This window comes from Rhodococcus sp. 008 (genome assembly GCF_001682295.1).
Classification (GTDB): Bacteria; Actinomycetota; Actinomycetes; order Mycobacteriales; family Mycobacteriaceae; genus Rhodococcus_F; species Rhodococcus_F qingshengii.
In genome coordinates this window covers 2,694,395-2,752,065 of record NZ_CP012749.1, presented here as the reverse complement: position 1 = coordinate 2,752,065, position 57,671 = coordinate 2,694,395, and the positions used below count along the sequence as shown (strand labels likewise).

At 62.3% G+C, this 57,671-nt stretch carries 53 protein-coding genes (1 of these 53 cut by a window edge); 20 read left to right on the top strand and 33 right to left on the bottom strand.

All coding sequences use genetic code 11. The features are described 5' to 3' along the window. The 3 genes in view from AOT96_RS12875 to AOT96_RS12865 are tightly spaced (each overlapping or abutting the next) and all read right to left on the bottom strand, a layout consistent with a single transcriptional unit that may run on beyond the window. On the bottom strand, positions 1-1,408 hold the 5' portion of the coding sequence (locus tag AOT96_RS12875) for a GMC oxidoreductase (protein WP_065351828.1). The gene continues 308 nt to the left of window position 1, outside the view; the window shows 1,408 of its 1,716 coding nt (coding positions 1-1,408); it begins with the start codon at positions 1,406-1,408; its stop codon lies off the left edge, out of view. Next, positions 1,405-2,889, bottom strand: a complete 1,485-nt coding sequence (locus tag AOT96_RS12870) for a flavin-containing monooxygenase (RefSeq protein WP_065351827.1) — start codon at positions 2,887-2,889, stop codon at positions 1,405-1,407. The genes AOT96_RS12875 and AOT96_RS12870 overlap by 4 nt, the downstream gene beginning before the upstream one ends. Next, positions 2,886-3,410: a TetR/AcrR family transcriptional regulator gene (locus AOT96_RS12865; protein WP_202427151.1), complete on the bottom strand. Its 525-nt coding sequence runs from the start codon at positions 3,408-3,410 to the stop codon at positions 2,886-2,888. The genes AOT96_RS12870 and AOT96_RS12865 overlap by 4 nt, the downstream gene beginning before the upstream one ends. A 183-nt stretch (positions 3,411-3,593) precedes the next feature. On the opposite strand from AOT96_RS12865, the gene AOT96_RS12860 reads away from it, so the two are divergent. The 5 genes from AOT96_RS12860 (at position 3,594) to AOT96_RS12840 (ending at position 7,360) form a co-directional block, all read left to right on the top strand. Further along, positions 3,594-4,304 (top strand): response regulator transcription factor, encoded by a 711-nt coding sequence (locus AOT96_RS12860; RefSeq protein WP_065351826.1) that lies wholly within the window; start codon positions 3,594-3,596, stop codon positions 4,302-4,304. A gap of 143 nt (positions 4,305-4,447) precedes the next feature. Continuing rightward, positions 4,448-4,714 (top strand): response regulator transcription factor, encoded by a 267-nt coding sequence (locus AOT96_RS12855; protein WP_370333094.1) that lies wholly within the window; start codon positions 4,448-4,450, stop codon positions 4,712-4,714. 131 nt (positions 4,715-4,845) lie between these two features. Beyond that, positions 4,846-5,913: a sensor histidine kinase gene (locus tag AOT96_RS12850; RefSeq protein WP_042446628.1), complete on the top strand. Its 1,068-nt coding sequence runs from the start codon at positions 4,846-4,848 to the stop codon at positions 5,911-5,913. Beyond that, positions 5,910-7,007, top strand: a complete 1,098-nt coding sequence (locus tag AOT96_RS12845) for a hypothetical protein (RefSeq protein WP_065351825.1) — start codon at positions 5,910-5,912, stop codon at positions 7,005-7,007. Before AOT96_RS12850 ends, AOT96_RS12845 begins: the two co-directional genes overlap by 4 nt. A 47-nt stretch (positions 7,008-7,054) precedes the next feature. Beyond that, entirely contained in the window at positions 7,055-7,360 is a 306-nt protein-coding gene (locus tag AOT96_RS12840) for a hypothetical protein (protein WP_007732306.1), read from the top strand. A 6-nt stretch (positions 7,361-7,366) separates the two neighbouring features. Here AOT96_RS12840 and AOT96_RS12835 read toward each other — a convergent pair whose 3' ends face one another. From AOT96_RS12835 to AOT96_RS12825, 3 genes are read right to left on the bottom strand one after another with little or no spacing between them, the layout of a single operon-like run. Continuing rightward, a complete protein-coding gene (locus AOT96_RS12835; RefSeq protein WP_370852725.1) occupies positions 7,367-8,263 on the bottom strand; it encodes a hydroxymethylglutaryl-CoA lyase in 897 nt (298 codons plus the stop codon). A 16-nt stretch (positions 8,264-8,279) separates the two neighbouring features. After that, on the bottom strand, positions 8,280-9,494 hold the full coding sequence (locus tag AOT96_RS12830; protein WP_007732303.1) for a CaiB/BaiF CoA transferase family protein: 1,215 nt from the start codon (positions 9,492-9,494) through the stop codon (positions 8,280-8,282). A 36-nt stretch (positions 9,495-9,530) separates the two neighbouring features. Then, a complete protein-coding gene (locus AOT96_RS12825) occupies positions 9,531-11,297 on the bottom strand; it encodes a multicopper oxidase family protein (RefSeq protein WP_065351824.1) in 1,767 nt (588 codons plus the stop codon). Between the two features lie 273 nt (positions 11,298-11,570). On the opposite strand from AOT96_RS12825, the gene AOT96_RS12820 reads away from it, so the two are divergent. Next, positions 11,571-12,872 (top strand): HNH endonuclease signature motif containing protein, encoded by a 1,302-nt coding sequence (locus AOT96_RS12820; RefSeq protein WP_065351823.1) that lies wholly within the window; start codon positions 11,571-11,573, stop codon positions 12,870-12,872. Positions 12,873-12,959: 87 nt separating this feature from the next. On the opposite strand, the gene AOT96_RS12815 is transcribed toward AOT96_RS12820, so the two are convergent. Together AOT96_RS12815 and AOT96_RS12810 are read right to left on the bottom strand one after the other, a co-directional pair. Further along, entirely contained in the window at positions 12,960-13,892 is a 933-nt protein-coding gene (locus tag AOT96_RS12815) for an oxygenase MpaB family protein (protein ID WP_080961232.1), read from the bottom strand. Between the two features lies 1 nt (position 13,893). Then, positions 13,894-15,675, bottom strand: a complete 1,782-nt coding sequence (locus tag AOT96_RS12810; RefSeq protein ID WP_065351822.1) for an acyl-CoA dehydrogenase — start codon at positions 15,673-15,675, stop codon at positions 13,894-13,896. 149 nt (positions 15,676-15,824) lie between these two features. On the opposite strand from AOT96_RS12810, the gene AOT96_RS12805 reads away from it, so the two are divergent. Continuing rightward, entirely contained in the window at positions 15,825-16,475 is a 651-nt protein-coding gene (locus AOT96_RS12805; protein WP_007731498.1) for a TetR/AcrR family transcriptional regulator, read from the top strand. Positions 16,476-16,518: 43 nt separating this feature from the next. Continuing rightward, positions 16,519-16,860 carry an Imm51 family immunity protein gene (locus AOT96_RS12800; RefSeq protein WP_065351821.1) on the top strand — a complete coding sequence of 114 codons (342 nt, stop codon included), beginning with the start codon at positions 16,519-16,521 and terminating at the stop codon, positions 16,858-16,860. Between the two features lie 62 nt (positions 16,861-16,922). On the opposite strand, the gene AOT96_RS12795 is transcribed toward AOT96_RS12800, so the two are convergent. The 4 genes from AOT96_RS12795 to AOT96_RS12780 are packed head-to-tail and all read right to left on the bottom strand — an operon-like array spanning position 16,923 to position 20,597. Next, positions 16,923-17,957, bottom strand: a complete 1,035-nt coding sequence (locus tag AOT96_RS12795; RefSeq protein WP_042447794.1) for an aspartate-semialdehyde dehydrogenase — start codon at positions 17,955-17,957, stop codon at positions 16,923-16,925. A 6-nt stretch (positions 17,958-17,963) separates the two neighbouring features. Next, on the bottom strand, positions 17,964-19,229 hold the full coding sequence (locus AOT96_RS12790) for an aspartate kinase (protein WP_003943494.1): 1,266 nt from the start codon (positions 19,227-19,229) through the stop codon (positions 17,964-17,966). A 49-nt stretch (positions 19,230-19,278) separates the two neighbouring features. Beyond that, a complete protein-coding gene (locus tag AOT96_RS12785) occupies positions 19,279-20,232 on the bottom strand; it encodes a hypothetical protein (RefSeq protein WP_065351820.1) in 954 nt (317 codons plus the stop codon). Further along, positions 20,232-20,597, bottom strand: coding sequence for a hypothetical protein (locus AOT96_RS12780; protein WP_003943492.1), 366 nt, complete (start codon positions 20,595-20,597; stop codon positions 20,232-20,234). The genes AOT96_RS12785 and AOT96_RS12780 overlap by 1 nt, the downstream gene beginning before the upstream one ends. Before the next feature lie 270 nt (positions 20,598-20,867). Between AOT96_RS12780 and leuA the strand changes: the two genes are divergently transcribed. Both leuA and AOT96_RS12770 read left to right on the top strand, forming a co-directional pair. Further along, positions 20,868-22,676 carry a 2-isopropylmalate synthase gene (gene leuA, locus AOT96_RS12775; RefSeq protein WP_003943488.1) on the top strand — a complete coding sequence of 603 codons (1,809 nt, stop codon included), beginning with the start codon at positions 20,868-20,870 and terminating at the stop codon, positions 22,674-22,676. A 240-nt stretch (positions 22,677-22,916) separates the two neighbouring features. After that, entirely contained in the window at positions 22,917-23,294 is a 378-nt protein-coding gene (locus AOT96_RS12770; RefSeq protein ID WP_003943489.1) for an SHOCT domain-containing protein, read from the top strand. Between the two features lie 180 nt (positions 23,295-23,474). Here the strand turns inward: AOT96_RS12770 and AOT96_RS12765 are convergent, their stop codons facing one another. Further along, positions 23,475-24,368 (bottom strand): LysR family transcriptional regulator, encoded by an 894-nt coding sequence (locus AOT96_RS12765; protein WP_003943476.1) that lies wholly within the window; start codon positions 24,366-24,368, stop codon positions 23,475-23,477. Between the two features lie 90 nt (positions 24,369-24,458). Between AOT96_RS12765 and AOT96_RS12760 the strand changes: the two genes are divergently transcribed. Genes AOT96_RS12760 through AOT96_RS12745 form a run of 4 tightly spaced genes read left to right on the top strand, consistent with a single transcriptional unit; the run spans position 24,459 to position 29,145 of the window. Then, entirely contained in the window at positions 24,459-25,400 is a 942-nt protein-coding gene (locus AOT96_RS12760) for an EamA family transporter (RefSeq protein WP_058038234.1), read from the top strand. A 25-nt stretch (positions 25,401-25,425) separates the two neighbouring features. Beyond that, a complete protein-coding gene (locus tag AOT96_RS12755; RefSeq protein WP_003943457.1) occupies positions 25,426-26,679 on the top strand; it encodes a Mur ligase family protein in 1,254 nt (417 codons plus the stop codon). Next, positions 26,672-27,385, top strand: coding sequence for a type 1 glutamine amidotransferase (locus AOT96_RS12750; RefSeq protein WP_007731510.1), 714 nt, complete (start codon positions 26,672-26,674; stop codon positions 27,383-27,385). Before AOT96_RS12755 ends, AOT96_RS12750 begins: the two co-directional genes overlap by 8 nt. Before the next feature lie 59 nt (positions 27,386-27,444). Further along, complete coding sequence (locus AOT96_RS12745) at positions 27,445-29,145, top strand: vWA domain-containing protein (protein WP_065351819.1); 1,701 nt, start codon at positions 27,445-27,447, stop codon at positions 29,143-29,145. A 4-nt stretch (positions 29,146-29,149) separates the two neighbouring features. Here AOT96_RS12745 and AOT96_RS12740 read toward each other — a convergent pair whose 3' ends face one another. From AOT96_RS12740 to AOT96_RS12690, 11 genes are all read right to left on the bottom strand, one after another. Continuing rightward, positions 29,150-30,313, bottom strand: coding sequence for a low temperature requirement protein A (locus AOT96_RS12740; protein ID WP_030535704.1), 1,164 nt, complete (start codon positions 30,311-30,313; stop codon positions 29,150-29,152). A gap of 66 nt (positions 30,314-30,379) precedes the next feature. Then, positions 30,380-31,507: an acyl-CoA dehydrogenase family protein gene (locus AOT96_RS12735; RefSeq protein ID WP_058227094.1), complete on the bottom strand. Its 1,128-nt coding sequence runs from the start codon at positions 31,505-31,507 to the stop codon at positions 30,380-30,382. Between the two features lies 1 nt (position 31,508). Continuing rightward, on the bottom strand, positions 31,509-32,714 hold the full coding sequence (locus AOT96_RS12730; RefSeq protein ID WP_047271591.1) for an acyl-CoA dehydrogenase family protein: 1,206 nt from the start codon (positions 32,712-32,714) through the stop codon (positions 31,509-31,511). Between the two features lie 17 nt (positions 32,715-32,731). Then, entirely contained in the window at positions 32,732-34,942 is a 2,211-nt protein-coding gene (locus AOT96_RS12725; protein WP_065351818.1) for an acyl-CoA dehydrogenase, read from the bottom strand. A gap of 27 nt (positions 34,943-34,969) precedes the next feature. After that, the gene (locus tag AOT96_RS12720) at positions 34,970-36,100 is read right to left on the bottom strand and encodes a steroid 3-ketoacyl-CoA thiolase (protein WP_054188603.1); all 1,131 of its coding nucleotides are present in this window, start codon (positions 36,098-36,100) and stop codon (positions 34,970-34,972) included. Then, on the bottom strand, positions 36,097-36,951 hold the full coding sequence (locus tag AOT96_RS12715) for an SDR family NAD(P)-dependent oxidoreductase (protein WP_065351817.1): 855 nt from the start codon (positions 36,949-36,951) through the stop codon (positions 36,097-36,099). The genes AOT96_RS12720 and AOT96_RS12715 overlap by 4 nt, the downstream gene beginning before the upstream one ends. Position 36,952: 1 nt before the next feature. Continuing rightward, complete coding sequence (locus AOT96_RS12710) at positions 36,953-38,161, bottom strand: DegT/DnrJ/EryC1/StrS family aminotransferase (protein ID WP_042447780.1); 1,209 nt, start codon at positions 38,159-38,161, stop codon at positions 36,953-36,955. A 32-nt stretch (positions 38,162-38,193) separates the two neighbouring features. Continuing rightward, the gene (locus AOT96_RS12705; protein ID WP_007731528.1) at positions 38,194-39,375 is read right to left on the bottom strand and encodes a lipid-transfer protein; all 1,182 of its coding nucleotides are present in this window, start codon (positions 39,373-39,375) and stop codon (positions 38,194-38,196) included. Next, positions 39,372-39,785 (bottom strand): hypothetical protein, encoded by a 414-nt coding sequence (locus AOT96_RS12700; protein WP_007731530.1) that lies wholly within the window; start codon positions 39,783-39,785, stop codon positions 39,372-39,374. Before AOT96_RS12700 ends, AOT96_RS12705 begins: the two co-directional genes overlap by 4 nt. After that, positions 39,782-40,210: a Zn-ribbon domain-containing OB-fold protein gene (locus tag AOT96_RS12695; RefSeq protein WP_007731532.1), complete on the bottom strand. Its 429-nt coding sequence runs from the start codon at positions 40,208-40,210 to the stop codon at positions 39,782-39,784. The genes AOT96_RS12700 and AOT96_RS12695 overlap by 4 nt, the downstream gene beginning before the upstream one ends. Then, positions 40,207-40,785, bottom strand: a complete 579-nt coding sequence (locus AOT96_RS12690) for an FAS1-like dehydratase domain-containing protein (protein WP_065351816.1) — start codon at positions 40,783-40,785, stop codon at positions 40,207-40,209. Before AOT96_RS12690 ends, AOT96_RS12695 begins: the two co-directional genes overlap by 4 nt. 65 nt (positions 40,786-40,850) lie before the next feature. On the opposite strand from AOT96_RS12690, the gene AOT96_RS12685 reads away from it, so the two are divergent. Next, positions 40,851-41,564 carry a TetR/AcrR family transcriptional regulator gene (locus tag AOT96_RS12685; protein ID WP_175280092.1) on the top strand — a complete coding sequence of 238 codons (714 nt, stop codon included), beginning with the start codon at positions 40,851-40,853 and terminating at the stop codon, positions 41,562-41,564. Here AOT96_RS12685 and AOT96_RS12680 read toward each other — a convergent pair. From AOT96_RS12680 to AOT96_RS12665, 4 genes are all read right to left on the bottom strand, one after another. After that, positions 41,551-43,023 carry an MFS transporter gene (locus AOT96_RS12680; protein WP_007731537.1) on the bottom strand — a complete coding sequence of 491 codons (1,473 nt, stop codon included), beginning with the start codon at positions 43,021-43,023 and terminating at the stop codon, positions 41,551-41,553. The genes AOT96_RS12685 and AOT96_RS12680 overlap by 14 nt on opposite strands. An 86-nt stretch (positions 43,024-43,109) precedes the next feature. Continuing rightward, positions 43,110-43,679 (bottom strand): TetR/AcrR family transcriptional regulator, encoded by a 570-nt coding sequence (locus AOT96_RS12675; protein ID WP_007731538.1) that lies wholly within the window; start codon positions 43,677-43,679, stop codon positions 43,110-43,112. Beyond that, entirely contained in the window at positions 43,679-44,299 is a 621-nt protein-coding gene (gene recR, locus AOT96_RS12670; protein ID WP_003943917.1) for a recombination mediator RecR, read from the bottom strand. The genes AOT96_RS12675 and recR overlap by 1 nt, the downstream gene beginning before the upstream one ends. A gap of 12 nt (positions 44,300-44,311) precedes the next feature. Beyond that, on the bottom strand, positions 44,312-44,650 hold the full coding sequence (locus AOT96_RS12665; RefSeq protein ID WP_003943929.1) for a YbaB/EbfC family nucleoid-associated protein: 339 nt from the start codon (positions 44,648-44,650) through the stop codon (positions 44,312-44,314). Between the two features lie 109 nt (positions 44,651-44,759). Between AOT96_RS12665 and AOT96_RS12660 the strand changes: the two genes are divergently transcribed. The 3 genes from AOT96_RS12660 to AOT96_RS12650 all read left to right on the top strand — a co-directional run bounded on the left by AOT96_RS12660 (position 44,760) and on the right by AOT96_RS12650 (position 47,452). Then, positions 44,760-45,560, top strand: a complete 801-nt coding sequence (locus AOT96_RS12660; protein ID WP_003943843.1) for an Rv3717 family N-acetylmuramoyl-L-alanine amidase — start codon at positions 44,760-44,762, stop codon at positions 45,558-45,560. An 84-nt stretch (positions 45,561-45,644) separates the two neighbouring features. Beyond that, a complete protein-coding gene (locus AOT96_RS12655) occupies positions 45,645-45,941 on the top strand; it encodes a hypothetical protein (protein WP_007731542.1) in 297 nt (98 codons plus the stop codon). After that, positions 45,941-47,452 (top strand): alpha/beta hydrolase, encoded by a 1,512-nt coding sequence (locus AOT96_RS12650; protein WP_065351815.1) that lies wholly within the window; start codon positions 45,941-45,943, stop codon positions 47,450-47,452. Before AOT96_RS12655 ends, AOT96_RS12650 begins: the two co-directional genes overlap by 1 nt. Positions 47,453-47,506: 54 nt before the next feature. Here the strand turns inward: AOT96_RS12650 and AOT96_RS12645 are convergent, their stop codons facing one another. After that, a complete protein-coding gene (locus AOT96_RS12645) occupies positions 47,507-47,941 on the bottom strand; it encodes an SRPBCC family protein (RefSeq protein WP_003943959.1) in 435 nt (144 codons plus the stop codon). A gap of 338 nt (positions 47,942-48,279) precedes the next feature. Here AOT96_RS12645 and AOT96_RS12640 point away from each other — a divergent pair, with 338 nt between their 5' ends. Together AOT96_RS12640 and AOT96_RS12635 are read left to right on the top strand one after the other, a co-directional pair. Next, positions 48,280-49,683, top strand: a complete 1,404-nt coding sequence (locus AOT96_RS12640; protein ID WP_042447764.1) for an FAD-binding oxidoreductase — start codon at positions 48,280-48,282, stop codon at positions 49,681-49,683. After that, positions 49,680-50,981 (top strand): class I SAM-dependent methyltransferase, encoded by a 1,302-nt coding sequence (locus tag AOT96_RS12635; protein ID WP_003943932.1) that lies wholly within the window; start codon positions 49,680-49,682, stop codon positions 50,979-50,981. The genes AOT96_RS12640 and AOT96_RS12635 overlap by 4 nt, the downstream gene beginning before the upstream one ends. 36 nt (positions 50,982-51,017) lie before the next feature. Here the strand turns inward: AOT96_RS12635 and AOT96_RS12630 are convergent, their stop codons facing one another. From AOT96_RS12630 to AOT96_RS12615, 4 genes are all read right to left on the bottom strand, one after another. Then, positions 51,018-52,055: a type IV toxin-antitoxin system AbiEi family antitoxin domain-containing protein gene (locus tag AOT96_RS12630; protein ID WP_065351814.1), complete on the bottom strand. Its 1,038-nt coding sequence runs from the start codon at positions 52,053-52,055 to the stop codon at positions 51,018-51,020. 140 nt (positions 52,056-52,195) lie between these two features. Beyond that, the gene (locus AOT96_RS12625; RefSeq protein ID WP_003943799.1) at positions 52,196-54,337 is read right to left on the bottom strand and encodes a 3-hydroxyacyl-CoA dehydrogenase NAD-binding domain-containing protein; all 2,142 of its coding nucleotides are present in this window, start codon (positions 54,335-54,337) and stop codon (positions 52,196-52,198) included. Between the two features lie 45 nt (positions 54,338-54,382). After that, a complete protein-coding gene (locus AOT96_RS12620) occupies positions 54,383-55,597 on the bottom strand; it encodes an acetyl-CoA C-acetyltransferase (RefSeq protein WP_007731553.1) in 1,215 nt (404 codons plus the stop codon). 222 nt (positions 55,598-55,819) lie between these two features. Then, entirely contained in the window at positions 55,820-57,631 is a 1,812-nt protein-coding gene (locus tag AOT96_RS12615) for a multicopper oxidase family protein (protein WP_065351813.1), read from the bottom strand. Positions 57,632-57,671 lie beyond the last annotated feature (40 nt).

Below are 57,671 nucleotides of genomic sequence, written 5' to 3'. Positions count from 1 at the left end.
ACGCGCTGTCACCGATCGCGCAGCCACCCAGAAAGTGTGCCGTCATCGGGATGTTCACGATCTCGGCGATGGAACCACCCGGGTCGCCGTCGATCTTCTCGGCGACCTTGCGAATGGCTGTATGACCCTGCGGAATCCACTGAGGAGGTGGATCGCCCGGTCCCGGTCTACTGGTGAGGGAGCGCCCGAATCGTTTGGTGTTCTTGGAAAGTTCGAGGGAGTTGTCGTCGGTCTGCATCACCAGCGCGATGACGGTTCGCTCGGACCAGTTCCGTACCGACAACGACCGCAAGAACGCTCCTGGGTGTCGGGCCGCGACTGCCAGAGTCTTCAGCACCCGGGGAGTTCGCCCACCGCCGTCACTCAGGACGGTCTGCAGAAGTCCTATTGCATTGCTGCCCTTGCCGTATCGCACCGGCTCGATGTGCGTGTGATCATCCGGGTGAAAGGACGACGTGATGGCTACACCCTGCGTGAAGTTCCGTCGACGCGACTTCGACGTTGCGGCCAGTACGGCTTCGGAATTGGTACGTACGACGGTGCCGAGAGTATCCGACAGGCCCGGCAGGGCACCGGATTCCTTCATACCGAGCAGCAGTCTCGCCGTTCCGTACGTTCCGGCGGCAACCACCACCTGATCGGCGGTGAACCGAACTTCTCGCCGGCGGACGCCGTCCGTTCGCCTCGCGAGCAGGCGGTAACCACCGCTTGCCCCCGGCCGAAGGTCGGTGACGGTCGTGAGCGGATGAACCCTGGCGCCCGCTTGCTCGGCGAGATGGAGGTAGTTCTTGACCAGCGTGTTCTTCGCACCGACTCGGCAGCCGGTCATACATCCCCCGCATTCCGTGCAACCTGTGCGTTCGGGTCCTTTTCCGCCGAAGAACGGGTCCGGCACGGAAACTCCTGCCTCCCCGAAGAAAACACCGACGGGGGTGGACGTGAAGGTCTCCCCCACGCCCATCTCTTCGGCTACGTCCTTCATCACCGCATCGGCAGGAGTGAAGGACGGATTGGTGCGAACACCCAACATCCGTTTGGCCTGGTCGTAGTACGGCGCCAGTTCGTCGTGCCAGTCAGTGATGTGCGCCCACTGACGGTCTTCGAAGAACCGATTGGGTGGCTGATACAACGTGTTGGCGTAGTTCAACGACCCACCTCCGACGCCGGCCCCCGCCATCACGAGCACATCCGGAAGAAGATGGATGCGCTGAACCCCATAACATCCGATCCACGGCGCCCACAGGTACTTTCGAAGTCTCCAACTGGTTTCAGGCAACTCGTCGTCGGCAAACCGTCGACCGGCTTCGAGCACCCCGACGCGGTAGCCCTTCTCCGTCAGGCGAAGAGCGGCGACACTGCCACCGAATCCCGAACCGATAACCACCACGTCGTAGTGCGTCGCGGTCATGCCTCGACGCTTTCGATCTTGCGAGCGGAGTAGTTCTCCCGATCGAAATGCTCCAGCAGCGAACGGAATTTGAAAGTGAACGTCGGCCACTGCACCGAGTTGCGCCCCTCCGGATCGATGTACCAACTCGAGCATCCGCCCTTGTTCCACACCGTGTGCTGCAACTCGTGCTGAATTCCCTTGTTGTAGTGCACCTGCACCGTCTCGTTCACGTCGAGGGCATCGATCCGCTCTCGCTTCATGGTGTTCAAGGCGTCGTTGACGTACTCGGCCTGGGACTCGAGCATGTACACGATCGAACTGTGTCCGAGGTTGGTGTTCGGACCGTACATGAGGAACAGATTAGGGAACCCGCTGACCGCAGTACCCTTGTACGCGTTGGGGCTACCGTTCCAATGTGCGGCCAGCGTCTCGCCACGTTTTCCGGTGATCAGATGCGCAACAGGCGGTTCCGTCGGCGTGAACCCCGTGGCGAAGATGATGGTGTCGACCTTGTGCTCGACGCCGCTTCCGTCGACCACTCCGTTTTCGGTGACCGAGACGAGCCCACTGTCGACCAGGCTCACGTCCGCGCGGTCAAGGGTGCGCAACCAGTCGTTGGACAGAAGCATGCGCTTGCAACCGATCGTGAAATCGGGAGTCAGTTTCCGGCGCAACTCCGGATCTTTCACCTGTCTGCGCAGATGAAGGCGCGCGGCCGCCTCGAAGGCAGGCAGCACCCACGTCGCGTGCGACATCGCGGCACCGAGTAGCTCGCGGAAGCCGTAAACCCACCCTCGAATCACCTTCTGTGTAAAGGGAATCCGCGAGTACACGGCCTTCTGTGCAGCAGACAGGGTGCGATCCATCCGCGGAATCACCCAGGCCGGAGTTCGCTGGAACACGGTGACATGGGCAGCAGGGTCGGCAATTTCGGGAACGAACTGAACCGCCGACGCTCCCGTTCCGATCACGGCTACGCGCTCACCACGCAGTTCATGTTCGTGGTTCCACGTCGCCGAATGGAAAGTGGTCCCCGAGAATTGGTCGAGGCCGGGGAAATCCGGGATCTTGGGCGTCGACAACGCTCCGGTCGCGGCGACCAGAGCTTTGGCCGTCAACGACCCTCGAGATGTCCGAATACGCCACAGCGCCGCATCCTCGTCCCACACAGCAGCTTCGAGTTCGCAGTTCAGGACTACGCGTTCCACGATGCCGGTGTCTGCGGCCACCTTCTTCAGATAGTTGTAGATCTCGGGTTGACGAGCAAAGGTATGACTCCAATCGGCGCTCGGCGCAAAAGAATACGAGTACAACGCCGTCGGCACGTCACAGGCACAGCCTGGATAGGTGTTGTCGCGCCAAGTGCCGCCGATGTCAGCTCCACGCTCGATCAACACGACGTCTGCAGCGCGGTTGTCGCGAAGCATTCTGGCGGCCAAGCCCATACCGGCAAATCCGGCACCGACGATCAGCGTTTCGACATGTTCGGGAAGCTTCACTTCTTCTCCACTCGGGATTGCCAGGCCGGCAACAATCGCGCTCTGAGCGCGTCGTCGGCTTCGGATGTACGAAACAGGGCTGAGACGGCAAGCCCACGAACGAGTTCGATGGTGAGTTCGACCGACTCGGAATCGAACCGATCACCGAACAACTCGGCGCTGCCGAACTCGAGCGCCTCACTCACCTTGCGTTCGAGGGGCACCGTCGCCGCATGCAGAACGGGATCGGTCCGCGCCGCGACCCACAATTCGAGGGCGGCATAGAACAGCGGCCCGGAGAACGCGTCCGACAGGACCTCGAGGCCTCGACCACGATCCACTTCAGCGGTGAGGATTTCTTCCAGCCGCTTGTCGACCAGATACTCGACGGCCGCGACGACCAGCGATTCCTTGGTCGGAAAATGATGCAGTTGCGTACCCCGCGAGACGCCTGCCCGGCGGGCGATCTCTTGCGTGCTGGTCCGTGCGTAGCCCAGCTCGACCAACGATTCGACGGCGGCGTCGAGGAGGCGCCCACGCATCGCCGCTGTACGTTCGGCCTGGGTACGGCTTACTTTCGCATCGGAAGTGGTCTCGGTCACAAGACAACTGTAGAGCCGAAACGTAAAACAGTCCAGGCTGACTTCAAATCTTGACACGTAACATACCGGTCAGTCAGCTCTGCCTGATAACGTCCTCGCATCGAGCGGAGGGAAACAATCGCTATGCCAGAGCAAACAGCATTTCCACACCGCCGTGTCGGGTTGGTGGAAGACCACGAGTCGGTAGCAATCGGCGTGTCCGTGATGCTCGAGGACGAGCCGGACCTCGCATTGGTGTGCATCGCGACCACTGTGTCCGAGATGCTCGCTCAGAACGTCGCCTTGGATCTGGCAATCCTCGACCTCCGACTGGCCGACGGGTCATCGCCCAAGAGCAATGTCGAGCAACTGCGGTCCGCCGGGCTCGAGACATTGATCTTCACCGGGGCGGAAAACCCGTACCTCGTTCGCTCGGCCGCCCGTGCCGGCGTACTGGGTGTTGTACGCAAGTCCGAACCGACTGCCGTCGTGGTTGATGCGATACGCGCCGCCGCGTCGGGAAGGCAGGTGGTGACGACAGAGTGGGCTGCCGCAATCGACGGGGATCCAGGTCTCGACGAAGTGGGTCTGAGCCCTCGACAACTCGAGGTCCTCGAACTTTACGCATCCGGAGAGAAGGCGGATCGAGTTGCGCGACTCACCGGTTTGGCGCCGCAGACGGTTAACGACTACCTCCAGCGCATCAGGCAGAAATATGCGGCTGTCGGACGACCCGCACCGACAAAAACGGATTTGTACAAACGCGCGGTCGAAGACGGGGTATTACCAATTCCTGAACGGCCTACTTCCGGAAAAAAGCTGACTTTGACTAACAATGAGGTTCGGCAACAATAACTCTCACAGCGCTGCCCCTGAAAATATGGGCAGAGGAATTGATGTCTGGGAAAAATTTCCCTCTTCGAATTACATTCATCTGACAAGAAGACGGCACTGTCGGGGGTCTGTCATTCCGCTACAGAGAAGTAAGGACGAAACTCATGACAGTCACTGTGGAAAACTGCATGGCACAGGATCCCGTCGGACCGCACCTTTCGGAGCGCGAAATCGAGGTTCTCAGGGAATGGCTACTGAGTGATTCGAAGTCACGCGTTGCTCAAAACCTCTACATCAGCGTGGGAACGGTGGGGACCCACCTGTCGCGGATTCGCGAGAAGTATGCCGACGTTGGAAGGAACGCACCGACGAAATGCGAATTACTCGTGCGAGCGATACAAGATCAGATAGTGACGATCGACGAACTCTGATCGACAGAGTTGCTTTCGACAAAACAGCCAGTGCTTCTGACGAAATTCTGAGGCTCTTCGGCCGTTTCATCGGCGCCGGCTATGTCTGCTATCTGATATTGCTTGCCCCTGCGATTGCAGAAGCCACCACGATGTCTGCGTCGTGGTGGACTCCACTGGCGGTGGTCGCGACTTTCGGTAGTGGGCTGGCGCTGGGAGCATCGACGTTCCACGCCGACACCCGATGGGTGAAACGAACTGCGAGCGCAAATGCGGTTCTCTACGTCGTGGTCATCCTCCTGTGGTGGCCGGCGTGGAATGGTGACCACGTCACAGATTTCACCTTGTGGATTTCCAATTTCCCCGGCGTCGCCAGCCTTGCTGCCGCTGCAGCTTGGCGACCGGCCGCTGCCGTCGTGCACCTTTTCGTAGTGGCAACACTCGCACAGTTGACCAATCACATAATCCGGACGAGTCCCACGACGCACCTGTTGGTTCCCGACCTCGCCTTCGCCTGGACATTCTGCGCGGTTTTCGTAGCAGCGGCCGTCATGGCCTTGCGAACCGGACGAGTACTGGATGCGACCATCGCCACCACTCATGCCGCTGCCGCCGGCGCCGCCGCGGCCGAGGCCAAATCCGTCGAACGCGAGAGATTCGACGCACTCATCCACGACACCGTGATGTCGACTCTGCTCGCTGCTTCGAGAAACGACGCCGATCCCTCGGTCGTCGCTCAGGCGCGAAGGACGGTGGCAAGACTCGACGAACTGCGCTCCGGAACCGACCACGAGACGAGTTTCGACTTCGACGGAATCCTCGCTCAGTTGCGTTCAGCCGCTTCGGAAGTGGACGAAAACATCACGTTCGAGACCGCCCTCTCCGACGGGTCTGATCCGAGCGGATACGCACCCGACTCGATTCGTGCGATGGCCGGTGCGATGGCCGAGGCACTGCGCAACAGCGTCAAACACGCCGGAAGCAGTGCACGGCGTTCGGTCACGGTCACGGCAACCGCCACCCACCTCGAAGTAGTCGTCACCGACGACGGCGTCGGCTTCGATCCGAGCTCCGTCGAGACGCATCGCCTCGGAATCACTGTCAGCATCCGCGGCAGAATGCGTCAACTCGACGGCGGATCGGCAACCATTCGATCGTCACCCGGCCGCGGCACTTCGGTGACTCTGACGTTGAGCTTGCCCGTAGCGGTGATGACATGACCAGGCCGGACGGACGAGATGTCCGCGATCTTCTCGGCATGCACAGCCGTGCTGCTCGATTCATGGCTGCATGCTTCGCGCTCACCTGCGTGATCTCGGTCGCCTACACATCCTCCGACGTCCGCGCAGTCTGGCCGATGATCTTGGCAATTATCGTGTGCTCGACTGCGGCTTTCACACTCGTACTGAGCAGAGGCGACCCGATGCCGCTGGGGCAGAGCGTTCTGGTGTCTCTGACCGGCGCCGTCACGAGCGGCCTGGTGTTGTCAGTGGTTCCCGTCCCCGTCAACGACATGACTCAACTCTGGATGTTCGGGATGTCGACGGCAGTCTTCACCTTCATGTGCGTTCGTGGGCGTACAGCACTCGCGTGGCTCGGGCTTGGACTCATGGTGTTGGCGACCGCCATCTGGTCCTCCACCACCGGCCAGGGGGCCATGTACGGAGTGTCGTTGACGGTCATCAACGCGGGCCCTGTTCTGATGTCGACCTTCTTCGCATACACCATCCGTCCTCAAGCCAGGGTTATCTACGAACTTCGTGAGCAGTCCACCCAACGAATTGCCTCCGCATCCGCCAGTGCTGCGATTCTCGAGGAACGCGACGCGCAACTCGACAGGCTCGATGTCCTTGCACGCCCGCTCCTCGAACGGGTCGCTTCCGGGGTTCCACTGACAACCACCGAGCGGCAAGAATGCGAACTCCTCGAGGCGCAACTCCGAGATTCGCTGAGGGCGACAGGCTTACAACAAACAGATGTCATCGATGCTGTGCGTGCCGCTCGAAACCGCGGCGTCGAAGTGGTCCTGCTCGACGACCACGGAATGGATGGCGCGAACGCCGACGTGCGCGACCGAATCCACTCGAGCATCGTCCGGGAACTCACCGCGATCACGCGAGGAAAAGTGACCATACGGATCCTTCCACCTCGGCGTACCGCTATGGCCACGATGCTGGTCGACACTGAAGACGTTCGACGAATCGAGTTCGATCACAACGGAATGCAGCTGCTACGGCAGGGGGACCGGGGAGAGCTCGGCACCTCGTCCATGTCCGTCGATCCGACTACAGACAGCGCCGTCGAACCCGAATAGCTTTCGAGGAGAGTGAGATTCACCGGGTCGATCACCAGGAGAAATGAATGATCTTCGAACTGCGTCCAGCGCATGTCGCACGTGCCCTCGCCGCACTGTGTGCCCTTCCGATTCTGTGGACATTCGCAGTAGAGGGAATCACCACGACAACGGAATACGACTACAGCACGGGCGAAGTGTCCTCATCGAGCGACCTGGGCTCTCAGATCGGAAGCGTCGCGATCTGGATCGTCCTCGCGATCGCATTTGCCGCCGGTGCATGGTATCTGGAGAAGCAGCGCATCGGTTGGCCGGCCGCGGCGCACGAGCAGCTGGTCAAACTGCAGCTGGCATCACCCAACCGAGAAGAGTAAAGGTCCCTACCGCTTCCGATCGCCGGCGCGGAGAAGATTACTGGGAACCGTATGGCCCACTATCTCCTCTGCAACGGCAGCGGCACGAATGCTCGCATCCAGGTCGATACCTGTCGCGATGCCCATGTCTTCGAGCATGTAGACCAGTTCCTCCGTCGCGATATTGCCACTGGCACCGGGAGCGAACGGACAACCACCGAGACCTCCGGTGGACGCGTCGAGGTTTCGAACACCGTGCTGCACAGCCGCAAACGCGCACGCAAGACCAGCGCCACGCGTGTTGTGGAAGTGCGCACCCAAGCCGAAGTCACCTACTCTTTCGCCCACAGCGTCGATCAATCGTCCGACACGTCCCGGCGTGGCAGTGCCGATGGTATCTGCGATCGAGAATTGATCAGCACCGAACTCCTTGGCCTGCTCCGCAATCCGCAGAACACGATCCGGGTCGGTTGGACCGTCGAACGGACAGTCCCAGGCTGTGGCCACGATGACCTCCACCCGTCCTCCGGCGTCGTGGACGATCCGGACGACCTCTCCGATACGTTCGGTCGCTTGCTCCGTCGTCGACCGAGTGTTGGCCTCGCTGTGGCCATTCGATGCCGACACAACATATTCGACGGTTTTCATTCCTGCGGCGACGGCCCGTTTCGCTCCACCGATTCCGGCGACCAATGCCGAGAACTCGATGCCGGGCCACTGGTGCAGTTCTGCTGCCAACAATTCCGCGTCGGCCAACGCCGGCACAGCGCGCGGTGAGACGAACGACGTCGCCTCGATACGCGAAACACCCGTCGCAGCCAGAGCGTCGACAAGACGAAGTTTCTCCGCGAGCGACACCGGGTCTTCGATCTGCAACCCGTCCCGTGGTCCGACTTCACGAATACTGACTGCTGGAATACCCACGCCAGGTACCGACATGTCAGATCACGCCCTTCATCTTCAGTTCTGCCTGCTCGTCGTCCGAGAGTCCGAGGAGCCCGCCCCACACCGAGGAGTTGTCGTGACCCGGCGCCGACGCTCCCGCGTTGCGCACGGATCCGGGTGTCTCACTGAAGGTAGGCACGACGCCCAAGCCGAGGACGTTTTCACCGATCCGCTCGTCGTAGTGGTCGACGAGCATCCCCCGCTCGATCAGCTGCGGATCCTTGACGACATCTTCAACCGTATTGATCGGCCCGGCAACAACTCCCACTTCGGTGAGGCGTTCCACCAGGCTGGTGGGATCTTGGAGCGCGACCCAGGCGCTGATCAGTTCGTCGAGCTCGTCCTGATGTTTGCCACGGGCAACATGATTGGAGAAGCGGTCGTCATGCGCTAGTTCCGGTCGCCCCATGATGGTGCACAGACGCACGAAGAGCGTATCCTGATTGGCTGCGATCACCACCCAGTTTCCTTCAGAGGTCTGATAGATGTTGGACGGCGCAATACCCTCCAATCTCGTTCCCGAGGGCTGCCGGATGATCCCGCCCCGATCGTAATCCGGGATCGTGGATTCCTGCACCGCCAGACAGGATTCCGTGAGGGCAACGTCGACCACCTGACCACGGCCGGTCCGCTCTCGTGAGAGCAACGCCGCCAGCACTCCCTGAACGGCGAACATCCCGCCGAGAGAATCTCCGAGCGAAAGGGCAATACGCGGAGGCGCCTGCCCTGGATAACCGTTCAGATGCCGAAATCCGCTGACCGCTTCGGCAACCGAGGCGTAGCCGGCGCTCTTGGCTTGCGGTCCACTCTGCCCGTAGCCGGATACCCTGGCCAACACCAACTTCGGATTGCGCGCACTGAGAACGTCGAATCCCAGGCCCCACTTCTCGAGGGTGCCCGGCCGGAAGTTCTCGACTACCACATCGGCATGTTCGATCAGATTCAGAAACAGGTCTCGTCCCGCGTCGACGCGAAGGTCCAACGTCACACACCGCTTGTTGCGGGCGTGAACCGTCCAGAAGAATCGATGACCGTCCTGCTCGGCCTGACCCCAGGTACGAAGCGGGTCCGGGCGGTCCGGCGATTCGATCTTGATCACGTCGGCGCCCATGTCGCCGAGCAGTTTCCCGGCGAAGGGCCCGGCGATCAAGGTTCCGAGTTCAATCACCCGATATCCGTCCAGGGGCCCGGTGGGCGCACCTTCCGACACAGCTGCCTCCTCTGGGAACTTTTCTCCCCTTGAAGGCTACGTCACCACCCGATATCGCAACATCATGTCGTGGTCTTCGTGATCGAGCATGTGGCAGTGCCAGACGTACCCCTGCAGGTCCCCCATACCGGCTTCTCCGTGTGCCGAGTGGTCTGCCATGGAACCTCTCGCGAAAGTTGCATCCGGATCGAAGCCCAACTCGTCGGCCGTCGGAAAGCGCACGATCACGCGGGTGATCGAGTTGGCATCCACGATGACAGTGTCCTTCTCCCCCGTTTCCCACACTTCGGGAGGCCGCAGCGAAGAGGTCACGAATTCCTCGGCCGACGGCGTCCACCGGACCCCCAAGTCAGGCACCGGATACCGCTGCATCAGTGCTGCAGTGTCGAGGCTTTGGCGTCCCACAACGCGGAACGCCACCAAGTGCAGATGAATCGGATGTGGTTCCGTGGTGATGTTGATCAGATTCCATTGCTCGACGGCTCCCTGACGTGGCAGTTCGATATCCGAATCGGTGAACCTCAAATTGTTGAGCGACATGGTGATCGACGGGTAATCCGAGGGACGCGACAGCTGCATGATCGTGAGATTTCGCACCATATCCGGGGACGCCGGATCGGCAGCAACGGAATTCAGCTGCTGCGGGATCGAGCCGGTGAATCCCTTTGCGCTGCCCACGTCGAACCGACAGAAGACCGGCATCACCTGTGTGCCGCGTTGCGCCACCGCAAGGGGTACCGGTTCGTCGTTGCGCAATTCCACCGTCGTGCCCGGCTCGAGCATGCTGAAGTCGACCAGCAGATCAGCGCGTTCACCCGGACTCAGCCGGACGTGATCCGTCGGCGCAGGAGCGGCCAAAAAACCGCCTTCGGAACCGATCACCCAGAACCGCATACGATTTGCGAAGTGCAGATTCCACACCGAATAGGTTGCGGCATTGAGCAGTCGCAATCGGTACAGCCCGCGAGCCACCTCCACTTTCGGCCACACGACGCCGTTCACCACGCCAACGTCACCGGGGGTCGCCGGATCCCAAGAACCCTGCGGAGTGAGCCACGTGGAACGGACACTCTGCTGACCGTCGGAGGTGAAGACCTTGTCCTGCAGAATCATCGGAAGCTCGAACTCACCGGACGGCAAGCCGAGAGAATTCCCGGCGGCGCCCGTGTCAACGTCGTCACGGAGAAAATACATCCCGACCAATCCGGCGTAGACGTTGAGGCGCGTCATTCCCATGGCGTGATCGTGGTACCAGAGATTGCCGGCGGCACGACCATTCGTGTATTCGTGGACCAAACCTTCGCCCGGACGCTGGATCAACTCCGGATGTCCGTCGAACTGTGGTGCAGTAACTCCCCCGTGCAGGTGAAGCGAGGTGGGGACCTGTGTGCGGTCGAGGTTGCTGACGCCGTGCAGACCCGGATCGACATCCGCGGCAAGCGGATACGCAGAAATGTCGTTGGCATATCGGACTGTGACGAGCTGATCGACGTGAGCTTCGATGGTGGGGCCGAGATAATCCATTCCGCCGTAACCCAGCGACGGCGACGACGGTAGGTCCGGATGGAAACGGTGCATCGACGAAGCCGCGCGAAGCTCCAGGTTGCCACCCGAAATGCCCGGCAGGACAGGAAGGGTCTCCCGAAACGGTTCCAGCCGGGGTGACGGAAGTTGGAACGGGCGCAGTGGATCGACATCAGGTGGTCGAGCCGTCGCTGATCCAGCGGACAACGCGCTCAGACCGGCCAGCAGGCCAAGCCCTTGAACAAACGATCGGCGACGGATCTTGTGTGACTCGTCCACTCACGGCCCCCTCACGCTGACGGCATCCGGAGCGGGTTACCCGCGTGCTCGCACGGTCAAACACCAACGACATTCTCCAACCAAAGCTCGAGAATCGGCGACCCTTACCCCACCGCACCGGTCGCCGTACTCGACGACCTCCTCCGTCCCGGCGAAACACGTTTGCGGACAACGGATGCACTCTTGCAGCTTTGCGAGAAGCCGAAGATTCGAATATGCCCTTGACTCGAACGCATGTTCGAGTATCTTTTGGGGAGGGGATCGGGGGATTCAATGAGTGTCTTGTTGTCGGACGTGGTGTCTGGTTCTGCGGTGGGGTTACGCGGACGCCTGTGGCGGTTGACTGCTGCCGAGTTACGCGCTGCTGCTGTCGAAGCGAGTGCGGAGATTCTTCGTCTCGAAGCTGTGCGTGTTGCGGTGGTGGACGAGTTGTCGTTGCGCCCGGATGATCAGGTGATTGCCAGCCGCGGGGTGGGTGCGTGGTTGGCGGCGAACACGATGCTGCAGGTTCGGGACGGGAAGAAGATCGCCGCGTTGGGTGCGGCGTTGCGGCCGTTTCCTGCGGTGGCTGCTCGGTTCGATGACGGGGATTGCTCGTTCGAGCATGCGGTGTTGATCGTGGCGTTCTGTGAATCACCCCCGAAAGGCATGCCGGACGCCGCGCTCCCTCGCTGTATCGACCTACTGCTTGCGGCTGCGTCGGGCGTGGAAGCGACGACCACGAAAGTGCGGAACGTGATCGCGACCTTGGAGCGAATCTTCGAATCCGATGAAATTCCACCCGCCGAAGACGTCGACCGGAACGAGCTCCGGATCGCCTCGACATTGAACGGTCGAGTGGTGGTGCGCGGCGATTTCGACGCCCTCACCGGCGAAATGTTGCTCTCGGCGTTGTCGAATCTGACGATGCCCACCCCGGCACCCGATGGAACCCCGGATTCTCGGTCGGCGGCGAAACGAACTGCCGACGGGTTCACCGAACTGATCCGCCGCTATCTCGACTGCGCCAAAACAGGCACAGACGGTGGTCAACGCCCGCACGTGAACGTGCACATCAATGCTCGCGATCTCGCGGAGCATCGGGACTGCGCCGCCACACCAACTGATGGTGGTGGAGTGGCTGTGTCTGATCTTGATGTCGGGCACATGCCGTGGCTGGGGCCGCTGTCGGTGTCGCAGACCAGGCTCCTCGGGTGTGACTGTTTCCTCTCCACCGTTCTGCTCGACGATCACGGCGCACCCTTGGATGCGCAACCAGGAAAGAGGTTGGTCACCGCCGAACAACGCGTCGCCCTCATCGCCCGAGACAAAGGCTGCGCCTTCCCGGGCTGCACATGCGTGCCCGCGTGGACTGATGCGCACCATATCCGGCACTGGGCCAACGGCGGCCCGACGGTGATGAACAACCTGGTCCTGCTGTGCCGTTCACACCACCGACTGATGCACCGAAAATCAGGGTTCGTCGGGAAATGGGAAATCCGAATAGGAGTCGACAACAAGCCGTGGTTCATCCCACCACCCTCGATCGACCCCGGACAGCAACCCAGGCCGGCGAACACCACCTTCAAAACCTGAGAAGAACCTCAGGCACAACAGAACACGGCCGAGCACCGCATCGAAGGGATCCCCCCGATGCGGTGCCAACAGACCGTGGCGAACCCGTCAGACGGCCTGCGCAACCTTGGCGGCTCGCGGGAATCGCTCCCGAATCTCCGCTGGCGTGACAACTCTCGGGTCCAGGGGTTGCTCGTCACGCAGGTGGCGCTCCAACACCTTGCCCGTCATCGGCGCAATGACTTTCAGAGCAGTGGTCATGTTCTTCGGTGAACTACCCAACCGGACTGCCGTTCGCACCGCGGGCGCAATTGCTCTGTCCAACAACGCTGGCTGATCGAACCCACCCATCGTTCGCATCCAGCCGGGCAAAGTCGCGATAGTGGCCGGCGCGACCAATCGGCTGAATGTCGCGAACTTCGTCTTCCCCTGCGCTCTCGGTGTTCTCAACAAGTAGTGCATCGCCCGGTTGGCACGCTCGGAGGTACACAATCTGGGCCTGACTTCAGCGAAGTACTCACGTACCTCGTCTCGGGAGCGTGGAACGTCGGAGGTCTTGCATGTCTGTAGTTCGGCAGCGATCACGCATTCTTCCCAGTACCGCTGCTCTTCGACAGCTGAAAGCGGGCCCGGCCCATACATCTCGTAGCACTTGAGCACCGAATGCCAACCCGTCACGTGGATCCAGAGTTGTGACGCCGGATTGTTTGCGCTGTAACGAGTTCCGGTGATCGGTTCGATGCCCGTAGCCTGAGCATGAACTGTCATGAGGTGGTCGGACAGCGCCAGTGCTGTCCGCCCGTCGGCAGTGGCGACGGTCAGGAAGTACGCCAAGGTTCGGTCGAGTCGCCCGGCCGGATCGCTGTAAATCCCGCTCATGTCTGCCACTGCGGCAGCCAAGAAGGGGTCGAAGTGCTCGAGCACCACCGACCGCTGGAACCCGATCAGCGCTGTCGGCGCGGCCCAGATCTTCCAACTGGGTGATCCTGGGCCGAAGAAGCCGTAATCCTCACGCGGTCGATTCATCGTCAGTTCAGACATTTCATTCCTCCCCGTTCGTTGAGCCGGCACCGTTCATTTCGTAGGCACCAGACAAGGCGACTACTTGCTGCCAGACGTACTCGAATCGCTCCGCCGCGAACGTGGGGCGCCGAATAGATGCGAGTGCCAACCGTTGCTGATCTTCACTGGCGCTGGGTTTTCCGTACAACTCCACCGCTGCAGCACTGAAGTCGCGGACCAGGACATCGAAGATCTGATCCAGCACCCCACCGCTCCGCTGTCCCTCGTCCAATCCCAAGATCTCGGCTTGTTCGAGGATCAGCTGGCCGTAGACGACGAGGGTGAAGAGTTCGGTGATCGCAAGGCCGAAGTCCAAGTCGACCTGCTGCGCCGCATCCGGTGCAGCTTCGGCTAGAAGGGTCACGAGCGCTTCTGCCTGCTCCACGAACAGTGCAACGTTGGGAACATCCGCAAACTTCGCGTACACCGCTCGCCAGTCGTCGAATCGAACCTTGGACAACCCCCGTGCCGGGCCCTGACGGAACAGGAACTCGTCGTCGGCTGCGTCGTTACGCGTCGGAATCGCCGGAAATGACTCGGGGGCAAAGAGGTACGCCGGCATGAACTTGGCGATCAGGGCGAGATTGACGGCGACGGTCCCCTCGAGCTTGGGCAGCCCGTCGACATCCATCTTGGCCACCGCGAGGTAGCTGTCCTTCTCGAAGCCCTTTGCCGCAGCGATGTCGGAGAGCAGTCCGATCACCTTCTGTGCCTCGGTTGTCACCTTCATCTTGGTGACGGGATTGAACAAGAGGTAGCGGCGGTCCTCGGGCGATGCGGTGCGGAAGTAGTCCACCGCACGATCCGAGAAGAGCCTCATCGCCAGCAGGCGCGCGTACGCGTCGACGAATTCACGTCGTACGTGTGGGAACGCCGTGACGGGATTGCCGAACAGGATTCGATTGTGCGCGTGGGTAATCGTCTCGTACAAGGCATGAGTCGACATACCGATTCCGCCGAAGCACAGGTTGAATTTTCCGATGTTCACGGTGTTGAGTGCGGCACTGAATGCTGCCTCGCCGGTATGCAGGATATCCTCTGCCGCAACGGGATAGTCGACGAGTGAGAACTCCGCTACGTACATCTGGGCCGGAACGATGTTCTTCACCACGGTGAATGCCGGATGGTCCGAGTCGGCGTAAAAGAAGACGTACTGATCAGTGCCCTCCACTCCGTCGACACGGCCGAAGACAGAGACCGTGTTGGCGCAGTTGCCATTTCCGATGTAGTACTTCGAACCGCTGGCCAGGTACCCGCCGCTGCCGTTGGGCGTCAAGACCATGTCCGTGGAGTAGACGTCCGCGCCATGCTCTTTCTCGGACAGTCCGAATGCCGCAACGCCTCCGGAAGCCAAAGCGGAAGCTGCTCGCGCCCTTGCCGTCTCGTTGTCGCTCTGCCACACCGGCCCGAGACCGAGGATGGTCACCTGCCACGGGTACCAGTAGTTGAGTCCGTAGAAGCCGAGGATCTCGGACAGCGCGGCGATACGACTGGTATCCCAGCGCTTGTCGGAGTCGCCACCACTGTCGCGGGCGGGCGTCAGAAATGTGGCGAACAGACCTTCCTTCGCCGCGAAGTCGAGGAAGTCGGAGTAAAAGGTCTTGTCGTGATAGTCGGCCAGGAGTCGGTTCTTTCCACGCGCCTCGAACCAGTCGACGGTCGCGCCCAGCAGTCTCCGCGTGGTCGCGTCGAACTCCGGCCGATCGTACGTGGAGGGATGGAGCAGCAGATCATTCGGCACTAAAGAGGTCGACGCTGTCATAGCGGTTGTTCTCCTCGAGATCTCGGCAGAGGCGCCTCACTGAGCACCATTCGAATACAACGCCACCGTAACAATTGCAGACGATGAATACAACGGTTGCGTATTATTCACGAAGAAGTGGCAGGCAGATTAGGGTGAGACCGGAGGTGATGCACACGATGACCAGGTCACAAGCTGACGCAACGGATACACCGCGGCGCAAGTACGCCCCTCGCATGGCGCCGGAGCAACGTCGCGAGCAGCTCCTCGACGCAGCATTCGAGGTCACCGGCCGCGTTGGCCTGCACAACCTCAGCATGGAATCCGTCGCTGCCGAAGCCGGTGTCGGCAAGCCCGTCCTCTACACGATTTTCGATACCAGGACCGATCTCGTCGCTGCACTGCTGCGCCGCGAGCACGAGCGAGCCATCGCTCAGGTGCTCGAAACCATGCCGACAGATCTGAGCGAACTCGGCCCGGCGGCGTCGTACACCGGGACCGTCGGCGCCTTCGTCGACGCCGTACTGGAGAACCCGACGCGCTGGCGCCTGATTCTGACGTCTGTCGAGAACGCCCCCAGCGAGTATCACGGCTTGTTGAAGCTCTCTCGCGGAGCTGTCTTCGCCCGCGCCGAAGAACTGGCCCGCGCCGGGATTGCCCTCGAGTCGAAGCTCGAAGGCCTTGATCCGGTTCTCCTCGCACACACCATGATGTCGTTCGCCGAAATGCTCGGACGACTGGCCGTCAGTGATCCCGAAACCTATACCCGAGAACGACTTTCCAGTTTTGCCGTGGCTCTCGCACAATCGGTCGGGCGTTAGCGGCCGACTGAAACCTGTCGGTCGGATCTGCTTCAATACACGCATGACATCACCATCGATCGAACCGCTACAGCTTTTCGAAACGTCTCCGGGCAACTGGTCACTGATGCTCACCGACCAGCATTTCGGCAAGGTGGCATCGACATTCGAGCAGGTAGAGGGTTTCGAAGGCTCCGGTTACGACTGGGCGTCGGTCGCCCACGCAGTGGTAGGCCGCGATGCACCGCATCTGGAGGGCCGCTTCGGCACCGATCCCGAAGCGGGCATGTTTGTTGCGTACGGCAGCGACACCGAAGCTCTCGGTGAGCTCGGAGTGCTACTCGCCAAAGCGTATTCGGATGCCGAGTACCTCGGTGGCCTGGTCGCCATTTCCGAACTCGACTAGAGCGCCGGTCGAAACGACACCGGCCCCACACCTAGGTGCGGGGCCGGTACCGAACGAAAGATCTAGCCGACCAACAACTCGGCAATCTGAATCGTGTTGAGCGCGGCACCCTTACGCAGATTGTCGCCCGAAACGAAGAGCGCGAGTCCGCGTCCCTCCGGGACACCCGGATCCTGACGGATACGACCGACCAGCGACGCGTTGCCACCGGCAGCGGCCAGCGGCGTCGGAACCTCGACCAGCTCGACGCCCGGAGCGTCGGCGAGGATCTCCTTGGCGCGAGCAACCGAGAGCGGGTTGGCGAACTCTGCGTTGATCGCGAGCGAGTGCCCGGTCACGACGGGAACGCGCACGCACGTACCCGAAACCAACAGATCGGGAAGTCCGAGGATCTTGCGGCTCTCGTTGCGGAGCTTCTGATCCTCGTCGGTCTCGCCGCTTCCGTCGTCGACCAGCGAACCTGCCAGCGGCAGGACGTTGAACGCGATGGGGGCGACGTAGTTGTTCGGGGCCGGGAAGTCGACGGCACTGCCGTCGTGAACCAGCTTCTCCGCGTCTCCGACTACGGCGCGCACCTGGCCGAGGAGTTCCTCGACGCCGGCGATGCCGCTACCGGACACGGCCTGGTAGCTGGAGACGATCAGACGCTGCAGACCGGCTTCGTCGTGCAGAACCTTCAGCACCGGCATCGCTGCCATGGTGGTGCAGTTGGGGTTCGCGATAATGCCCTTGACCAGGTTCTTCGTGTCCTGCGGGTTGACCTCGCTGACCACGAGGGGAACCTCGGGATCCTTGCGCCATGCCGAAGAGTTGTCGACAACGGTCGCGCCGGCAGCAGCGAAGCGCGGAGCCTGGGCGCGCGAGAGCGTCGCACCGGCTGAGAACAGGGCGATGTCGATGCCCTTCAGGTCCTCATCCGATGTGGCGGCCGCATCCTCGACGATGATCTCTTCGCCGCGGAAGGGCAGCTTCTTACCGGCGGAGCGTGCAGATGCGAAGAACCGCACCTTGTCCGCGGGGAAGTTCCGCTCTTCGAGCAAAGTGCGCATGACGATGCCGACCTGACCGGTCGCACCGACAACAGCGATAGTCGTCATGAGAAATTACCGTCCCGTTCCAGCGTGTACTACTGCTTCTTCTTCGCCACCGAGCCCGAAAGCGTCGTGGATGACACGTACAGCGTCGTCCAATTCGGTGTCCTTGACCAGCACTGAGATGCGGATCTCAGAGGTCGAGATGAGGTCGATGTTGATGTCTGCCTTGGCCAGCGCCTCGCAGAACGTGGCGGTGACGCCCGGGTGGCTCCGCATTCCGGCGCCGACCAGGGAAACCTTGCCGATGTGGTCGTCGAACAAGATCTGCGTGAAGCCGATATCTTCCTGACGCTTGGTCAGGATCTCGACGGCGCGGGGGCCGTCGGCCGTCGGAAGCGTGAAGGTGATGTCCGTCTTGTTTGTCTCCACCTTGGAGATGTTCTGCAGCACCATGTCGATGTTGATCTCGGCATCGGAGACTGCGCGGAACACCTTGGCAGCGTGTCCCGGTGTGTCCGGCAATCCGACAACGGTGATCTTGGCTTCGCCGCGATCGTGCGCGACTCCGGTGATCAGGGCCTCTTCCACAGGAATGTCCTCCATCGATCCGGACACGATTGTTCCGGGCTTGGTGGTGTATGACGAACGGACGTGCACAGGCACGTTGTAACGACGGGCGTACTCGACGCACCGGAGCATGAGCACCTTGGCACCACACGCTGCGAGTTCGAGCATTTCCTCGAAGGAAACCGTCTCGAGGCGGTGAGCGTCGGGGACGATGCGCGGATCGGCGGAGAAAACGCCGTCGACGTCGGTGTAGATCTCGCAGACGTCGGCGTTGAGTGCAGCTGCCAACGCCACGGCAGTGGTGTCCGAGCCACCGCGTCCGAGCGTCGTGATGTCCTTGCTGTCCTGGCTGACGCCTTGGAATCCGGCGACCAGAACGATCGAGCCTTCGTCCAGCGCAGTGCGAACACGGCCCGGCGTGACGTCGATGATCTTGGCGTTTCCGTGGCTGCCGGTCGTGATGACTCCGGCTTGTGAGCCCGAGAACGAACGAGCTTCGGCGCCGAGGGAGTGAATTGCCATCGCTACCAAGGAGTTGGAGATGCGCTCACCCGAGGTCAGCAGCATGTCCATTTCACGGGCCGGCGGGGAAGGGCACACCTGCTGAGCCAGATCGAGCAGCTCATCGGTGGTATCGCCCATCGCTGACACCACGACGACGACATCATTGCCGGCCTTCTTGGTCTCGACGATCCGTTCAGCGACTCGTCGGATGCGCTCGGCGGTTGCCACCGAGGATCCGCCGTACTTCTGGACGACGAGAGCCACGCGTTTCTACCTCCAGGTCGAAATTGTTTACAGATACCAGAGGTCGAGCTTACCGAGGTGGTCCTGGGACTTCCCGATGCGTACTGCTGTTCGCCTCAGATCCGCGCGGGATCAGTTGCGAGATCCGCGATCGCATCAACGTCGCAGAACGCGAGCCACCGGCAACGTAACCGACCACCGTGACGGCAACTCCGCAGGCGAGAAGCACGCGGATACTGCTGACCAGCGAAACTGCCAGCGCGTCGTACACCGCGACTGCCGCCTCAGATGACGGTATGTCTGAATTCTGTAAATAGACCCGCCGCACGACGGCCAGCGCCACCAACAGGGCGATCATCGCCACCGCCGTCGCCAGCCCGACCAGGGACAGTGCGCGCATTCTCCTCGGCGCAACTGCGACGGCCGCGATCGCACAGACCAGCGACACCCACGGCAGCCAGGCCGCTGCCCGGTCGAGAGTGTTCGAGAGGTCCTGGGCCCGCACCAGCTCGTCGGACTGCAGGATCTCGAACTGCGGATCGAACGTCGGAAGACGATCGACGACGGTGAATCCGCGATCGCGGAGGTTCGTCCGCAGTTCTGTCATGATCGGCTCGAGGGACAAGGTGACTGTTCCGCTGTCGTCGGACCGAACGATGCCGTCGGTGGCTCTGCCGGTCACCATCGCAGCAAGTTGCGCGTGCGCCTGACGGTTGGCCGCGGTCCAGAGCGTCGCGAACTGGTCGCTGGAGACCAACGACTGAGCCGCCTCCCGAACAAGTTTCTCGGCTTGTCTCGTCACCACCTGCGGAAACCGGTCCAACCGCTGCGTCAGTTCCTCGGTCAGCCGATCAACGACAGCCGCTTGGACAGCAGGTTCGGAAGCCAACGGGGCAACCGTCTCGACGTAACTGTCGGTGTCGTTCACCTGGGTGTGGACGAACAGCGCGAGCACCGAGCCGGCAGCACCGAGACCAGCGAGAACGATCAGCAGTGAACAGACGATCCAGCGGATCGAGCGCATCACGTGTGCTTGGCGCGCGCCGGTCGAATCTTCGCGGTGATGTGGTGAATGCGGTGATCGTCAGCGGGTATCCGGAAGGTCTCGGTGACCCGAACGGTCATCAGGTTCCGCCCGAACAACCCGGCGTCGAGGAGGTAGTCAGCCGTCAGGTCGTCCCCGTCGACCGTCCACTCCACCTCACGAATGTCGCGGATCACGCGATACTGAGGACCTCCGGAAAGGCTGCGCCGCAAATGATTCCCCGAAAATCCGGTCTTGAGCCCGACCTCGTGGCGTACCGCGTCCGGAGCCAGCGGTACGGAACTGCCATCGTGACTGCGGAGCGCGTCGAGGTACGTGCTCGCCACGGCGATTCGGGGATCCATGGACGACAGTCCACCATTTTCGGGGCCGAAACGGCAGCACAATTCGGCGACAAATTGGACATGAGGGCGAACCCCACCGATTTCTCGCGAAATCCAGGAGTAGAGTGCTGTGCATGCAGCGCGCACTCCTTCTTGGTTGCCGCGACGGGGTCTGATCCAGACTGGCCTCCCGCCGCGGGGTTTTTGTGCGCCGGTCGACCAAGCCTTCCGGACTCATGGTCTTGACCAACAGGTCAACAGGCCGGGTCCACAATCCTGGAGATCACACCCATGTCCCCCGCTGACGCATTCACCACCGGCACTCGCACCATCACCCCGCCCACGAAGCCGGCACCGTCCGACCAGCCTGCGTGGAACACGCAGAAGAACTCGTCGATGCCGACGTTCCGCTACCGCCCGTTCGCCGAAGAGGTCGAGACGGTCACGCTGCCCGACCGCACCTGGCCGGACAAGATCATCGACCGAGCACCCCAGTGGTGTGCCGTTGACCTGCGCGACGGCAACCAGGCGCTGATCGATCCGATGAGCCCGGCGCGCAAGCGTCGTATGTTCGATCTCCTGGTTCGTATGGGCTACAAGGAGATCGAGGTCGGCTTCCCGTCCGCGAGCCAGACGGACTTCGATTTCGTTCGCGAGATCATCGAGGACGGCGCCATCCCGTCCGACGTCACCATCCAGGTGCTGACGCAGTCGCGTCCCGAGCTGATCAAGCGCACGTTCGAGGCCTGTGAAGGTGCCGAGAACGCGATCGTGCACTTCTACAACTCCACCTCGATTCTGCAGCGCCGCGTCGTGTTCCGCGCCGACAAGGACACGATCAAGAAGATCGCCACCGACGCCGCCGAACTGGTCCTCGCCGAGTCGAAGAAGTACCCGGACACGAACTGGCGCTGGGAATACTCGCCCGAGTCCTACACCGGCACCGAGCTCGAGTACGCCAAGGAAGTATGTGACGCCGTCACCGAAACCCTGGGTGCGACGCCGGCCAACCCGGTCATCCTGAACCTGCCCGCCACCGTCGAGATGGCGACACCCAACGTGTATGCCGACTCCATCGAGTGGATGCACCGCAACCTGGCCCGCCGCGATTCGGTCATCCTGTCGCTGCACCCCCACAACGACCGCGGCACGGGTGTCGCTGCAGCCGAGCTGGGCTACCAGGCCGGCGCGGACCGCATCGAAGGCTGCCTGTTCGGCAACGGTGAGCGCACCGGCAACGTCTGCCTGGTCACTCTCGCTCTGAACATGTTCACGCGCGGCGTCGACCCGCAGATCGATTTCTCGAACATCGACGAGATCCGTCGCACGGTCGAGTACTGCAACCAGCTGCCCGTCCACGAGCGTCATCCGTACGGCGGCGACCTGGTCTACACCGCGTTCTCCGGCAGCCACCAGGACGCGATCAACAAGGGCCTCGACGCCATGAAGGTCGACGCCGACAGCCAGAACTCCGACGTCGACGACATTCTCTGGCAGGTCCCCTACCTGCCGATCGACCCGAAGGACGTCGGCCGCAGCTACGAGGCCGTCATCCGTGTGAACTCGCAGTCCGGCAAGGGCGGCGTCGCATACATCATGAAGGCCGATCACGGTCTGGTGCTGCCGCGTCGTCTGCAGGTCGAGTTCTCGCAGTCGGTCCAGAAGATCACCGACGGCGAGGGCGGCGAGGTCTCGCCGAAGGAAATGTGGGATGTCTTCCACGAGGAGTACCTCGCTCCCATCACCCCGCTCGAGCGCATGAAGCAGAAGGTCACCGCGTCCGAGGAGGACGGCGGCACCGATGCGATCACCGCGATCGTCAAGGTGAACGGCAAGGAGCAGGAGATCTCGGGAACCGGCAACGGCCCGCTCGCTGCCTTCGTCGACGCGCTGGGAAGCATCAACTTCGACGTTCGTGTCCTCGACTACTCCGAGCACGCGATGTCCGCCGGTGACGACGCCCAGGCCGCGGCCTACGTCGAGTGCGCCGTGACGGGCCCGGAGGGTCAGAGCACCGTCGTCTGGGGTGTGGGTATCGCCACGTCGATCACGACGGCCTCGCTGCGCGCTGTGGTCTCGGCAGTGAACCGCGCCAGCTGACACTCAGCTCCTGACTCGTGAACAATCCCTGGTCTCACCCGATTTTCGGGTGGGGCCAGGGTCGTTTTCAGAGCACTGAAGATTTTCGGTCGATGTTTTCGATTCGGCATGACATTGGTCCCGAAAGAGTCGGTTAGCGAAGTTAACAAAAAGAATTCACCCATCGAGGATGATGCAGACGCCACGTGCGCGTGAGATAGTCAGCTCAGACAAATCCGACTTGTGAAATGGAGCTCGACAATGGATTCCTTTTGGGACTTCCTCTGGCTGATCATCATCAGCTTCGCGTTCATCGCGTACTTGATCCTGCTCTTCTCGATCATCACCGACCTGTTCCGCGATCACAAGACCTCCGGCTGGGTGAAGGCAATCTGGATCGTCTTCCTGTTCTTCATTCCGCTGCTCACCTCGCTCGTCTACCTGATCGTTCGCAGTGACGGAATGGCACAGCGGTCCCTCGAGGCTGCACAGCAGGTCAAGAACGCACAGGACAGCTACATCCGTGAGGTTGCCGGAAAGTCCCCGGCCGAATCCATCGCAGATGCAAAGGCACTTCTCGACGCCGGCACCATCAGTGAAGAAGAATTCGCAGCACTGAAGGCCAAGGCTCTCGCCTGATACCGGCCCTCACTAAGCGACCCTCACTAAACCGTGAGGATTGCACTACCGAAACGGGAGCGACACTAATCGTGTCGCTCCCGTTTTGTGTTCATTCACCAACAGCTGCCCATTCACCGACAGCCGTTCATTCACCAACGGCCCTTCATTCACCAACGGCCCTTCATTCACCGACGGCCTTCATTCACCGACAGCACGCGCGACGTCACGAAAGGCGTCGAGCACGACTCCGATAGCCGGACTGCGGTTGGCGTGTAACCGAGTTGCCAATTCATAAACTCGTGCAGCGCGCACTCCCGCCACCGGTTTCCTCGAAACTCCGGGATGCGTGATCGCGTATCGCGGCATCAAAGCCACGCCGTGGCCCGCCGCCACCAGCTCTTCGATGACGCGGAAATCGTTTATCCGATGAGCGACGCGAGGCTGGACGCCGGTTACCGACGCAACCGACAGCAGAACGTCGTCGACCGGAAACCCGCCGCGCACGCTTATCCAGTTCTCGTCGGCCAATTGTTCCAGCCGGACCGAATCCTGCTCGGCGAGTGGATGATCAGGCCGCAGCACCAGATCGATCGGTTCACGCATCAGCGGTTGCACGCTGACCCGGGGAAACGACGTCTCGGCTCCGCGTTCGTCACGGTGGGTGAGGATCACATCGTGATCGGCCAACAGTCCAGGGACGGCGGACGCCGGTTTGTCGACGTCGTAGGCGTCGATGTCCACGTCCGAGTTCTTCAGCGCCGTCAGGACACCGGGCAGCAGGAGCGCCGCGCCGGAGGGAAAGAACGCGACCCGCACCTTTCCCCGCGGCGAGCCTCGGTACGACGCCATCTCGTCCGCCGCCCGGTCTAGCGCCGCCACCACGTCGTCGGCGCGAAGCACCAGCGCTCTGCCCGCGTCGGTGAGGCGCAGCGTGCGCCCGTCCGGTTCGAGGAGCGAGACCCCCGCTTCTCGTCCGAGGATCTTGAGTTGTTGCGAGACGGCGGACGGCGTCATCGAGAGGGCGAGAGCAGTAGCGCCGACGGTTCCTCGGTCGGCGAGCTCGCGGAGGATTCGCAGGCGCGTGGCATCCATACGGTGACGAATATCCATGTAGCAAAACTACATGGATAGTGCATCTATATTCGCTTGTTCTGATGCTTCGTAAGGCTCACGATTAACGGCATGACTCCCCGCGACCGTCTCCTCGGCCTGACCGTGATCGTCTTGTGGGGTCTGAACTTCCTGGCCATTCGCGTCGGCCTGGATCATTTCCCGCCATTCTTCTTCGCAGCGCTGCGGTTTCTGATCATCGCGATTCCGGTGGTCATCTTCGTGCCGCGTCCACAGGTGCCGCTCCGTTGGCTGCTGCTCTACGGATTCGGTTTCGGATTCGGCCAGTTCGTCTTCCTCTTCTGGGCGATGCATTCGGGGATGCCGACGGGTCTCGCATCACTTGTCCTGCAGTCGTCAGCACCGTTCACCGTCCTACTCGGCGCTTTCCTGCTCCGCGAGAAGCTCAGCGTCTGGCAGGTCTCCGGTATCGCCGTCGCTGTTGCCGGCATGTCCTTGATCGGCTGGGACCGCTCGCACCACGCGGCACTGCTGCCCGTCATCCTCACGCTCCTCGGCGGCCTGTCCTGGGCGTTCGGCAATCTCGGCAGCCGCTTGGCTGCGGCGAACACCGTCGGCGAGCCTGCACCGATGCGCTTGATGTTGTGGATGTGTGTCATCCCGCCGTTACCGATGCTCGCACTGTCAGCCGTGGTCGAAGGCCCCACAGTCGGCTGGCACGCACTCGGCACCGCATTCAGCGCCGACGCCTGGCCGTCGCTGGTCGGGCTGGCCTACATCATTCTGCTCGGCACCATCGCCGGATCCGGGCTCTGGACGATGCTCATGGGCCGCTATCCCGCCGGCATGGTGGCGCCGCTCTCCTTGCTGGTGCCAGTCGTGGGAATCGGCGCGTCCTGGCTGTTCCTGCACGAGGATCCGAGCCCGTTGTCACTGGTCGGGGCGGTCATCGTGATCGCCGGAGCGAGCGCCGCACAGATGAGACGTAAGCCCGCGAACACTGTTTTCTCGGACACACCTGCAGCCTCACCACCGGCGCGACTCGGCGTCTGACGACGCCCTGTGCCAAACTCGGGCCGTGGGAACTGGACTATCGATCACAGCGCGCGGAAAGCTCGCCATGCGAGCTGCCGCAGCAGCATCTTGGGCATCGCAGAAGGCCGGTCGCGGCAAGGGTTCGATGATCGGCGGGCTGATCGCCCTCAAGATCGACCCGACGCTCATGACTCAGCTCGGACGCGGCAAGCGCACCGTCGTGGTCACCGGCACCAACGGCAAGTCGACGACCACGCGTATGACCGCTGCAGCGCTCGCCACACTCGGTGACGTCGCGACCCAGGCCGACGGCGCCAACATGGATGCCGGGATCGTTGCCGCTCTGGCCGCCCGTACCGATGCGACGTTGGCGGCACTCGAGGTCGACGAACTGCATGTCCCCCACGTAGCCGACGCCGTGAACCCGGAAGTGATCGTGCTGCTCAACCTCAGCCGCGATCAGCTCGACCGGGTCGGCGAGATCAACATGATCGAACGGAAACTGCGCGCGTGCGTCAACGCGCATCCGAATGCGGTGATCGTCGCCAACTGCGACGACGTACTGGTCACCTCCGTGGCATACGACGCCACCAACGTCGTGTGGGTTGCTGCCGGCGGCGGTTGGGCCGGCGATTCCGTCAGCTGCCCGCGCACCGGCGAACCCATCGTGTGGGAGGGAAAGCACTGGCGCAGTACCGGTTCCGACTTCGCGCGGCCCGAGCCGACCTGGTGGCTCGACGACGACAATCTCTACGGCCCCGACGGCCTGAAGATTCCGATGACGTTGACCCTCCCCGGAAAAGCCAACCGCGGCAACGCAGCTCAGGCCGTAGCGGCTGCAGCGGCTTTGGGTGCAGATCCGGTCGGGGCAGTTGCCGCCGCATCGACGGTTCAAGAAGTCGCAGGTCGATACAGCACCGTCGAGGTCGGACCGCACTCCGTTCACATGCTGCTCGCGAAGAATCCCGCCGGCTGGCAGGAAGCGCTGTCGATGATCGATCCCACGGTGGACGGTCTGGTCATCGCGGTGAACGGTCAGGTGCCGGACGGCGAGGACCTCTCCTGGCTGTGGGACGTGAAGTTCGAGCACTTCGAAGGTGTCAAGGTAGTGGCCGCCGGTGAACGCGGAACAGATCTGGCAGTTCGCCTCACGTACGCGGGCGTCGAGCACACTCTCGACCCGGACCCGTTGCGCGCCATCGCTTCCTGCCCCCCCGGACGTGTGGAGGTACTGGCGAACTACACGGCCTTCCGTGACCTCAACACTGCCATCGCGAAGGAGTCTCGCAATGTCTGACTCGACAGTTCGCATCGGTCTGGTACTCCCCGACGTCATGGGCACCTACGGCGACGGCGGCAATGCCCTGATCCTGCGTCAGCGTCTACGGATGCGCGGCTACGACGCCGAAATCGTGGACATCACCCTCAGCGATCCGGTCCCCGATTCGCTCGACGTGTACACGTTGGGTGGCGCCGAGGATTCCGCTCAGCGCCTCGCCACGCGTCACCTCGCGAAATACCCTGGCCTGCAACGTGCCGCCGAGCGCGGCGCACCGGTTCTGGCGATCTGCGCTGCCATTCAGGTGCTCGGCAACTGGTACGAAACCTCCAGCGGCGAACGCGTCGACGGTGTCTCGATGCTCGACGTCACGACCTCGCCGCAGGAGAAGCGTTCCATCGGCGAAGTCATCACGAAGCCGTTGATCGACGGACTCACCGCGCCCCTCTCAGGTTTCGAGAACCATCGCGGCGGAACAACTCTGGGTAGCTCAGCCTCTGGATTCGCACGTGTCACCCATGGTGTCGGAAACGGCGTCGGCGACGGATTCGAAGGCGTCGTGCAGGGTTCGGTGATCGGGACGTACATGCACGGACCCGCTTTGGCTCGCAACCCCGAACTCGCGGACCTCCTGCTCATGCGCGCCTTGGGTGTGAACGAGCTTGAACCCCTGCATCTGCCCGAGGTCGACAAGCTCCGCAAGGAGCGACTCGCGATTCGCTGAGCCAGTGTCGTCCGTTCGGACGACTGTTGACCGGCCACGTCAGCTCGTAGCCTCGTTCCATGCGTCTTCGTGTGGCGATCTGTATTGCGGCGACTGCGATCATTGCCGTCGGGTGTTCGACGCAGGGCAGTGGCGGGCCCAAAGAAGCAGGCGGGACCCAGCAGGTAAGTGTCACTGCTGATCCGGCTTCAGAAGCGAGCGCAACGGCGCCTACCGTCATCGTGCTGGACGCCTCGGGGTCGATGAAGCAGGACGACGCTCCCGGTCCTCGAATCGATGCCGCCAAGAACGCGATTCACACTCTCGTCAGTGGCCTCCCAGACGATGCTGCGCTCGGTCTGATCGCGTACGGCACCGCCACGGGTAGCAGCGACGCCGAGAAGGTCGCGGGTTGCCGCGACATCAAGACCGTCGTGCCACTCGGACCACTCGATCGAAATGCATTCGCAGCGGGAATCGACGGGTTGTCCGCGTCGGGATACACGCCGATCATGGCTGCGCTTCAACAAGCCGCCGCCGCACTCCCCGCCGATGGTGAGCGCACGATCATCCTCGTCTCCGACGGGGAGGACACCTGCTCGACCGAACCTCCGTGTGAGTCCACCGAAGCGATGCCCCACGATCCTGACCTGACCATCCACACCATCGGATTCAAGCTCGACGCCGCTGCGTCCGCCCAGCTGAAGTGCATCGCCGACGCAACCGGGGGCATGGCGATCGACGCTGCCAACGCGGCGCAACTCACCGCACGGCTGGCGGTTGCCTCGGATCCCGAATCCGCACGGGAGCGACTCTCCACCAGCGGCTTCCGCAACCTTCGGATCGGCATGACGGAGGAGGAAACGCGGAAAGCCGCCGGCGACCTTGCGCCGGTATCGAAGACCGGAACAGTGGTCGTCCAGTGGCAGGACTGCGAATTGACCTTCACCGACGGCGTTCTCGTCGAAATCGCGCCCCGGACCGGCGCTGCCACACTGGACGGACTGACCGTCGGCCAGAAGATGCAGCGTGCCGCCGAACTTTACGGTCCCTTCACTGCCACACCCAATTCCGACGGGGAATCGGTCGCAGTCTTTCCGGCCGACACCGAAGCGGGAACCGGCTATCGCATCACCTTCACACCCGAAGGCAAGAAGGCGGATGAGGGAACGATCACCCGCATAGTCCTCTGCCGATGCTTGCCTGCGACTGCGGGATCATCGGCAGGCGGTACCCCGACCGAGATCGTGAATCTTGTTGCCGTCGACGGTTCCGGCAAACCCAAATCCGGTTGGAGCGTCCAAACGCCGGCCATGAAGATCAGCGAGTGCTACGCAGCATCACAGTCGGCTGTCACGCCGGGAGTCATCACCTGCGGAAGCACCGCAGACGGGGCGGACGCGTGTTGGCCCGGTCCGGAGCCCGATTCGATTCTCTGCCTGCAATTTCCCTGGGGAACAGAACTGATCACCGCTCGGGGAGTCGACGGCGTCGAGGCCTATCCGCCGCCCGCCGACCCGACTCCCTTCGGGCTCGAACTCGAGAACGGTCTTCTCTGCCGCGTCCGACACGGCGGTTCGTGGCCATCTACCGAATCCGACCCCCGTCTGGCGGGCGCCTACTCCTGCCGAGGGCAAGGGGCGGATACCCCCATCGTGTGGTCCGAAAGCAGCTATCCGATAGATCGTTCCGAAGATCGGTGGACCGTGCTGGTCGGACCGTCGAAGGGACCGTTGGAAACCGTCGCCGTCACCAAGGCGATATTCCTTGCCGCCGAATGAGCGCTCAGACAGTTTCGGATTTGCCCTCGGTCAGAATCAGTTCCACGGCTAACAGCGCAGCGCAGGCCAGTCCCGCGACCAGCTCGGGCACCGCGGTGTAGGTACCACCGAGCACGACGACTATCGCGACCGAGAACGGCACGAGGGTGCGTACCGAGGAGTCGTGTAGTCGAATGTGGATGAACCACAAGGCGGCAAGGATGACCGCGACCGGAACGGTGACGGCAGCACCCGTCACCAACGCGCTGCCGTCACCGTGATGAGTCCAGAAGTCGACGCGCGAGGCCAACCCCGCACCGATGGCGGCAGCGGCGGCGAAGATGAAGTAGTGACCGAACCCCCAGACGAAGGGTGAGACGTTGTCACCGCCGATCACTTCGCCTGCATTGCGTTGGAAGTACAACCACCACAGGCTGAAGACAATCAGAATGCCGCCGATCACGACGTAGGTGACCTGCGCTGCCGGATGCTCACCGTCGACCGCGTCCTGAATCGCGATGGTGGTCGAAAGGATCGTCTCGCCCAGAACGATGATGAAGAACAACGAGTACCGCTCCGCGATGTGATGCGGGTGCCACGGCGTCATGCCCGGCTTCTCCGACCAGATCGGTACCGCGAATTCGCACAGAACCAACACCAGGAACGTCGGGACGTAAACGGCGGACGGCACGAAGTAGAAACCGATCCAACCGATCTGGACCAACACGATTCCGAGAGCGTATCGACGCGCCGTGAGCGCATGCTCGGGGTCGTTCCGCGAGACCCTGAGCCATTGGATGACCAGTGCTATTCGCATGATGACGTAGCCGACGATGATCAGCAGGGCGTCGTCGTTGAAGAAGCGGACGATGCCGGCTGCAAGGACCAGCGATCCGAGGATCTGGAATATGGTCAGCAGCCGGGCGATTCCGTCGTCGTTGTCGTACGCCGAGGTGAACCACGTGAAATTCAGCCACGTCCACCAGATCGCGAAAAACGCCATCGCGAAGTGCCCGACGCCCGAAGCCACGTGCCCTTCGCTGATCGCGTGGTGCAGGCCGGTGGCCGCTTGAGCGACCGCCACGACGAAGCAGAGGTCGGTGAGCAGTTCGAGCGGCGTCGCCACCCGGTGCGGCTCGTGCGGGTCCCGCGGAACCAACGGCCTGATGAACGAACTGGTGCGATTCACGAAGGGCAGAGTAGCGCGATGATTGCCGACGCGCTGCCCGTGACTGGAACCTGTCGTCTCAGATATTCACGCCGACGCCCCGATCTGGGCTCGGATCTCCAACTGATCGGCGAGTTCGGCGCCTATCGCCCCCGCGCTCCCCAAAGTGAAGGCGATCTGCCGTCCCCACAGGAAATAGCGGTGAATCGGATAGTCGACATCCGCGCCGATTCCGCCGTGCATGTGCTGGGTCGCGTGCACCACGCGCAAACCGCCGCGCGACGCCCACCATTTGGCGACCAGCGCAGCCGCTTCCGCTTCACTCTCGACTCCGCTGTCCATCAGCCAGGCAGCGCGGTGGGTGGTCAATCTTGTGCTCTCGGTGTCGAGGTACGCGTCGGCGGCCCGGACGGCAACTGCCTGGTTGGTCGAGAGTGGACGTCCGAATTGCACTCGCTCGGAGGTGTATTTCGCCGTCATCGCCAGCGCTTCCTCGCAGACGCCGGTAGCCAGGGCCGCCAGAGCGACCCGCGCACGTCGTAACGTCCAGTCTCGAACCACCGCGCCGTCCGCGGGAAGTGCGTCAGCTGCAGTAACCGCAACCCCGTCGAACTGCACAGCGCTGTTGCTCTCGCGGTTCGTCACCGCAAGCGGTGTACGCACCAGCGCGTCCCGGTCCGTCGGCACGATCATCACGGTGACACTGCCGTCCGGCATCGTCACCGGAACCACCAGTGCGGCAGCGAACTCGGCGGCCGGTACGGAGTCGACGTGGCCCGACAGCACCCAGCCGTCAGGAGCCGGCTCGGCGCGAACTGCCGTCTCGGCGTTGTAGCCGGTGTCGAAGGCGCCGGTGACGATCACCGAGCCGTCGAGCAGTCCCGGAAGCCACGACGCTTTCTGCTCCGTACTGCCGAACTCGGCAATCGGCAGCGCTGCCGTCGAAATCACCGACCAGAGCGGCACCTGGGCGACCCGGCGGCCTTGTTGTTCGAGCACCGCTGCCAGGCCTAGCATTCCGAGTCCCGCTCCCCCGACTTCCTCTGGCAGAGGAATTCCCAGAACGTCGGAGTCGGCGAGGAGCTTCCACAGTTCGGCGTCGAAACCGCCGGCGCCCTCCACTTCCCGCAGGCGGTCCACTCCGGACTTCGCCGAGAAGATCGATTCACTCAGATCCCGCACGGCGGACAAGTTGTCGTCGAATTCGAATTCCATGTCAGCTCTTTTCGTTCTGTGCAGCGGGCCGGCGACGCGCAGCAAGCGCCATGCCCAGACATTTTGCGGCGACAATTTCACGCATCACTTCGTTGGTACCACCGCCGAAGGTGTTGTTCTGGGCGCGTCGACCCAGGTTCTCGACCCGCCCTTCCAATACCGCTCCGGGTGTGCCGGGGCGCAGTAAGCCCTTGGCGCCCAGCACTTCCTGCAGCATGCCGTACGCACTGACGACGGCTTCGGTACCGAAGATCTTGGCCGCGGCCGAATCCCCGCCGCCCAAGGTGTTGGCGGCGACGTCCGCCACCAGTCGCAGGTTCATCAGGTCGGCAGCACTGAGCAGCGCGTAGACTTCCGCCAATTTCTCACGTACCCAGCCGATGTCGTAGACGTGGCCGTCACCGGCGGGCTCCGTCTTTGCCCACTCGACCACCTCGGCGAAGAGTTCGTTGGCGATGCCACCGCGTGCGGCCAGGGCAACACGTTCGTGGTTGAGCTGGTTGGTGATGAGCTTCCACCCTTGATTGAGCTCACCGACGACATTGGTGATCGGTACCCGAACATCTTCGTAATAGGTGGCCGAAGTGCTGATTCCACCCACGGTGTGAATTTCGGTGACCGAGAAACCCGGCGAGCTGGTCGGCACCAGGACCACGGAAATACCCTGATGCGTCGGCGCGTCAGGATCAGTACGAACGGCAAGCCAGACCCAGTCGGCAAACACACCGGCACTGGTGAAGATCTTGTTGCCGTTGATGACAAGCTCGTCACCCTCGATGCGGGCGCGTGTTTCGAGTGCCGCGAGGTCGGTGCCCGCATTGGGTTCGGTGTAGCCAATGGCAAAGATCAACTCGCCCGCCAGGATCGGACGCAGGAAGAAGTCCTTCTGAGCTTGCGTCCCGTGCTTGATCAGAGCGGGTCCGACGGTGTTCAGCGTGACCAGCGACAGCGGCGCATTGGCGCGAATCACCTCGTCGTAGAACACGTACAGAGCTTCGGGGTTCTCGCCCCGACCGCCGAATTCCTCCGGCCACCCCAAGCCCAGCCAACCGTCTTTACCCATCCGGCGCAGGATGCGATCGAAGACGGGGCCGCCTTCGGTCTGATCCACGAGAGCACGGCGGTCTTCGTCGTTGATGATCTCCGCGAAGTACGCCCGCAATTCCTTGCGCAGAGTCTTCGACTCCTCCGACAAATCCAAGTACATGGTGAAACTCCTAAGATCTACGAACGCGGCAGGCCGAGTACGCGCTGCGCGATGACGTTGAGTTGAATTTCGACGGTTCCGCCGCCGAACAGAATCGAGGGAAGTCCGATGTGGTCTATCGCGTAATTCGCCGACGGGTCGACAACGGCGGCACGAGGACCGAGCAGTCGCAACAGATCCCGCGAGCCCTCACGCTGCGCCAGGGCGTTGTACACCTTCGACACGCTGATCTCGGAGCCCGGTTCCTGACCCGCCAGTCGCGCCGACACCCCGCGTAGATTCATCGCGGACAGTGCCAACTCACGAGAGATACTGCGGCCGAGGCCCTCCACTGCGTCTTCGCGAGGGCAGTCGTGGCTCGCGTCGGCAATAACCTGACGGAACAGCCGACTCGAACCGTGGTGCAGCGTGCTGCCCATACTCAGGCGTTCGTTGGACAGCGTTGTCGCAGCAAGCTTCCACCCTTGCCCCGGCTCCGCCACCAGGCAGTCGTCCGGGACGAAGACGTCGTCGAGGAATACCTCGTTGAACTCCGACTTACCGGTGGCTTGTTTCAGCGGACGTACGTCGATGCCTTTCGAGGTCATGTCGACCAGGAAGTACGACAGCCCACGATGTTTCGGAGCGTCGGCGTCCGAACGCGCCAGGCATACTCCCCAATCGGCCTCGTGCGCGCCCGAGTTCCACACTTTCTGACCCGACAGGACCCAGCCACCGTCGACCTTGCGCGCTTTCGTGCTCAGACCGGCCAGGTCTGATCCCGCGTCCGGCTCACTGAACAGCTGGCACCAGATGATGTCGGCGCGCAGCGAAGGCTCGACGAACCTGTCCTGCTGCTCGGCGTTGCCGTGTTCGAGAATCGTGGGCAGCACCCATTCCCCGATCACCGTGGACGGTTGAGCCCAACCTCGCATCGCGAATTCGTGTGCGATGACGGCCTGTTCTCTCGGTCCTGCTCCCAGCCCGTACGGCGCCCGATAGTGCGGGGCAACCAGTTTGGCGTCGGCAAATCGGGCGCGTCGAGCGCTCCCCTTGGCCGGCGCCCAACTGGCGCTGGTGGTTCCGTCGTCGGGCAGCAGCGCAACCTCGTCCAGAACCCTGCGAACCTGCTCTCGTAGTTCAGGCAGCATGTCCGGGTCGACAAAGGAGAAATCCCGTTCCGAATCGGCAGACCGGTCTCCCAACGTGTGTGCCCACTTCACCTCGGAACCCGCCACCGCAGCGATACTGATTGCCCGGCGCCAGTACAGATGCGCGTCATGCTCCCAGGTGAATCCGATTCCGCCGAGCAACGTGACACATTCGAGGGCGTTCTCGATGCCGACGGGCAAAGCGGCCAACGCAGCTTGAGCCGAGACAAGTCTGTGCTGATCCTCGTCGTGCTCTTCGGACCGAGCGGCGTCCCACGCTGCGGCACAGGCAATCTCGGAGCGGACCAGCATCATGGCCGCCTTGTGCTGAACTGCCTGGAAGCTTCCGACCGGACGGCCGAACTGCTTCCGGGACTTCACGTAGTCGACCGCGGTGCGTAGCGCCCACCCGGCGATACCGCTCGCCTCCGCAGCCAACACCGTGTTGACGATCAGTTCGACTCGGTGCGCCTGGAGACCCTCGACGATCAGCCCAGCGTCGACCTTGTGATCGGTCAACGTCAGCGTCCCGATCGAGCGTGTCAGATCCACTCCGTCTTCGACCTCCACCGCAGCGGAAGACGACTGCTCGAGCCGGAACCACAACTCGCCGTCGTCGCTGTTCGCTTGCACGAGAACGACATCGGCTCCGGGCAGACCTAGAGCCGGGTCGGCAGAACCGCTCACGGTCCACCCTGCATCGCTGCGAGCCGCGCGCAATCCCACGCCGGTGCAGACTGCTCCGGTTGCACCGGCAGCCAATTCGGTCAGCATTGATTCCGCAGCCGGGCCGGCAGCTTTTGCGAGGATCCCACTGGCGATGACCGTCGGAACGTACGGTCCCGGGTAAAGCGCATCACCCAATTGCTCGACTACCACCGCCAGTTCGGCAAGACCTGCCCCGTCACCGCCGTACTGCTCCGGCAGGTGCACTGCGTGCAGTCCCTGACGGACCAATCCATCCCACGAGTCCGGCCGATCACCGGCGGCGTACCGCTTGACGTTGCTGCGCGTGTCGGCGATTCCACCGAAGCGGTTCGCGAATGCGGCTACCGCTTCCGCCAGGTCACGGTGATCTTCGAGCAGGGGCAGTGCCATGGCAGGTTCCTCAATCTTCGGTTCTTGTCAGATGCGTTCGAGAATCAGGCAGGTGGTTGCGGCGGACGCGCAGATCGCGATCAGTGCGATGGACTTGTCCCGGCGCTCCAGTTCGTCGATGACATTGGCCAACAGTCTGATTCCGGTTGCACCGGCCGGGTGGCCCAGTGCGATCGCACCACCGTTGACGTTCAGCAATTCGGGATCGACGCCGTGAACCTGCGCGAACGACATCGGTACCGAAGCAAATGCCTCGTTGACCTCGAACAGGTCGATGTCGTCGATCGTCAGACCGGTGCGTCCGAGCACGATGTTTGCCGCGTCCACGGGGCCGTCGAGCATGAACTCGATGTCTCCGCCGATGACGCACTGCGCCAATATCTTTGCCCGCGGCCGCACGCCGAGCATCCTGGCTCGATCCTCGGACATCAGCAGAGCGGCACTCGCACCGTCCGAGACCTGCGAAGACGTTCCAGCGGTGTGCAATCCGCCCTCTTGAACGGTCCGCAGTTTCGCGAGTCCTTCGAGACTCGATTCGCGCAGACCCTGATCCCGATGGACCGGAGCGTCAGAGCCCGGGGCGACCACATCGATGATGTGCGAGTCGAAGCGTCCTGCCTCCCATGCTGCTGCGGCTCGCTGCTGCGAGCGCAGCCCGAAGGAGTCGAGATCCTCGCGGCCGAAACCGCGCTTGACAGCAATCCGATCGGCCGCGGTGTACTGATCGACGGTATCGAGTGACCACGACTCCGGACGTGGTGTTCCGAGGCCGGTACCCACCTTGTAGGTGAGTGGTGCCCGCGACATCAGTTCCACACCGCACGCCACACCCACGTCGACTGCACCGATGGCAATCTGCCCGGCAATCAACTGCACCGATTGCTGCGCGGTTCCGCACTGCGCGTCGATCGTGGTGCAGCCCGCTTTCAACGGAAGGCCCGCATGCATCCAGGACGTACGCACGATGTTTCCGAACTGCTCACCGAGAGGCGTCACACAGCCGCCGATGACCTGGTCGACCGCGTCAGGATCCACGCCCACCCGATCCAGCACGCCCCTCTGCGCATAACCCAACAGTTCCGCCGCGTGGACTCCGGACAGCCAACCCTCACGCTTGCCGAACGGCGTTCGTGCTGCGTCCACGATGACGGGCTTCATGCCAACTCCTCGGTTCGTAATGCCGGGTTCTCCGGTAATGCCGTTCCGTCCAGACCACGCACGGTAAGGGACCACTCGTCGATCAGGTCCAAGCTGACGCTCGAGCGCGCGGTGAACTCGGTGTCGCAATCACACAGCGCTGTGACCGCTTCCACCATTTCTTCCATAGATTCGACCTGATCCGGCCGGATAGTCTCACCGACCAGGACCCTGGCGCCCTCACTGAGCACCGCTGCCCGCGGTTGAACCGTGTTGACGCGAACCCCCTGGCCGTAGAGTTCCACGCCCATGCCGTTGCTCATCCTGTTGAGCGCTGCTTTGGACGCGCCGTACACGGTCATGGCAGTTCCCGGTTCGACCCACGTGAACGGCGGGCCATGCCACGGTTTGACGGTGCCACTGGACACGTTCACGATCCAGCCGTATCCGTTTGCCACCATCCCCGGCACCACGGCTTGCATCAGATCGAGCGGTGCATGGACATTTGCCTCGAACATCAACCGTCGCCGCCGCAGTGGGTAATCCGAGAGCGGCTGATAGATCGCCGCTGCCGCGTTGTTCACCAGGATGTCTATAGTCCCGCCAAGCTTCTCGATCGCCAGCGGCACAACGGTGTCGCGCTGCTGCTCGTCCGTCAGATCTGCGACAACTATCTCGACTTTGTTTCCGTACTTGGCAATTCGAGCCGCAGTCTCTTCGAGACTGCCCGGCAGGGTTGCGTGTGCACCGAGCGTCCGGGCCACGAGAGCGACGTCAGCACCTTCCGCTGCCAGCCTCTCTGCGACGCCTGCACCGATTCCGCGGCTGGAACCGGTGACAAGCGCTCGGCGTCCTTCGAAGCGATCGGTCATGCTACTTCCACTTCGCGGCGAAGCGATTGATGCTCTCCGCAATCCGAGCAACTTCGTCGTCACGCAAACCGTGGCTCATGCCGAGTGTCATGCCGCGGGCAAAAACTGCGTCCGCTTCCGGCAAACCTTCGGCCGGCTGGCGAAATTCGATGTTGTTCATCATGGGGTGACGAGTGACGTTGCCGCTCCACACGGTTCGGGTGTCGATGCCGTCGGCCTCGATGGCTTCCTGCAGGTCGCTGCGCGTGAAGGGGGCGTTCTCGTTGATCATCACCGGGTAACACAGCCACGCCGTGTTGAGACCGTCGAGTTCTACCGGCGTCGTGAAGAATTCAGGATGGGCGCCGTATGCCGCCGTGAAGGCCGCAAATGTTGCCTTACGCGTCTTGTAGTTCTGTTCCAGCTTGTCGAGCTGCACGACGCCGTAAGCTGCGCCGAGTTCGGAGGGCTCGAAGTTCCACGACATGAGCTCGAAGATGAAGTCGTTGTCGTAGTCGACGCCGTCGAGTTCTTCACGGAAGACTCGGCCGGACTTGGTACTGCCGAACAGGTTCGGCTCGCTACGACGGCCCCAGCGGCGAAGCAGCAAAGCCTTGTCACGGCTGGCTTCGTCGTCGACGCACACCATTCCACCGGTTCCCGCGCACGTGATGATGTGTGCCATCGAGAAACTGGTGACGACGATGTCCGCCCGAGACCCGGTGGGAGTACCGCGGAGCGTGGCGCCGATCGCGTCACACGAATCCTCGATCACCTTGAGTCCATGGCGATCAGCGATATCACGGATGACGTCCCAGTCTGGGCAGTTGCCGGCCAGGTTCGGCATCAGGATGGCACCGGTCTTTTCGGTGACCATTGCCTCGATCTTGGTGACGTCGACGTTGAACGTGTTGGGTTCCACGTCCACGAACACCGGCACCAGACCGGCACGCACGATCGGTGCGATATCGGTGGAGAACGTCAGCGGCGACGTGATGATCTCGCTTCCCGCAGGCAGTCCGAGCAGCTCGACTGCCAAGTACAAACCCGAGGATCCCGAGTTGCACATGACGCCGAACTTCTTGCCGGCCAAGGCCGCGATACGTTCTTCCATCTCGAAGACGTTCTTGCCGATGCGCAATCCTTGATGCCCGCTGCGCAAGACGTCGACAACAGCCTGTATTTCTTCCTCACCGTGGGTGGCCCTGGCGTAGGTGATCCGCTCGCTCATCTTGTTCCTGCTTTCTCGAATAGGCGGCAGATTCAGCGATCTGCCGAGAGGACGAGCGCACTGTGCGGGACGGGAGAGCCGCCGGTCACGAGCACGTTGTCCAGAGTTTTGGTCGGTTGATTGGTGGAGGTGCCGCGGATCAGGCGAACACCTTCGGCAATACCGTTGACGCCGTGGATGTATCCCTCACCGAGTTGACCGCCGTGGGTGTTGATCGGCAGGCGACCGTCCAGCTCGAGATTGCCGTCGGAGATGAAGTCTTTTGCCTCGCCCCGACCGCAGAATCCGTACTCCTCGAGTTGAAGCAGAACCATCGGGGTGAAAGCGTCGTAGAGAATTGCGGCATCGATGTCGTCCGGCCCGATACCGGCCTGGTCCCACAGTTGGCGCGCCACGAGTTCGACTTCCGGCATGCTGTCGATGTCGTCTCGGTAGTAGCTGCTCATCGAAATCTGTTGCGGACCTACACCTTGCGCAGCGCCACTGATGACCGCAGGTTTGTGCGGCAGGTCGCGGGCGCGCTCCGCACTGACGATCACCAGCGCCTGTCCGCCGTCACTTTCCTGGCAGCAGTCGAGCAGACGGATGGGGTCAGCGATCATGCGCGAGTTCTGATGGTCCTCGATAGTGATCGGGCGTTCGTAGAACCAGGCCTTGGGGTTGTTCGCCGCATGCTTGCGTGAGAGGACCGAGATCTGGCCGAAGTCGGCGCTTGTTGCCCCGTACTTGTGCATGTACAGCTTGGCGAGGAAGGCTTCCTGCTGCGCCGGGGTCAGAAGCCCGTACGGGTTGATCCAGTTCCGATACTCCTGGTCCGTCGACGCGTTGTACGCAAAAGGTGGCGGGCCGGCGCCGAATCGGTGACCTGATCTTTCGTTGAAGGCACGGTAGACGACCACAACGTCTGCGACACCACTGGCGACGGCAAGCGCTGCTTGTTGAACCGGTGCGCAGGCACCGCCGCCACCGTGTGGAATACGACTGAAGAACGTCAGTTCCGGGATCCCGAGGGCGCGTGCGACCGCAATCTCGGGGTTGTTCTCCATGGTGAACAGCGCAAATCCGTTCACCTCTTCTGCCTCGATGTGAGCGTCGTCGAGCGCGGCGATCACGGATTCGCACGCCAACTGCCATTCACTGCGGCCGGAGTTCTTGGAGAACTCGGTGGCGCCGATCCCGGCGATGGCGGCTTGCCTCGAAAATCCTCGTGTCATGCGATTACCCTTTCCACCGGTTCGAGAGTCACGTCGGCCGTCACGTGTGTTCCGCGCGCGTTCTGCCCGAGAACTGTCACGGTGAGCGCCCGACCGTCTGCGGCGGTGACCTTGCCGGTGAATGTCATTGTGTCTCCGGGGAAGTTCGGAACACCAAGCCGTAGTGATGTTTTGACGATCCGCGATCCCGGGCCGGACCAGTCGGTGATGTAGCGGTCGATGAGCCCGTTGGTGGTGTTGATGCTCATGAAGATGTCGGGAGTTCCGCGATCCTGGGCCTTGCCCGGATCGTGATGCACGTCCTCGAAATCCTGAGAAGAGATCGCAGTGGCGACGATCAGCGTTCGATCCAACGGCAATTCGAGGCTGGGGAGGACCGAACCCACCTCGCAGTCAATCAGTTTCGTCATTGCACCGATCCCCGTCGCCTCAGTTGCGGCAGCATCTCGCCGTGAGCGTGCTCGGAGAACGCCACTTCGAGTTCCATGCCGAATTCGAGTTCCTCGTGATCGATCCCCGCGATGTCGGCAACCAGTCGCGTGCCTTCTTCGAGATCGACGAGTCCGACGGCGAGCGGGTACTCGAAGGCAGGATCCTTCGGGTGATGGATGACTGTGAAGCTGTGCAACGTGCATCGACGCGTGGATTCGACTGTGTCCCAACTGAACGAGCGGCATTCCGGGCAGGCGGGCGCTGGCGGGTGGCGCAGTGTCTTGCAATCCGCACACCGTTGGATTTCGAGGCGACCCTCTTTGGCCGCGGAGAAGAAGAAATCGTTGTCATCGGTGACGGTGAGTCTCGGCACCGCGGTGTTGCGGGAGCCAGTCTCGCTCATGCGATTACCTCCTGGGCTTCGGGCTTGGTATCTGTCTGGGCATCTGGTTTGAATCTGAGCAATCGAAATCGCTCCTCGACCAGCGTCTTTCCGTCCTGGTCCACGTACTTCTTGAACAGGGTGATGAAGCACCCGTGACCGAGAGCCGTCTGTTTGAACGGTGAGATCGCTTCGATGGTGAAATGCGCGGTGACGTGGTCTCCGGGACTCAACTCCGCGAAATACTCCTGCTCGACGTTGGTCGCGACTACGGACGTGTAGCCGGCCTCGTCCAACAGCCCGAGTAGTCGTGAATAGGCGAAATCCTCGGAGGCTCCGTCGGCGCGAAGTTGTTGGACCTGCCGATAGCGGCGGTAGCCCGCCATCACCCAGGTCGAAATCATGGCGGGCGGACAGACGACGTCTCGACGGCCGGTACTGCGGGCGGCCTCTGCGTCGACGTAGATCGGGTTGCGGTCGTCGTGCGCCTCGACCCAGTTGCGGATCATCGCCTCGTTGACGGCGTAGCGGGCGACGCGGGGTGGTTCGGCCTCTGCGCCGATGAAATTCGGAAACTGCGTCTGCAGGCTCTGCACTGAAATCCTCCGTGAACGAAAGTTGAGCAAGCGCTTGATTTTGAAGCTAGCATAGGAATCCGGAAGTGGAAACACGCGATCTCACCGACGAATTGGTTCGAGCCGGAGCTATCGGGCAGGATTGCGCTACGTTCGACGCCGGCAGCCCGGCACCCCCGAAACCCTGCCCTGAGCAGGACCGACAACCAGTGGAGATTTCAGTGGCATCACCAGATCGTCGGGAGAAGATCCTGGAGAGCTCAGCCGAGCTGTTTGCCAGGAAGGGTGTCGCCACCACGACCGTTCGCGAGATCGGCGACGCCGCCGGTGTGTTCTCGGGCAGCCTCTACCACTACTTCAAGTCGAAGAATGCGATAGTTGCCGAGCTCATGCGCGGCTTCATCACCGACATTCAGCTCCGCTTCGATCAGGTGGAGAAGACGGCAAACGACCCCGAGGAAGTCCTGCGCGGCTTGATCCGCGAGACGCTGGTCGTCATCGAACTACACCCGCACCCGACGGCGATCTACCAGAACGATCGGGCTTATCTTCGCGACAACGATCTCCTGCAATCCGTCGACGGGCCTTCCCGCCAAGTCCGCGAGCATTGGATGAAAGCGATTGCCGAAGGCGTCGATCAGGGAATCTTCCGCAAAGACGTGGCACCGGAAATTTTCTATCGATCGGTACGAGACACCTTGTGGTCGACAACGCATTGGCCGGATCGCCAGAAGTACACCACCGACGAGTTCGCGGATCTGATGATCACGCTCTTCCTCTCGGGATTCAGGGTCGCCTGACCAGATCCGGCAAATCCAGATGTTTCGGGGTTCGTCCCTGCGGCAACAGGATCGACACCGCGAACACGACCACCGCGCAGCCCGCGCACACCAGGTAGGCGACGGAGAATCCGGTCCACGACGTGGAATGTTCCGAACCGCTGATCACGAATGCAGCGAGAATGGTTGCCACCGTCGCACTGCAGATCGTGCTTCCGGACGTCCGCAGAAGTGAGTTCACCCCGTTGGCAGCCGCCAGTCGCTGACGAGGTACGGCAACCAGAATCAGCAGCGAGAGCGTGCTGTACACGATGGCAGTCCCGACCGCTGTGATACCCAGTGCTGCAACCACTCCCCACAGCGGCTTACCGGCAACGGCGTGAATCCCGTACCCGCCGGCGAGGAACACGGCACCGGTCAACATCGCGGTCCGTGAACCGAAGCGGTCGGTGATACGCACCGCAACCGGTGAGAACAGCACCATCGCGATACTCGCCGGAATCTGGCAGAGCGCTGCCGCGATGATCGACAGGCCGTACCCGGCACCCGGCCCCTTCATCCCCTGCAGCAGTTGTGTCGTGATCAGCGTGTTCCCGAAAAACGCGAACCCGACCAGCAGAGCCGCCAGATGCGGGATCAACACTGCACGTTTCACGAGAGCACGGACGTCGACCAGCGGATTGACGTTGCGCCGCTGTTGAATTACCCAGAGCGTGAACAGCACCGCCGACGCGGCCAGCATGGAGATCACCGCTCCACTGGTCCACCCCCAACTCGACCCCTGAGTGATCGGCACAAGCAGAGCAATCATCGCGGCGCTCAGACCAACCGCCCCGACGCCGTCGAATCTTCCCGACGGATTCGGCTCGGACTCTCGAATGAACAGCACCGCAGCAAGAGTCACGGACAGCCCGATGGCGGTGGTTACCCAGAACAGGACGTGCCAATTCGAGTACTGCGCGATCATCGCGGAAAACGGTATGCCCAAAGCGGTTCCGACACCGAGCGTCGAACTCATCATGGCCACTGCGCCGTTGACCTTGTTCCGTGGCAATTCGTCTCGCAGCATGGAGATTCCGATGGGGATGACTGCCGACCCGGCCCCCTGCAACGCTCTCGCGAAGATGAGTACAGCGATGTCCGACGACAGCGCACACAACATCGAGCCGAGAGTCATCATCGAGAAAGCAACCAGAAGCATCTTCTTCTTGCCGAACATGTCGGCGAGTCGACCGAAGATGGGAGTGACGACAGCGCCGACCAGCAGCGTGACGGTCACCAGCCAGGACACGGCCGTGCGTCCAGCGCCGGTGAAGTGCGGCAACTCCGGCAACAGTGGAACGATGACCGTCTGCAGAACAGCCTGGAACACTGCGGCGGCGACAACGATGGGGAACAGGAAGCGGGAGCGCGGCTGCGCGAGTCCCGCGTCGGAGGTGGTGACTGCAGGCGTGCCCGGCGGACGGTCGAGCGTCGTCACCCCACACCGCCTGTTCTCACTAGGTAAATATCCGTTCACCTACATTAGGTGAACGGATATTTACCTAGCAAGAATTGTGACGCCGCTCACCCGTCGAGCAGCTTTTGCACCAGCGGTGCGTACAGCGCAACCACCTCGTCCTGGGTGCCGGTGGCATGGCCGGCCATCATCCGTCGGCGCATGATCGCCACTCCGACCACCATCGACATCGCCAGTTCCGCGCGCAATCTCGCGTCGGGGCCGGACAGGCGAGCTGCGAGGGTGTCGATCATCTGCGTCGAATAGTTCTCGCGCAGCTTGCGGTTGCTCTCTTCACTGACGCCGCTCATGAACAACAAGCTCATGGACAGCGGCTTGTACGACTCCAACGGCTTGGTGAACAGCGAGACCATGCGCTCGCCGAGCGAGTCGTTCGGGGCATCGAAGACCGTGACCGCCGCTGCCCGGAAGTCGACCAACTCGTCGTACAACTGCTCTTTGGAACCGAAGTACTTGATGATCAGAGGCGCGCTGACGCCTGCGTCTTCGGCGATGTCCTTGAGCGTGATTTCGCGGTACGGCCGAGTCGCGAATGCTTTCCCGGCCGACGCGATGATCTGCGCACGCGTCTGCTCGGACGTACGACGCACCTGCTGACCTTGCTCCGTGCCGCTCATCAAGCGTTCCGCGACAATTCACGACGGCCGGACAATGCCCGACCCAGCGTCAACTCGTCTGCGAATTCGAGATCGCCACCCATCGGAAGACCCGAAGCCAACCGAGACACCGTCAGCCCCGGAATGTCTCGCATCATGCGAACGAGATAGGTAGCTGTCGCCTCACCCTCCGTGTTGGGGTCGGTGGCGATGATGACCTCGGACACGTCGACGCCGTCCTCCTGATTTGCGATGCGAGCCAACAACTCCCGGATACGCAACTGGTCAGGCCCGATCCCCGAGAGCGGATTGAGCGCACCGCCGAGCACGTGATAGCGACCCTTGAACTCACGGGTGCGCTCGACGGCCTGGACGTCCTTCGGTTCCTCCACGACGCAGATCACCGTGCGATCGCGACGTGCGTCGGCGCAGATGCGGCACTTCTCCTGATCGGAGACAGTTCCGCACACCGTGCAGAACTGAACGCCGTCACGGATGCGCTGCAATGCATTTTTCAAACGGTCGATCTCGGGAGGCTCCACGGAGAGCAGGTGAAAAGCGATGCGTTGAGCGCTCTTCGGCCCGACTCCGGGAAGCTTCCCGAGTTCGTCGATCAGATCCTGAACCGGACCTTCGTACACGCGTTCTCGTTTCTAGAAGCCGGGGAGACCGGGAAGGCCTCCGCCGAGTCCGCCGGCCAACGGGCCGAGCTTCTCAGCAGCGACTTCCTGTGCCTTGCGCGAAGCGTCCTCGATCGCGCCGATCACCAGATCCTGCAGCGTCTCGACATCTTCGGGGTCGACGACCTTGGGATCGATCTGCAGACCGACAACCTCGCCGGTGCCCTTGACAGTGGCGACAACCAGTCCGCCACCGGCCTGACCGGTCACTTCGGCCTGAGCCATTTCCTGCTGCGCCGCCATCAATTGCTGCTGCATCTGCTGAGCCTGAGCCAACAGAGCAGACATGTCGGGTGCTCCACCTGGTTGCACGAGCGGTCCTTTCTACAGAGTTATCCCCACCAGCGTAGTCGGTGCGCGCTACCGTGAGCGGGTGCGCCGGAACCAGTCAGACACCGTAAAACCGTCAAGAGGGTCAAACATGGCATCACGTGTGTTCCGCTCCACTGCCCTGATCGCCGTGGTCGGGGCCGGGCTTCTGAGCGCTGCGTGCACGATTCCGACCGAGACTGCCGAGGCCACGACTTCGGTCGAGGTGTCTCCGCTGAGCACTGTCGCCGCTGACGTCCCCGCTGCGCTCACCGGCAAGGTCGTCTTCCTCGATCCCGGGCACAGCGGGGCGAACGACGACAGCATCAACACCCAGGTCCCCACGGGCCGCGGCGGCACCAAGAACTGCCAGACCACCGGCACCAACACCGATGCCGGGTTCCCCGAGCACACCTTCAACTGGGAAGTCGCGAGCCTGGTCAAGAGCGAACTCGAAGGCCAAGGCGCCACAGTGGTCCTGAGTCGACCGGACGACATCAGCGTCGGATCTTGCGTCGACGCACGCGCCGAAGCTGCCAATTCCTCCGGCGCCGACGTAGTGGTGAGCATTCACGCGGACGGCGCAGCAGCCGGAGCCGAGGGCTTCCACGTCTGCTACTCCGCGCCCCCGCTGAACGCGGTGCAGGCCGGCCCGTCCGTCACCTTTGCCGAGACCATGCGCGACTCACTCGTCACAGCCGGACTCACCCCGTCGACCTACATCGGTGACGACGGGCTGGCACCACGCGCCGATCTGACGGGACTCAATCTGTCGCAGCGGCCGTCGATTCTGGTCGAACTCGGCAACATGCGAAATGCCGACGAGGCAGCGCGCATGACAAGCCCGGACGGTCAGCAGGAATATGCGTCCGCCGTCACCAGCGGAGTCACCGCCTTCCTCACAACCCCCTGACCTGTCTTCTGTGGAGAAATTCCACTTGTCCACAGGTATGTCGGCACCGCCGAGGTAGCCCGCTCACCTGGATACGGTTCTGCCATGGGGCCGATACTTCAGGTAGATTTCGCTGCTCTGCAGCAACTTTCAGCTGATCTGTCTCGAATTGCGGATCAGATCTCGGGGATCGATTCCGCCGGACCGATTTTCGAAGCCGCGGCGGCCCTGAATTCGTCCGCTGTCACGGCTGTGTCGACTGGGAATGCAGGCGTCATCGCCGACGCGTACCGGCACCTGGCTACGCAGTTGGGACTCATGGCGTCGGGAACCGCTGCCGCAGCACGTCTGTACGACGCTGCCGAGGGCGAAGTGGTGTCCGAACTGCGCGGAGCCTACTGATGCAGCCCACCGTCTCTCAGCTTCGAACGTGGTCACCGGAGAAATTGCGCACAAGCGCTTCAGAATTGATCGACATCGACCGGCAGATCGAAGTCCTCGGCAATGACGCCGGACGCAGCATCGACGCCGTCCGCGAATTCTGGCAGGGACAAGCGTCGAGCGCGGCGGCAGTGCAGTGGTCGGGTATCTCGCTTTCCTCGTCGCGGCTGTCGGTTGCGGTTCGCGTAGTTGCGGATCTGTATGGCGGAGCGGCCAATACGATCGGTGCGGCGCGAAAATCAGTTCTGGACCTGGTCGAGGAGGCGACTCTCGAACACGGCTTGACGGTGTCAGACAGTGGAGCGGTATCGGCACCTGAGACGAAGCAGCCATGGAATCTGGCCGACGCCATGCAAGATTCCGAAAACGCCACGGCTGCACAGGTTTTTCAGCAGAAGATCTCCACTGCATTGACGGCACTCGACGACGAAGACAACCGGGCCGCGACTGCTCTGCGTGCGGCATTCCGAGAGATCGGATCACTCCTTGGCAATCAGCCTGATCGCCTCGACCGCACTGTCGTCGACATCCTCGACGGGAGGTCGACACTCCCCGGGACACCCACGGAGCTACACCGACTCTGGGAATCGCTCACGCCCAACGAGAAAGACGCGTTGGCGAGGTGGGATCCGTCCATCGGTAGCCGGGACGGCCTTCCCGCTCTGGACCGGGACTACTACAACCGGCGGTACCTCTCTGCGCTCGAGCAGTTACCGGATCGAACGGTAGCTGCCGGATACACGGCCGTGCGCGGCGAACTTCGACCGGACACGTTCCTTCTCTCGGTCACGGATGGGCATGCCGTCGTGGCAGTCGGTAATCCCGATGCCGCCGGCAACGTCGCAACACTGGTTCCCGGAACCGGCTCCGGGCTGTCGGGCGTCGGCGGAGACCTGCAACGAACCAAGGCCATGTACGACGCGGCGGTCAGGGCGGCGCCAACGGAAGCCACATCAGTGATCCTGTGGTCCGGATACGACGCTCCCCCAGGCATTCCCGACGCAGCCTCGGATCGGTACGCCACCTCCGCAGCGCCGAGGCTCGACAGCTTCCAGGACGGGTTACGAACCTCGCATGACGGTCCGCCTTCGCACAACGTCGTGATCGGTCATTCCTACGGCAGCACCGTCATCGGTGCTGCGACTACCCGTGGCGCTTCCCTCGACGTCGACGAACTGGTTTTTGTCGCAAGCCCCGGCGTCGATGCCGAGCGCGTGAACGAACTGAGCCTGGACGGCGTCGACTCGGCCGAGATGGCTCGCCATGTTCATTCGACGACGGCCTTCTGGGATCCGGTCCAATTGATCCCCAAGATCCTCGGAGTCCACGGGTTCGACCCGTCGGATCCGGAATTCGGCGCGCAGGTATTCACCGGATCTCCCGGGGAGCCTGGGTTCGGAGTTCACAGCGATTACTGGGAAAGCGGAAACCCCGCACTCACCGAATTCGGACGGATCATTACCGGCCCGTGAAAGAAGGCGCCGTACCGGTGAAGGTACGACGCCATCTCGGTGATGCAGGATCGGTTAGACGAGTTCGCGCTTGAGGTTGTCCAGGACCTGGGCCTGGATGCGCTGCAGACCCTTCGGAGCGAACGTGCGCTCGAAGAAGCCGCCGATACCGGTGGCACCCTGCCACTGGGTGAGCGTCGTCACCGTCGTTCCGGTGCCGTTGGGGGCAACGGTCCAGGTGGTGACGAGGCTGGAGTTCGCGTCCTTCTCGGTGATGACGTTGCCGTCGACCGTCACTGTCGCCTTGACGTTGCGCGAGCGCTTTTCCGTCGCCTTGAGCGTCCACTGCGCGACGGTTCCGTCACCCTGGCCACCTTCGACGACCTTGTAGTCGAGGTACTGCTCGGACAGGATTCGCGGGCGAACCGTCTCGTAGTCCGAGAGCGCCGCGAGCACCTTGTCGGGTGCTGCTGTGACGACTGTCGAACTCATTGCATTGACCTGACCCATATGCCCTACGTCTCCTTGCTCGACCAACGCGGCTCGATACCGCGAATGACTACCCGAATCCGCACCTCGAACTGCGCAGATATTCCTTTCCATACTGCCTGCTGCGCCCGGGTATCTCGACCATCTACCCATTCCGTGTGAGCTGGTTCACCACTCGGAGCATTTACCGAGTTCGATTGCAACAACTCGATCAAATTCGGGCATTAATACCCCTCCGGATAGCTTGCACACGCAACTACCGATAGCGTCAGGGTGTGACTCTCTCGTTCAATGGGGTAGTTCAGAAGTTAGATCGAATCCGGACAAAGCAAGGCCCGGGTTCCGATGCTGCGCGTGAAATGGGGTTCGAGCAGCACAGAGAAGGCGTCGAACGCCTACTCGCGTCATACCGCGCCATTCCCGCCGATGCTTCTGTACGCCTGGCAAAGAAGACATCCAATCTGTTCCGCGCTCGCGCCAAGACGTCGGCCCCCGGCCTCGACGTCAGCGGTCTGGCAGGTGTCATCGCCGTCGATGCGCAGGCGCGCACAGCCGACGTCGCCGGCATGTGCACGTATGAGGACCTCGTCGACGCGACGCTGCCCTACGGGCTGGCGCCCCTGGTCGTGCCTCAACTCAAGACCATCACCCTGGGCGGTGCGGTGACCGGCCTGGGCATCGAGTCCACCTCGTTCCGCAACGGCCTGCCGCACGAGTCGGTACTCGAAATCGACGTACTGACCGGAAGCGGCGAGATCATCACCGCAACACCGGACGGCGAACACGCCGAACTGTTCTTCGGTTTCCCCAATTCCTACGGCACCCTTGGCTATTCGACGCGATTGAAGATCGCACTCGAACCCGTCAAGAAGTACGTCGCCTTGCGCCACGTGCGCTTCGATTCGTTGAAGAAACTCGAAGAAACGATGGATCGCATCGTCACCGAGCGCGAGTACGACGGGATCGCCGTCGACTATCTCGACGGGGTGGTCTTCACCGATTCCGAGAGCTACCTCACACTCGGCGCGCAAACCGACGAGGAAGGCCCGGTCAGCGATTACACCGACCAGGACATCTTCTACCGGTCGATCCAGCATTCGTCACTCACCCAGCCCAAGACGGATCGCTTGACCATTCGCGACTACCTGTGGCGCTGGGACACCGACTGGTTCTGGTGCTCACGAGCTTTCGGTGCACAGAACCCGAAGATCCGGCGCTTCTGGCCCAAGCAGTACCTGCGCAGCAGCTTCTACTGGAAGCTGATCGCCCTCGACCACAAGTACGACATCGGAGATCGCCTCGAAAAGCGCAAGGGCAAGCCCCCGCGCGAACGCGTCGTCCAGGACGTCGAGGTACCCATCGAACGAACCGCGGACTTCGTCTCGTGGTTCCTCGAGGAAATCCCGATCGAACCACTGTGGTTGTGCCCGTTGCGTCTTCGCGAGCCAAGCCCTGCCGCCGCTTCTGCATCACGGCCGTGGCCCCTCTACCCCCTCGAACCCAAGCGCACCTACGTCAACATCGGCTTCTGGTCTTCGGTGCCGATCGTTCCCGGTGAGCGCGAGGGGGCAGCAAATCGACTGATCGAAGAAAAGGTCAGCGATTTCGACGGACACAAATCGCTCTACTCCGACTCCTACTACTCGAAGGAAGACTTCGAGGAGCTGTACTACGGCGGCGACCGGTACATCGGACTCAAGGAACGCTACGACCCGAAATCCCGTTTATTGGATCTATTCTCTAAGGCGGTGCAACGTAAATGACCACGTTCAAAGACTCCAAAAGCCAGGACAAGCTCTCTATTGCCGAGATTCTCGAGACGCTTTCCGACGGCATGCTGCCGCTTCGATTCACCGCGTACGACGGCAGCACCGCCGGCCCCGAAGATGCCGACTACGGACTGCACCTCAAGTCGACTCGCGGAACCACTTATCTCGCAACAGCTCCCGGTGACCTCGGCATGGCCCGCGCGTACGTCTCCGGCGATCTCGAAGCCGAGGGCGTCCACCCCGGTGATCCGTACGAGATCCTGCGCATCATGGGTGACGAACTCCACCTCAAGCGCCCGTCCGCACTGACGCTCGCCAGCATCACGCGCTCCCTGGGCTGGGATCTGTTGCGGCCCATCGCCCCGCCGCCCCAGGAACATCTCCCTCGGTGGCGTCGCGTCGCAGAAGGACTGCGTCACTCCAAGACTCGTGACGCCGAAGTCATCCATCACCACTACGACGTCTCCAACACCTTCTACGAGTACGTCCTCGGCCCGTCCATGACGTACACCTGTGCCGCTTACGACAATGCGGAACAGACGCTCGAAGAAGCCCAGGAGAACAAGTACCGCCTGGTGTTCGAGAAGCTCGGACTCCAGAAGGGTGATCGACTTCTCGACATCGGCTGTGGCTGGGGCTCGATGGTCCGCTACGCGGCCAGGCGCGGCGTCAAGGTGATCGGCGTGACTCTCTCACGCGAGCAAGCGGATTGGGCACAGAAGGCCATCGAGGACGAGGGCCTCGCCGATCTCGCCCAGGTCCGTTTCTCCGACTACCGCGACGTGGCCGAGACCGGATTCGACGCAGTGTCCTCCATCGGCCTGACCGAGCACATCGGCGTCGGAAACTACCCGGCGTACTTCGAGTTCCTCAAGGGCAAGCTGCGTGAGGGTGGGCGTCTGCTCAACCACTGCATCACCCGTCCGGACAACCGAAGCAGCGCCAAAGCAGGCGGATTCATCGACCGGTACGTCTTCCCCGACGGGGAGCTCACCGGTTCGGGTCGCATCATCTCCGAGATCCAGAACGTCGGCCTCGAGGTGCGTCACGAAGAGAACCTTCGCGAGCACTACGCACTGACGCTCGCCGGATGGTGCCAGAATCTCGTCGACAACTGGGACGCCTGCGTCGCCGAGGTCGGCGAAGGAACCGCCCGCGTCTGGGGCCTGTACATGGCCGGCTCACGACTCGGGTTCGAGCGCAATGTCGTTCAGCTGCACCAGGTTCTGGCCGTGAAGCTCGGCCCCAAGGGTGAGGCGCATGTGCCGCTTCGCCCGTGGTGGAAGGCCTAGGGGCAAAGCCCCTGTGCGCCTTTTTGGTAGTCGGCACTACCAAAAAGGCGCACAGGTGCCGCAGGCACCCGACTGCGTCCTCACCCAACCTCCCCGCCGCAAGACCGTCTCCACCTCGTGCGCAACCTGGCACGGGGTCTTCACCACCTCGTCGAATCCGTAGACCAACCGCGGACGACCTGCCAGCTCTGCCGCATTGTCACGGCGGCGATCACGAAATGCCACCTCAGCCATGGAATGCGCCCACCGACCGTCGAGACGCACGATCAGCGGCACACTGACTTCGCTGTAATCGCAGTCCTCGTACAGCGTGCGGCCGTCGACGCGGACCGGAGACTGGCGTCTGGCCGACGGCAACCCGTGCGCCTGCTCCACGTCGACCGCATAGTGGTATTCGAGCGTTGACTGCACCCCGTCTGCCAGGAGTCGTACCGCATCGGAAAGCGCACCCTTGAATCGATGTGGTGTTCGTTCGTCAATCCGACGGCGCACATCGTTCAACGGAATTCGCGCATTTGTCACTGTGGTGATGAGTGAAACGTAGGCGCTTCGCGCTGTGGATTCGGCGGTCGCAAGATCAATCGCGGTATCCGCCCGCGACGTTCGAGGTATGACTGACGGCACGCCGATGTATCGGTGGGCTCGGGATCGGTGGACGACTACCCCGGGGTGAACCACGCCACCCACTCTGACAAGTGCACCCGACGTTCGCGCTGGAACTCGGCGGATTGTCGCGGACTGACAGCGAGCCGACTTGCCGTAGGGCACGGTGACATGGACTGGCTTGTCTGCGTCGATGCGACGCATTCCCCATTCCTCAGCTGCAGTGTCGTGGCTCAGAATCGCTTGCGGGCCACCATAAAGCCAAGCGGCGTTCAAGATCATTTCTCTGGTGAGCGGGCCAGCGGTCACTGCATACACGCCTTGTAGAACGCGCTGCCATTCGCCGCGGTCCAGAAAGTTCCGCAGCATCCCTCGGTTGTATCCGAATGACGAGAGTTGCTGTTGCCGTACCAGACCGGATTGCGCATCGAGAATCCGGAGAAACTCGCTTCCACCATGAGACGTAGTCATGGCACCAAGCGTCAGGCCGAACTCCGACAGGACTGACGTGAAATTCGCTGTCGGAGTTCGTCTGTGGATAACTCACCAGCTGGGGATAAACCCCTGTGCGCCTTTTTGGTAGCCGTAACTTCCAAAAAGGCGCACGGGGGCTATGCCCCTAGCGAAGCCGGCGGGGTGAACCGCGGGCCGTACTGCGCAGCGAGTTCCTTTGCGCGAGCGACGAAGCCGGCCGTGCCGCCCTCGTAACCGACGATGAACTGGTGAACGCCACCGGTCCAGGCCGGGAATCCGATGCCCATGATGGAGCCGATGTTGGCGTCCGCCGTGGTGATCAGGACGTTCTCGTCGAAGCACTTCTGCGTCTCGATCGCCTCGATGAACAGCATGCGGTCGATGAGGTCCTGGATCGGGGCGTCGGAGGTTCCGGAGTTGAAGTTCTCGCGGAGTCCGGACCACAGGCCGGTGCGCTTGCCCTCTGCGTAATCGTAGAAGCCGGCTCCACCGAGCTTGCCCTTACGATCGAACTTCTCGACGAGGGTGTTGATGACCTCGCCGGCCGGATCTGCCGGCAGTTCCTTGCCTTCGGCCTTGGCGGCGTCGGCAGATTCCTTGCGGATCTTCTGCATGAGGGTGAGGTTGAGCTCATCCGAAAGCTGAAGCGGCGCAGCCGGGTAACCGGCCTGCATACCGGCCTGCTCGATGGTGGCGGGCTCGACGCCCTCGGCGAGCATGCCGATGGCCTCGTTGATGAAGGTTCCGATGACACGCGAGGTGAAGAAGCCACGCGAGTCGTTGACCACGATCGGCGTCTTGCGGATCGCCTGGACGTAGTCGAACACGCGAGCCAGAGTCTCGTCGGAAGTCTTCTCACCGCGGATGATCTCCACCAGCGGCATCTTGTCGACGGGCGAGAAGAAGTGGATGCCGATGAAGTCTTCCTGACGCTTCACGCCGGTGGCGAGACCCGTGATGGGCAGCGTCGAGGTGTTCGAGCCCAGCAGTGCCTTGGGATCGACGATGTCCTCGATCTCCTGGAACACCTTGTGCTTGAGTTCCTGGCTCTCGAAGACTGCTTCGATGACGAAGTCGACGCCGGCGAAATCTGCCGGGTCAGCCGTCGGGGTGATCTTGGCGAGGAGTGCGTCGGACTTCTCCTGCGTGGTCTTGCCGCGCGAGAGTGCCTTGGCCTCAATGCCTTCGGCGTACGCCTTGCCCTTGTTGGCAGCCTCGATGCTGACGTCCTTGAGGACGACGTCGAAGCCGGCCTTCGCGGAGACGTACGCGATGCCCGCGCCCATCATGCCCGCGCCGAGGACGCCGACCTTCTTGATGGTGGACTTCTCGATGCCTGCCGGACGTGAACCGCCGCCGTTGATCGACTGCAGGTCGAAGAAGAACGCCTGGATCATGTTCTTCGCGACGCGGCCGGTCACCAGCGAGGTGAAGTAGCGAGCCTCGATGAGCAGCGCGTTGTCGATGTCGACCTGCGAGCCTTCGACGGCTGCGGCCATGATGGCGCGCGGAGCCGGCATCGGAGCGCCCTTGAGCTGCTTACGCAGGTTCGCGGGGAACGCCGGAAGGTTGGCAGCGAATGCCGGAGTGGACGGAGTTCCGCCAGGGATCTTGTAGCCCTTGACATCCCACGGCTGAACGCCGCCTTCGGGGTTGGCCTTGATCCATGCCTTCGCAGCCGGAACCAGTTCTTCTACCGAGCCGACGACCTCGTCGATGAGGCCGACTTCCTTGGCCTGAACGGGTCCACGCTGCTGCCCCTGGAGCAGGACGCCCATGAGCGCGTTCTGCAGGCCGAGCATCCGCACGGTGCGCACGACGCCGCCGCCGCCGGGCAGCAGGCCGAGGGTGACCTCGGGCAGGCCGATCTTGACGCCCTTGACGTCTGCCGCGATGCGGTGGTGGGTCGCGAGAGCGATCTCGAGACCGCCGCCGAGTGCCGCACCGTTGATGGCGGCGACGACCGGCTTGCCGAGAGTTTCGAGACGACGCAGGTCTGCCTTGATCTCGACGCTGTGGTTGTAGATCTCCTCGGCCTGCTCGGGGCCGACCTTGATCATGTTCTTGAGGTCGCCACCGGCGAAGAAGGTCTTCTTGCCGGAAGTGATGACGGCACCGGTGATGGAGTCCTTCTCGGCGACCAGACGGTCGACGGTGGCCTTCATCGACGCGATGTACGCGTCGTTCATGGTGTTTGCGCCCTGGTTGGGATCGTTGATGGTGAGCACGACGATGCCGTCGGCGTCCTGGTCCCAGTTGATGATGTTCTGATCAGTCACTTTGCTTGACTCCTGGTAAGCCTCGTTGGAAGGACGGACGCCGCGTCAGACGCGCTCGATGATGGTGGCAACGCCCATACCGCCGCCGATGCACAGGGTGATGAGGGCGCGCTTGCCGCCACGACGCTCGAGCTCGTCGACCATCGTTCCGGTGATCATCGCGCCGGTTGCACCGAGCGGGTGACCCATGGCGATCGCGCCACCGTTGACGTTGAGCTTCTCGTCCGGGATGTTCAGGTCCTTCTGGAACTTCAGGACGACGGAAGCGAATGCCTCGTTGATCTCGAAGAGGTCGATGTCGTCGACCGTCAGGCCGGCAGCTGCCAGAACCTTCTTCGACGCCGGCGTCGGGCCGGTGAGCATGATGGTGGAGTCGGCGCCGCTGGTGGCGGTGGCGACGACGCGAGCGCGCGGCGTCAGACCCATGTCCTTGCCTGCCTGCTCGCTACCGACGAGCACGAGGGCAGCGCCGTCGACGATTCCCGAACTGTTACCGCCGTGGTGAACGTGGTTGATCTTCTCGACCCAGTGGTACTTCTGCAGCGACACGGCGTCGAATCCGCCGATTTCACCGATCACACCGAACGCGGGAGCCAAGCCGGCGAGGTTCTCTGCCGTGGTGCCCGGACGCATGTGCTCGTCGTTGTCGAGGATGGTGATGCCGTTGATGTCCTTGACCGGCACTACCGACTTGGCGAAGTATCCGCCGGTCCACGCCTTGGCGGCGAGGTCCTGCGAGCGCACGGCGTATGCGTCGACGTCGTCACGCGAGAAGCCCTCGATGGTGGCGATGAGGTCTGCGCCGACGCCCTGCGGCACGAAGTAGTTGTCGTAGTTGGTGGCGGGGTCGAGTGCCCACGGTCCACCGTCGGATCCCATCGGAACGCGGGACATCGACTCGACGCCACCGGCGATCACCAGTTCGTCCCAGCCGGACCGAACCTTCTGAGCAGCCATGTTCACGGCCTCGAGGCCGGAAGCGCAGAAACGGTTGAGCTGAACGCCACCGACGGTGTCGGGCAGTCCCGCATCGTTGACTGCAACGCGGGCGATGTCCATTCCCTGATCGCCAACGGGGGTGACGACGCCCAGGATGAGGTCGGAGATCCGGTCCTCGTCGAGGTCGGGAAAGCGCACGCGCAGTTCCTGGATCAGACCCGTGACCAGCGAGATCGGCTTGACCGAGTGCAACGACCCGGTCTTCTTGCCGCGGCCTCGCGGGGTACGGATGGCTTCATAAATGAATGCCTCTGTGGTCACTGTGAGGTGTTCCTTCCGTGTAATTCGTCGAACCGGTCTGCAGATCGTCCGCGCCACCTTCGGTGGTGGCGCATGGCCGAGGTACAGACCTCAGCCCTTTCACTGTAGAACGTGTTCCAAATTCATGGGAAGGACCGAAGCGATCCTGCTAGGTGACCGAGGTGATCAGGTGCGCGAACGCCTGCCCGCTTCGGTTCATTTCGGGTGCGCCCCCGGAAGCACTCACGGCACGATGCGATACGGCAACATCATGTCGTGATCTTCGTGATCGAGTAGATGGCAATGCCACACGTATCCCTGGAGTCGACCAGAATCAGCCATATCGTGGCGCCCACCGCCCGTCATCCCACTACCCGTCATCACACCGCTCGGAAGACGATCGAACATCGCGTCGGGATCGAAACCCAGCTCATCCACGGTGGGGAATCGCACGATGATCCGGGTGACGGTGCCGCCGTCCACCCTGACGGTGTCCTTCATCCCCGCTTCCCACGGCGCCGGCGCGATCATCGGCCCCGCCTCGAACCCGTCGGGCGACGGAGTCCACTTGTTGCCGATCACCGGCTGCGGATGGCGGATCAAGTACTCCAGCGTCCGCATCGGTGTTCTGCCGAGAATCCGGAAATTCACCAAGTGCAGGTGTATCGGATGCGGGTCCGGCGTGGTGTTGACGATGTTCCACTGCTCGACGGTGCCTTGCCGCGGCCTCTCGACGTCCGTGGTGCTGAACGTCAGGTTGTTCAACGTCATCTGAGCCGGTGGATTCCGCAGTTCCAGTTGCTGGCTCACCGTCACCGTGCGAATTACCGTCGGCTGCTCCAACGGGGCGAGAACGTCACGTTGCCGGCGCCCACCGCGCAGTTGCGACGGAACACCACCGGTGAATCCGCGCCTGGCGTCACCGCGGAACCGGCAGAACAGCGGCATAGTCACTTCACCGATGACAGCGGCGGGCAGCGGGGGCGCCTCGTCGTTGCGAAGCTCCACCGTCGAACCCTCCGACAGTCCGGTGAAATCGACGAGGAGGTCGTACCGCTCCCCCGGTGCGCAGCGGAAGGCATTGACCGCGACGGGCGCGTCGAGCATTCCGGCGTCGTTGCCGATGACCCAGAACGTCATCATGTTCGAGAAGTGAAGATTCCACACACTTGCCGACGACGCATTGACGATGCGGAAGCGGTAAAGGCCCCGAGCCACAGCCAGTTCCGGCCACACCTTGCCGTTGACCAAGCCGACGTCGCCCACCGCGCCGCCTTCCCACGATCCTTCCGGGATCAAGATGGTGGATCGGCCGTTCTGGGCGCCTGTCGGCGTGAAGATCTTCTCCTGCAGGATCAACGGGATCTCGAATTCCTCGGCCGGCAACCCCAACGAATTTCCCAGTTTGCCGGTGTCGAATTCATCCCTGATCAGATAGTTGCCGATCAGACCGGCGTAGACGTTGAGCCGGGTGATGCCCATCGCGTGATCGTGATACCAGAGGTGGGCGGCTTCCTGACCGTGCAAAAAGTGATGCATCGCAGCCTGTCCCGGCATCACCAGCAGCTCCGGATGGCCGTCGCTCTCAGGTGAAGTGACTCCTCCGTGCAAGTGCAACGACGTCGGCGGGTTAGCGCGAAAGTCTGCCTGCATTCCATGCAGCGTCATATCCATGTCCGCTGCCAACGGATGTCCGGTCAGATCGTTCTCGAACGTCAACATGATCGGCTCGCCGGAATGCGCCTCGACGGTAGGGCCCAGATAACCGCCACCGATCTCTCCGCTGCGGTACGACAGTGCTGGGGACGAGGGAAAATCCCGATGAAAGGCATGTTGCCCCACTTGCGCTGTCAGTGTGATCTCGTTTCCGGAAAGCGTTGACAACGAATGTAGTTCGTCACAGAACGGCTCGAACTCCGGCGAATGAAAAATCAACGGAGACTCGATATCCACACTCCCCGCCGGAGCAGCACCTGCCTTTGCACCCAAAGCAACAGCCGCTGTGCCGACTACCGACCCTTTCAGAACCGATCTTCTGGAAACCCCGATACCCATACATTCCCCTCCCCATCGAAACGGGTTGCGTTCTCCCGCA

Coding starts and splice junctions, on each gene's coding strand:
- AOT96_RS12865 (WP_202427151.1), bottom strand. CDS start 3,410: ATGCGTGGGCGCCTCCTCGACGCCGCCGTCGAATCGTTGGTCGAGCTG.
- AOT96_RS12860 (WP_065351826.1), top strand. CDS start 3,594: ATGCCAGAGCAAACAGCATTTCCACACCGCCGTGTCGGGTTGGTGGAA.
- AOT96_RS12855 (WP_370333094.1), top strand. CDS start 4,448: ATGACAGTCACTGTGGAAAACTGCATGGCACAGGATCCCGTCGGACCG.
- AOT96_RS12850 (WP_042446628.1), top strand. CDS start 4,846: ATGTCTGCGTCGTGGTGGACTCCACTGGCGGTGGTCGCGACTTTCGGT.
- AOT96_RS12845 (WP_065351825.1), top strand. CDS start 5,910: ATGACCAGGCCGGACGGACGAGATGTCCGCGATCTTCTCGGCATGCAC.
- AOT96_RS12840 (WP_007732306.1), top strand. CDS start 7,055: ATGATCTTCGAACTGCGTCCAGCGCATGTCGCACGTGCCCTCGCCGCA.
- AOT96_RS12820 (WP_065351823.1), top strand. CDS start 11,571: ATGAGTGTCTTGTTGTCGGACGTGGTGTCTGGTTCTGCGGTGGGGTTA.
- AOT96_RS12815 (WP_080961232.1), bottom strand. CDS start 13,892: ATGTCTGAACTGACGATGAATCGACCGCGTGAGGATTACGGCTTCTTC.
- AOT96_RS12810 (WP_065351822.1), bottom strand. CDS start 15,675: ATGACAGCGTCGACCTCTTTAGTGCCGAATGATCTGCTGCTCCATCCC.
- AOT96_RS12805 (WP_007731498.1), top strand. CDS start 15,825: ATGCACACGATGACCAGGTCACAAGCTGACGCAACGGATACACCGCGG.
- AOT96_RS12800 (WP_065351821.1), top strand. CDS start 16,519: ATGACATCACCATCGATCGAACCGCTACAGCTTTTCGAAACGTCTCCG.
- AOT96_RS12795 (WP_042447794.1), bottom strand. CDS start 17,957: ATGACGACTATCGCTGTTGTCGGTGCGACCGGTCAGGTCGGCATCGTC.
- AOT96_RS12785 (WP_065351820.1), bottom strand. CDS start 20,232: ATGCGCTCGATCCGCTGGATCGTCTGTTCACTGCTGATCGTTCTCGCT.
- AOT96_RS12780 (WP_003943492.1), bottom strand. CDS start 20,597: ATGGATCCCCGAATCGCCGTGGCGAGCACGTACCTCGACGCGCTCCGC.
- leuA (WP_003943488.1), top strand. CDS start 20,868: ATGTCCCCCGCTGACGCATTCACCACCGGCACTCGCACCATCACCCCG.
- AOT96_RS12770 (WP_003943489.1), top strand. CDS start 22,917: ATGGATTCCTTTTGGGACTTCCTCTGGCTGATCATCATCAGCTTCGCG.
- AOT96_RS12765 (WP_003943476.1), bottom strand. CDS start 24,368: ATGGATGCCACGCGCCTGCGAATCCTCCGCGAGCTCGCCGACCGAGGA.
- AOT96_RS12760 (WP_058038234.1), top strand. CDS start 24,459: ATGACTCCCCGCGACCGTCTCCTCGGCCTGACCGTGATCGTCTTGTGG.
- AOT96_RS12750 (WP_007731510.1), top strand. CDS start 26,672: ATGTCTGACTCGACAGTTCGCATCGGTCTGGTACTCCCCGACGTCATG.
- AOT96_RS12745 (WP_065351819.1), top strand. CDS start 27,445: ATGCGTCTTCGTGTGGCGATCTGTATTGCGGCGACTGCGATCATTGCC.
- AOT96_RS12735 (WP_058227094.1), bottom strand. CDS start 31,507: ATGGAATTCGAATTCGACGACAACTTGTCCGCCGTGCGGGATCTGAGT.
- AOT96_RS12730 (WP_047271591.1), bottom strand. CDS start 32,714: ATGTACTTGGATTTGTCGGAGGAGTCGAAGACTCTGCGCAAGGAATTG.
- AOT96_RS12725 (WP_065351818.1), bottom strand. CDS start 34,942: ATGGCACTGCCCCTGCTCGAAGATCACCGTGACCTGGCGGAAGCGGTA.
- AOT96_RS12720 (WP_054188603.1), bottom strand. CDS start 36,100: ATGAAGCCCGTCATCGTGGACGCAGCACGAACGCCGTTCGGCAAGCGT.
- AOT96_RS12715 (WP_065351817.1), bottom strand. CDS start 36,951: ATGACCGATCGCTTCGAAGGACGCCGAGCGCTTGTCACCGGTTCCAGC.
- AOT96_RS12710 (WP_042447780.1), bottom strand. CDS start 38,161: ATGAGCGAGCGGATCACCTACGCCAGGGCCACCCACGGTGAGGAAGAA.
- AOT96_RS12705 (WP_007731528.1), bottom strand. CDS start 39,375: ATGACACGAGGATTTTCGAGGCAAGCCGCCATCGCCGGGATCGGCGCC.
- AOT96_RS12700 (WP_007731530.1), bottom strand. CDS start 39,785: ATGACGAAACTGATTGACTGCGAGGTGGGTTCGGTCCTCCCCAGCCTC.
- AOT96_RS12695 (WP_007731532.1), bottom strand. CDS start 40,210: ATGAGCGAGACTGGCTCCCGCAACACCGCGGTGCCGAGACTCACCGTC.
- AOT96_RS12675 (WP_007731538.1), bottom strand. CDS start 43,679: ATGAGCGGCACGGAGCAAGGTCAGCAGGTGCGTCGTACGTCCGAGCAG.
- AOT96_RS12660 (WP_003943843.1), top strand. CDS start 44,760: ATGGCATCACGTGTGTTCCGCTCCACTGCCCTGATCGCCGTGGTCGGG.
- AOT96_RS12655 (WP_007731542.1), top strand. CDS start 45,645: ATGGGGCCGATACTTCAGGTAGATTTCGCTGCTCTGCAGCAACTTTCA.
- AOT96_RS12650 (WP_065351815.1), top strand. CDS start 45,941: ATGCAGCCCACCGTCTCTCAGCTTCGAACGTGGTCACCGGAGAAATTG.
- AOT96_RS12645 (WP_003943959.1), bottom strand. CDS start 47,941: ATGGGTCAGGTCAATGCAATGAGTTCGACAGTCGTCACAGCAGCACCC.
- AOT96_RS12640 (WP_042447764.1), top strand. CDS start 48,280: ATGGGGTTCGAGCAGCACAGAGAAGGCGTCGAACGCCTACTCGCGTCA.
- AOT96_RS12635 (WP_003943932.1), top strand. CDS start 49,680: ATGACCACGTTCAAAGACTCCAAAAGCCAGGACAAGCTCTCTATTGCC.
- AOT96_RS12630 (WP_065351814.1), bottom strand. CDS start 52,055: ATGACTACGTCTCATGGTGGAAGCGAGTTTCTCCGGATTCTCGATGCG.
- AOT96_RS12615 (WP_065351813.1), bottom strand. CDS start 57,631: ATGGGTATCGGGGTTTCCAGAAGATCGGTTCTGAAAGGGTCGGTAGTC.